48 protein-coding genes and 2 pseudogenes (1 of these 50 running past the window's edge) are annotated in these 57,671 nt (G+C 56.6%); 31 read left to right on the top strand and 19 right to left on the bottom strand.

Features of this window, described 5'->3' with window-relative positions:
• From PEL8287_RS00260 to PEL8287_RS00225, 7 genes are all read right to left on the bottom strand, one after another.
• Window positions 1-1,074, bottom strand: the 5' portion of a protein-coding gene (locus tag PEL8287_RS00260) for an acyl-CoA synthetase (protein ID WP_085890928.1). The gene continues 558 nt to the left of window position 1, outside the view; the window shows 1,074 of its 1,632 coding nt (coding positions 1-1,074); its start codon is at window positions 1,072-1,074; its stop codon lies off the left edge, out of view.
• Window positions 1,075-1,082: 8 nt separating this feature from the next.
• Entirely contained in the window at window positions 1,083-1,883 is an 801-nt protein-coding gene (locus PEL8287_RS00255; RefSeq protein ID WP_085890341.1) for an enoyl-CoA hydratase, read from the bottom strand.
• A 22-nt stretch (window positions 1,884-1,905) separates the two neighbouring features.
• Window positions 1,906-2,355, bottom strand: coding sequence for an OsmC family protein (locus PEL8287_RS00250; protein WP_085890339.1), 450 nt, complete (start codon window positions 2,353-2,355; stop codon window positions 1,906-1,908).
• A 29-nt stretch (window positions 2,356-2,384) separates the two neighbouring features.
• Window positions 2,385-3,581 carry a glycine cleavage T C-terminal barrel domain-containing protein gene (locus PEL8287_RS00245; RefSeq protein ID WP_085890337.1) on the bottom strand — a complete coding sequence of 399 codons (1,197 nt, stop codon included), beginning with the start codon at window positions 3,579-3,581 and terminating at the stop codon, window positions 2,385-2,387.
• 163 nt (window positions 3,582-3,744) lie between these two features.
• Window positions 3,745-4,233, bottom strand: a complete 489-nt coding sequence (locus PEL8287_RS00240) for an Lrp/AsnC family transcriptional regulator (RefSeq protein WP_085890336.1) — start codon at window positions 4,231-4,233, stop codon at window positions 3,745-3,747.
• A 409-nt stretch (window positions 4,234-4,642) separates the two neighbouring features.
• Window positions 4,643-5,803: a M20 aminoacylase family protein gene (locus PEL8287_RS00230; RefSeq protein ID WP_085890333.1), complete on the bottom strand. Its 1,161-nt coding sequence runs from the start codon at window positions 5,801-5,803 to the stop codon at window positions 4,643-4,645.
• Window positions 5,804-5,890: 87 nt separating this feature from the next.
• Window positions 5,891-7,237: an NAD(P)/FAD-dependent oxidoreductase gene (locus tag PEL8287_RS00225; RefSeq protein ID WP_085890332.1), complete on the bottom strand. Its 1,347-nt coding sequence runs from the start codon at window positions 7,235-7,237 to the stop codon at window positions 5,891-5,893.
• Window positions 7,238-7,439: 202 nt separating this feature from the next.
• Here PEL8287_RS00225 and PEL8287_RS00220 point away from each other — a divergent pair, with 202 nt between their 5' ends.
• The 6 genes from PEL8287_RS00220 to PEL8287_RS00195 all read left to right on the top strand — a co-directional run bounded on the left by PEL8287_RS00220 (window position 7,440) and on the right by PEL8287_RS00195 (window position 16,943).
• Entirely contained in the window at window positions 7,440-9,626 is a 2,187-nt protein-coding gene (locus tag PEL8287_RS00220) for a DEAD/DEAH box helicase (protein ID WP_085890927.1), read from the top strand.
• 418 nt (window positions 9,627-10,044) lie between these two features.
• On the top strand, window positions 10,045-10,908 hold the full coding sequence (locus tag PEL8287_RS00215) for an FAD binding domain-containing protein (RefSeq protein ID WP_085890331.1): 864 nt from the start codon (window positions 10,045-10,047) through the stop codon (window positions 10,906-10,908).
• Entirely contained in the window at window positions 10,905-11,381 is a 477-nt protein-coding gene (locus PEL8287_RS00210; RefSeq protein ID WP_085890330.1) for a (2Fe-2S)-binding protein, read from the top strand. Before PEL8287_RS00215 ends, PEL8287_RS00210 begins: the two co-directional genes overlap by 4 nt.
• A gap of 1 nt (window position 11,382) precedes the next feature.
• Window positions 11,383-13,626 (top strand): xanthine dehydrogenase family protein molybdopterin-binding subunit, encoded by a 2,244-nt coding sequence (locus tag PEL8287_RS00205; protein WP_085890329.1) that lies wholly within the window; start codon window positions 11,383-11,385, stop codon window positions 13,624-13,626.
• Between the two features lie 2 nt (window positions 13,627-13,628).
• Window positions 13,629-13,874: a MoaD/ThiS family protein gene (locus PEL8287_RS00200; protein ID WP_085890328.1), complete on the top strand. Its 246-nt coding sequence runs from the start codon at window positions 13,629-13,631 to the stop codon at window positions 13,872-13,874.
• A 63-nt stretch (window positions 13,875-13,937) separates the two neighbouring features.
• Window positions 13,938-16,943 (top strand): aminotransferase class III-fold pyridoxal phosphate-dependent enzyme, encoded by a 3,006-nt coding sequence (locus tag PEL8287_RS00195; RefSeq protein ID WP_085890326.1) that lies wholly within the window; start codon window positions 13,938-13,940, stop codon window positions 16,941-16,943.
• Window positions 16,944-17,101: 158 nt separating this feature from the next.
• Here PEL8287_RS00195 and PEL8287_RS00190 read toward each other — a convergent pair whose 3' ends face one another.
• Entirely contained in the window at window positions 17,102-17,560 is a 459-nt protein-coding gene (locus PEL8287_RS00190; RefSeq protein ID WP_139837651.1) for an Lrp/AsnC family transcriptional regulator, read from the bottom strand.
• Window positions 17,561-17,690: 130 nt separating this feature from the next.
• Here PEL8287_RS00190 and PEL8287_RS00185 point away from each other — a divergent pair, with 130 nt between their 5' ends.
• The 8 genes from PEL8287_RS00185 to PEL8287_RS00150 all read left to right on the top strand — a co-directional run bounded on the left by PEL8287_RS00185 (window position 17,691) and on the right by PEL8287_RS00150 (window position 26,394).
• The gene (locus PEL8287_RS00185; RefSeq protein ID WP_085890323.1) at window positions 17,691-18,890 is read left to right on the top strand and encodes a cytochrome P450; all 1,200 of its coding nucleotides are present in this window, start codon (window positions 17,691-17,693) and stop codon (window positions 18,888-18,890) included.
• A 1-nt stretch (window position 18,891) separates the two neighbouring features.
• Window positions 18,892-20,199 carry a type I glutamate--ammonia ligase gene (locus tag PEL8287_RS00180; RefSeq protein WP_085890322.1) on the top strand — a complete coding sequence of 436 codons (1,308 nt, stop codon included), beginning with the start codon at window positions 18,892-18,894 and terminating at the stop codon, window positions 20,197-20,199.
• 26 nt (window positions 20,200-20,225) lie between these two features.
• Complete coding sequence (locus PEL8287_RS00175) at window positions 20,226-21,710, top strand: glutamine synthetase family protein (RefSeq protein ID WP_085890321.1); 1,485 nt, start codon at window positions 20,226-20,228, stop codon at window positions 21,708-21,710.
• Between the two features lie 58 nt (window positions 21,711-21,768).
• Complete coding sequence (locus PEL8287_RS00170) at window positions 21,769-22,809, top strand: ABC transporter substrate-binding protein (protein ID WP_085890320.1); 1,041 nt, start codon at window positions 21,769-21,771, stop codon at window positions 22,807-22,809.
• Window positions 22,810-22,883: 74 nt separating this feature from the next.
• A complete protein-coding gene (locus PEL8287_RS00165) occupies window positions 22,884-23,972 on the top strand; it encodes an ABC transporter ATP-binding protein (protein WP_085890319.1) in 1,089 nt (362 codons plus the stop codon).
• A 3-nt stretch (window positions 23,973-23,975) separates the two neighbouring features.
• Window positions 23,976-24,842: an ABC transporter permease gene (locus PEL8287_RS00160; protein WP_085890926.1), complete on the top strand. Its 867-nt coding sequence runs from the start codon at window positions 23,976-23,978 to the stop codon at window positions 24,840-24,842.
• Entirely contained in the window at window positions 24,839-25,693 is an 855-nt protein-coding gene (locus tag PEL8287_RS00155) for an ABC transporter permease (protein WP_085890318.1), read from the top strand. Before PEL8287_RS00160 ends, PEL8287_RS00155 begins: the two co-directional genes overlap by 4 nt.
• Window positions 25,694-25,701: 8 nt before the next feature.
• Window positions 25,702-26,394 carry a type 1 glutamine amidotransferase gene (locus PEL8287_RS00150; protein ID WP_085890317.1) on the top strand — a complete coding sequence of 231 codons (693 nt, stop codon included), beginning with the start codon at window positions 25,702-25,704 and terminating at the stop codon, window positions 26,392-26,394.
• A gap of 144 nt (window positions 26,395-26,538) precedes the next feature.
• On the opposite strand, the pseudogene PEL8287_RS00145 reads toward PEL8287_RS00150, so the two are convergent.
• The 4 genes and pseudogenes from PEL8287_RS00145 to PEL8287_RS00125 form a co-directional block, all read right to left on the bottom strand.
• A pseudogene (locus PEL8287_RS00145) lies at window positions 26,539-27,242 on the bottom strand (IS6 family transposase).
• Window positions 27,243-27,302: 60 nt separating this feature from the next.
• A complete protein-coding gene (locus PEL8287_RS00140) occupies window positions 27,303-28,289 on the bottom strand; it encodes a methylenetetrahydrofolate reductase (protein WP_085890316.1) in 987 nt (328 codons plus the stop codon).
• Entirely contained in the window at window positions 28,286-28,867 is a 582-nt protein-coding gene (locus tag PEL8287_RS00135; protein ID WP_085890315.1) for a methylenetetrahydrofolate reductase C-terminal domain-containing protein, read from the bottom strand. The genes PEL8287_RS00140 and PEL8287_RS00135 overlap by 4 nt, the downstream gene beginning before the upstream one ends.
• 427 nt (window positions 28,868-29,294) lie before the next feature.
• On the bottom strand, window positions 29,295-29,999 hold the full coding sequence (locus PEL8287_RS00125; protein ID WP_085890313.1) for an IS6 family transposase: 705 nt from the start codon (window positions 29,997-29,999) through the stop codon (window positions 29,295-29,297).
• A 58-nt stretch (window positions 30,000-30,057) separates the two neighbouring features.
• On the opposite strand from PEL8287_RS00125, the pseudogene PEL8287_RS00120 reads away from it, so the two are divergent.
• The 4 genes and pseudogenes from PEL8287_RS00120 to PEL8287_RS00105 all read left to right on the top strand — a co-directional run.
• Window positions 30,058-30,795: pseudogene (locus tag PEL8287_RS00120) on the top strand (IS1380 family transposase); the annotation flags it as partial.
• 574 nt (window positions 30,796-31,369) lie between these two features.
• Window positions 31,370-32,035: a TetR/AcrR family transcriptional regulator gene (locus tag PEL8287_RS00115; RefSeq protein WP_176228518.1), complete on the top strand. Its 666-nt coding sequence runs from the start codon at window positions 31,370-31,372 to the stop codon at window positions 32,033-32,035.
• Window positions 32,036-32,541: 506 nt separating this feature from the next.
• Entirely contained in the window at window positions 32,542-33,357 is an 816-nt protein-coding gene (locus tag PEL8287_RS20205) for a hypothetical protein (RefSeq protein ID WP_085890310.1), read from the top strand.
• Between the two features lie 314 nt (window positions 33,358-33,671).
• Complete coding sequence (locus PEL8287_RS00105) at window positions 33,672-34,433, top strand: hypothetical protein (protein ID WP_085890309.1); 762 nt, start codon at window positions 33,672-33,674, stop codon at window positions 34,431-34,433.
• 159 nt (window positions 34,434-34,592) lie between these two features.
• Here the strand turns inward: PEL8287_RS00105 and PEL8287_RS00100 are convergent, their stop codons facing one another.
• Window positions 34,593-35,300, bottom strand: coding sequence for an IS6 family transposase (locus PEL8287_RS00100; protein ID WP_085890308.1), 708 nt, complete (start codon window positions 35,298-35,300; stop codon window positions 34,593-34,595).
• A gap of 61 nt (window positions 35,301-35,361) precedes the next feature.
• Between PEL8287_RS00100 and PEL8287_RS00095 the strand changes: the two genes are divergently transcribed.
• The 6 genes from PEL8287_RS00095 (at window position 35,362) to PEL8287_RS00070 (ending at window position 43,238) form a co-directional block, all read left to right on the top strand.
• On the top strand, window positions 35,362-35,634 hold the full coding sequence (locus PEL8287_RS00095) for a hypothetical protein (protein ID WP_085890307.1): 273 nt from the start codon (window positions 35,362-35,364) through the stop codon (window positions 35,632-35,634).
• A 321-nt stretch (window positions 35,635-35,955) separates the two neighbouring features.
• On the top strand, window positions 35,956-37,419 hold the full coding sequence (locus PEL8287_RS00090) for a sulfatase-like hydrolase/transferase (RefSeq protein ID WP_217807654.1): 1,464 nt from the start codon (window positions 35,956-35,958) through the stop codon (window positions 37,417-37,419).
• Between the two features lie 113 nt (window positions 37,420-37,532).
• On the top strand, window positions 37,533-39,452 hold the full coding sequence (locus PEL8287_RS00085) for a DUF3604 domain-containing protein (protein WP_085890306.1): 1,920 nt from the start codon (window positions 37,533-37,535) through the stop codon (window positions 39,450-39,452).
• 19 nt (window positions 39,453-39,471) lie between these two features.
• Window positions 39,472-41,367 carry a DUF3604 domain-containing protein gene (locus tag PEL8287_RS00080; RefSeq protein ID WP_085890305.1) on the top strand — a complete coding sequence of 632 codons (1,896 nt, stop codon included), beginning with the start codon at window positions 39,472-39,474 and terminating at the stop codon, window positions 41,365-41,367.
• Between the two features lie 15 nt (window positions 41,368-41,382).
• The gene (locus PEL8287_RS00075; RefSeq protein ID WP_139837650.1) at window positions 41,383-42,237 is read left to right on the top strand and encodes a peptidylprolyl isomerase; all 855 of its coding nucleotides are present in this window, start codon (window positions 41,383-41,385) and stop codon (window positions 42,235-42,237) included.
• A complete protein-coding gene (locus tag PEL8287_RS00070; RefSeq protein ID WP_085890303.1) occupies window positions 42,234-43,238 on the top strand; it encodes a HupE/UreJ family protein in 1,005 nt (334 codons plus the stop codon). The genes PEL8287_RS00075 and PEL8287_RS00070 overlap by 4 nt, the downstream gene beginning before the upstream one ends.
• On the opposite strand, the gene PEL8287_RS00065 is transcribed toward PEL8287_RS00070, so the two are convergent.
• Entirely contained in the window at window positions 43,152-44,213 is a 1,062-nt protein-coding gene (locus tag PEL8287_RS00065; protein ID WP_085890302.1) for a LysR family transcriptional regulator, read from the bottom strand. The two genes, PEL8287_RS00070 and PEL8287_RS00065, sit on opposite strands and share 87 nt — an antisense overlap.
• 118 nt (window positions 44,214-44,331) lie before the next feature.
• On the opposite strand from PEL8287_RS00065, the gene PEL8287_RS00060 reads away from it, so the two are divergent.
• The 3 genes from PEL8287_RS00060 (at window position 44,332) to PEL8287_RS00050 (ending at window position 46,717) form a co-directional block, all read left to right on the top strand.
• On the top strand, window positions 44,332-45,198 hold the full coding sequence (locus tag PEL8287_RS00060) for a pirin family protein (protein WP_085890301.1): 867 nt from the start codon (window positions 44,332-44,334) through the stop codon (window positions 45,196-45,198).
• 152 nt (window positions 45,199-45,350) lie between these two features.
• On the top strand, window positions 45,351-45,890 hold the full coding sequence (locus PEL8287_RS00055) for an NADPH-dependent FMN reductase (RefSeq protein ID WP_085890300.1): 540 nt from the start codon (window positions 45,351-45,353) through the stop codon (window positions 45,888-45,890).
• 347 nt (window positions 45,891-46,237) lie between these two features.
• Window positions 46,238-46,717: a VOC family protein gene (locus tag PEL8287_RS00050; protein WP_085890299.1), complete on the top strand. Its 480-nt coding sequence runs from the start codon at window positions 46,238-46,240 to the stop codon at window positions 46,715-46,717.
• Between the two features lie 394 nt (window positions 46,718-47,111).
• Here PEL8287_RS00050 and PEL8287_RS00045 read toward each other — a convergent pair whose 3' ends face one another.
• The 5 genes from PEL8287_RS00045 to PEL8287_RS00025 form a co-directional block, all read right to left on the bottom strand.
• On the bottom strand, window positions 47,112-49,391 hold the full coding sequence (locus tag PEL8287_RS00045) for a mechanosensitive ion channel family protein (RefSeq protein ID WP_235862092.1): 2,280 nt from the start codon (window positions 49,389-49,391) through the stop codon (window positions 47,112-47,114).
• 54 nt (window positions 49,392-49,445) lie between these two features.
• The gene (locus PEL8287_RS00040; protein WP_085890298.1) at window positions 49,446-49,817 is read right to left on the bottom strand and encodes a hypothetical protein; all 372 of its coding nucleotides are present in this window, start codon (window positions 49,815-49,817) and stop codon (window positions 49,446-49,448) included.
• A 49-nt stretch (window positions 49,818-49,866) separates the two neighbouring features.
• Entirely contained in the window at window positions 49,867-50,598 is a 732-nt protein-coding gene (locus PEL8287_RS00035) for a hypothetical protein (protein WP_139837649.1), read from the bottom strand.
• A gap of 55 nt (window positions 50,599-50,653) precedes the next feature.
• On the bottom strand, window positions 50,654-51,451 hold the full coding sequence (locus PEL8287_RS20200; protein WP_085890296.1) for a hypothetical protein: 798 nt from the start codon (window positions 51,449-51,451) through the stop codon (window positions 50,654-50,656).
• A 100-nt stretch (window positions 51,452-51,551) separates the two neighbouring features.
• Entirely contained in the window at window positions 51,552-53,132 is a 1,581-nt protein-coding gene (locus tag PEL8287_RS00025) for an arylsulfatase (RefSeq protein WP_085890295.1), read from the bottom strand.
• Between the two features lie 219 nt (window positions 53,133-53,351).
• On the opposite strand from PEL8287_RS00025, the gene PEL8287_RS00020 reads away from it, so the two are divergent.
• The 4 genes from PEL8287_RS00020 to PEL8287_RS00005 all read left to right on the top strand — a co-directional run.
• Window positions 53,352-54,326, top strand: coding sequence for an AraC family transcriptional regulator (locus PEL8287_RS00020; RefSeq protein WP_085890294.1), 975 nt, complete (start codon window positions 53,352-53,354; stop codon window positions 54,324-54,326).
• Window positions 54,327-54,515: 189 nt separating this feature from the next.
• Entirely contained in the window at window positions 54,516-54,800 is a 285-nt protein-coding gene (locus PEL8287_RS20515; RefSeq protein WP_085890293.1) for a helix-turn-helix domain-containing protein, read from the top strand.
• A gap of 124 nt (window positions 54,801-54,924) precedes the next feature.
• Window positions 54,925-56,964 carry a multiheme c-type cytochrome gene (locus PEL8287_RS00010; RefSeq protein ID WP_235862091.1) on the top strand — a complete coding sequence of 680 codons (2,040 nt, stop codon included), beginning with the start codon at window positions 54,925-54,927 and terminating at the stop codon, window positions 56,962-56,964.
• 187 nt (window positions 56,965-57,151) lie between these two features.
• A partial coding sequence (locus PEL8287_RS00005) for a transposase (protein WP_139837648.1) occupies window positions 57,152-57,671 on the top strand: 520 nt, incomplete at its 3' end.

The following is a 57,671-nucleotide window of genomic DNA, read 5'->3' as shown; positions in this document are numbered from 1 at the left end:
TTTGAGGGTGGCCTGCTGGGCCGGAGGCAGATCGGACCAGCCTTGATGCCAGTCGTTCACCACCGCCGGGCCATAGGTTTCTGTCAGGCCATAAAGGTGGGTCACGTCAAAGCCTGCGGTCTTCATATCCGCCAGCAGTTTTTCCGGCGGCGGGGCGGCGGCGGTGAAAAACTGCACGGTATGATCCAGCGCGCGTTTTTCGGCCTCGGGCGCTGAGATCATCAGCGACATCACGATGGGCGCGCCGCAAAGATGGGTCACTCCTTCATCGGCCAGCGCGTTCCAGATCGGTTCAGCCCGGACCTGCCGCAGGCAGACATGGGTGCCGATGATCGCCGACATCGTCCAGGGAAAACACCAGCCGTTGCAGTGAAACATCGGCAGGGTCCAGAGGTAAACCGCGTGTTTTGCCATCGAGGTGGTCAGCGCATTGCCCTGCGCCAAAAGGTAAGCGCCGCGGTGGTGCGAGACGACGCCCTTGGGATCGCCGGTGGTGCCGGAGGTGTAGTTGATCGAGATCGCATCCCATTCGTCTTCGGGCATCAGCCAGGCGAATTCCGGGTTGCCACGGGACAAAAATACCTCGTAATCGGCAGCTTCAACCTCTGTTCGCTCGCCATGGTATTCCCGATCGTCGTATTGGATCAGCACCGGTGTCACCGTGGCAAGGGCGAGGGCATCTTGCATCAACGGCATGAGTTCCCGGTCCACGATCACCAGCCTTGCCATCGCATGGTCAAGCTGGAACGCGATAATCGAAGCATCCAGGCGTGTGTTGATCGAATGAAGGACCGCGCCACACATCGGCACCCCGTAATGGCATTCCAGCATCGCCGGCGTGTTATGCAGCAGCACTGACACAGTATCGCCGCGACCGATCCCATTCTTAGTCAATGCCGAGGCAAGTTGCCGGGAACGTGTGTAAAATTCGGCGTAATTGCGCCGCAGAGACCCGTGCACAATTGCAGTGTGATTGGGAAATACGCTGGCGGCGCGTTCCAGAAAGGTCAGCGGCGTCAGCGGTTGGTAATTCGCCGGGTTGCGATCCAGGCCGGTGTTGTAGGGGTTTTCCATGATAAGGCTCACATATCCTGCCATTGGGGCGCGCGTTTTTCGATGAAAGCACCGATGCCTTCTTCGGCATCGCGGGCCAGCATGTTCTCGACCATCACCTGAGCGGCGTAGTCATAGGCCTCGGCCAGGGGCATCTCGCGTTGAGCGTAGAAAGCCCGTTTACCGGTTGCGAGCGTCATGCTGGATTTCGAGGCGATCTTGCGGGCCATTTCAAGGGTGGCCGCTTGCAGGGCCTCGGGGGCAACCGTGTGGTTGACAAGGCCGATTTCTGCCGCGCGCTCGGCGGATGTCATATCGCCGGTCAGCAGCATCTCCATCGCATGTTTGTTATTCACATTGCGCGATAAGGCCACCATGGGTGTGGAGCAAAACAGGCCGATGTGAACACCCGGTGTGCTGAACTGAGCGGTATCTGCCGCAATCGCCAGATCGCAACTGGCGACCAGTTGACAACCTGCCGCAGTCGCAACTCCCGTAACCTCGGCGATAACGGGTTTGGGGCAGTTTACAACCGCCTGCATGACGCCGCAGCACAGGGTCATGACCTTGGTAAAATAAGCCTTGCCGCCATCCGGCCCCTCGCGGCCGGCGGTCATTTCCTTGAGATCATGACCCGCGCAAAAGGCCGGTCCGTTCGCGGCCAGAATGACAACGCGCACCGCCTTATTGGCGCCCGCCGAGACAAAGGCCTCGCCCAGCTCTGCCAGCATCGCCTCAGAAAGGGCATTGCGCCGCCCTACATCATTCAGGGTCAGGCGAAGGATGCCATCGTCATCCAGATCACGCAGCAGAATATCGCTTTTTTGCACGGGTCAGATCCTTCTTCGGGTTTTAGAGAACATTCACTTCGACGCTGTCGGCCAGCGTGTTGGCGATAAAGCAATAGCGGTGCGCGCGGTCCTGCATCTCGGCCAGTTTCGCCTCATCCACCGAAAATCCGGTATCAAAGCGCACCACCGGATGCAGGTCGATGCGGGTTACCGACATCTGGCCCCGGGCGTTTTTGCCAAGATGGGCCTCGGCATAGTCATGATAGCTTGCGACAGGCCAGCTGGCTTTGGCGGCCAGTGCAAGAAACGTCATCATGTGACAACTGGACAGGGCCGACGCGAGGGCTTGTTCAGGATTGGTATTGTCTGGATCACCGCCCCAATCCGGGGCGGCGTCCACTTGGACTTCATTGCTGGCGTTGTACTGCACGGTATGTGCGGCCGAGTATTTTCCGGTTGTCAACGCGGGTTCAACGCGCTGCCAGTGCAGTTCGATCGAAAGGTCGGACATTCGTCGGTTCCCTATTTTGGCCGATGCGCTCAGGCGGCTGCGATAGATTTTTTGGGGTCGTAGAACGGGCGCTCCACGATGGTGGCGTTTTCCGTTCCGGGTTCGTTGACAACGCCGGACCTGTTCACGACTTTCACCCGCGCACCCAGATTGGCATGCTCTGTCGCGACCATCGCCAGCGCGATGTTCTGCTCCAGACGCGGCGAATAGACAGCAGACGTGACTTTGCCGATGACCACGCCGTCTTTTACAATGCGCCAATAAGAAGTGTTCGGGCCTTTCAGCGGGTCACCTTCGATAATCAGACCGACCTGTTTGCGGGTCACACCCTCTTCCTTAATGCGGCGCAGCGCGGCCTTGCCGATGAAATCGGCTTCCATATCAAGGTTCACCAGCCGGTCCATTCCAAGTTCGAACGGGTTGTTCGTGATATCCGCATCGGCGTGATACGACAGCATCCCGCCTTCGATCCGGCGGATCGAGGATGTGTGGCCGGGTTTGAGGTTGAAGGGCGCGCCCGCTGCCATGATTTTTTCCCACAGCTCATCGCCGCGTGATCCATCCTGCAGGTAAAGTTCATAACCCAGTTCGCTTGACCAGCCGGTGCGCGACACAACCAGCGGAATGCCATCCAGTTCTAACTCGCGCAGCCAGTAGTATTTCAGATCCATGATGTCGTCGCCGAACAGGGCTTTCATGATCTCGCCCGATTTCGGCCCCTGCAATTGCAGCGGTGACACGTCGGGTTCGCAGATCGTGACATCCATCCCGGAATTCACGGCAAGGCCTTGCGCCCACAGCAGGATGTCGCTGTCAGCCAGCGAAATCCAGAATTTGTTCTCGGCCAGCCGCAGCAGGATCGGATCATTCAGAAGCCCGCCATCGGCATTGGTGATCATAATGTATTTGCACTGTCCCACCGCCAGTTTGGACAGATCGCGAGGCGTCAGCATCTGGGTAAATTTGGCAGCATCCGGCCCGGTGATTTCGACCTGGCGCTCAACGCCCACATCGCACAGGATCGCGTCGTTTACCAGATTCCAGAAGTTCTGTTCCGGATCGCCGAAATCGCGTGGGATATACATATGGTTATAAACGGAAAATCCTTTTGCGCCCCAGCGAACCGTTGCATCGAAATAAGGAGATTTGCGGATCTGTGTACCAAAGCCAAAATCTTCCGTTTGCAGGTCATCCAGTTGTGCTTGGAAGTCATCTTGTTGTGTCATGTTTTCGCCCTTGTTATCTGCGGCCAGAAAGGCCCAGGAGTGTTGAAACCTGACGAGTGTTTAGTCCGGGAAAGTTGATGAAAGCGGACTGAAAATGCCCTGCTCGCAGACTGATCAGACCGATTTTCGCATCCTAGTCGGCACAATCGGACGCACGGAGGCGTTAGCCTGCCCCGGAGATCAGTTTTGCAAGATTTGGCTGGCTTGATTTGACCTGCCGAGTCGCGATGTATGTCATGTAACGGTCAATCTCTACATCCGCCGACAGAAGGGTCTCCATCAACGCCTGAAACGACGCAAGGCTGGGTGTCGCCGTCTTCATCACATAGTCCATCCCACCCCCTGTGGCGATGCATTCGGTGACCTCGTCCAAGGCCCTGATAGCGGCCTCGAAACGATCGAAATCCCCCTTGCGGTGATGGGTCAGAGAGACAGTCACAACGACCTGAGTAAAATCAACGATACGCTCAAGTGCGAGTTCGGCATGATATCCACGGATGTAGCCCGCAGCCTTCAACCTGTCCAGGCGGGCCCAACACGGTGTTGGTGACAGGTTCACTAGCTCAGCCAGTTTGGTTTTGCTCAGTTGCCCATGCTGCTGAACCGCGCTTAGGATGCGAATATCCGTAGCATCAAGGCCAAATTTTTTCATTCGCTCACAACTTTCACTTCGTCTCACGACAATTTAGCCAAAAGGCAGACAAGGTGCTTGTTAGTCCAATCATTGCTGCGGTTAAACTGTAACTCGGCATTAAGTATTTCTACAACCAGCGGATTGACAATCCCGCGGCTGCAGAAACAAGGATTATATGGCCAAAGCATATGCCGGGTTTCTGATTTCAGATATCGACCACAATATCGAAAATTCGGTTTTAAGCGCTGTTCGCTCTGAACGTCCTGCGCTGAGGGCTGCCACCGGGTTTTACGCTGCGGATGCTTGGGTTATACCACTATGCTGCCCGATGAATTATACATGTGCGGCAATCGTCCCGACGGACTGACTTACCAGACGGTCAGCAGGGAAAATTCAGCTTTCCGGCAATACTTCCGTCCAGCCGCCCTCATACCGGCATCCGCTGCTCGACAATCCCGGCCCACCAACTGCACCCGACCGGGATGGCCGCATCGTTGAAGTTGTATTCCGGGCTGTGCACCATTGCTGTGTCACCATTGCCCATCAGGATATAGGCGCCGGGGCGTTCTTCCAACATATAGGCAAAATCCTCACCGCCCATGATCAGCGGCGCCTCTTCGCATTGCCCGCTGACCGAGCGCGCCACCTCGGCGGCAAAGTCGGTCTGGTCCGGATGGTTCACCATCACCGGATAATTTCGTTCGAAGTCCAGCACCGCCCTGCCCCCAAATCCCTCGGGGATGCTACGACACAGCGCCTCCATCTTTTCCTCTGCCAGATCGCGCATCGCATTGCTCATCGTGCGTACCGTGCCCATCATATGCACCTTCTGCGGGATCACGTTAAATGTCTCAGACGAGGTTTTCATCGACGTGACCGAGACAACAAGTTGCTCGACCGGATCGGCATTGCGGCTGGCAATTGTCTGCAAGGCCAGCACCAGATGGCTTGCAATCACAGTGGGGTCAATTGCCTCATGCGGCTTGGCCGCATGACCGCCTTTGCCCTCTATTTCGATCTCAAATTTGTCGGTCGCTGCAAAAAACGGCCCCGGGCGTATCGCGAATGTCCCCTCTGGCACACCGGGCCAGTTGTGCATGCCGTAAACCTCCTGAATACCGAAGCGGTCCATCATACCATCCCTGCACATCTCGCCGCCGCCACCGCCGCCTTCTTCAGCGGGCTGGAAAATGACCACCGCCGTACCATCAAAATTGCGCGTCTCGGCCAGATATTGCGCCGCGCCAAGCAACATCGCAGTGTGTCCGTCGTGGCCACAGGCATGCATCCTTCCCGGCGTCTGGCTGGCATACGCCACCCCTGTCGCCTCATGGATCGGCAGCGCATCCATATCAGCCCGCAGCCCCACCACCTTGCCCGAGGCGTTGGTCTTACCCTGAATCACCCCCACCACACCGGTGCGCCCGATGCCAGTGACCACCTCGTCACAACCAAAGGCCCGCAGCTTTTCAGCCACAAGTGCGCTGGTGCGATGGGTGTCGAACAATATCTCCGGGTGCTGGTGGATGTCCCGCCGCCAGGCGGTGATTTCATCGTGCATTTCGGCAAAGCGGTTCTTGACGGGCATCGGGTGGTCCTTGGGCTGAAAAATTTTGCCGCAGCGTGGCGCAATCACTCTGTCCCGACAAGCCCTCCGCGATCAAAATCGCGGTTTTTACAACCCCGGACCCGGCACCAGTTTCGATCCGTCGGCAAAGCGCCCGAACCGGAACCGCGTCATGTCATGACCCAAGTCGCGCCCATTTACCAGATCGGCCATCACCCGGCCAAAGGCAGGCCCGATACCAAAACCATGCCCGCACATGCCAGTGCAGATATGCAGCCCCGGCAGGGCATCCACGCGGTCCACCACCGGGACCACATCGGGCATTACATCAATCATTCCAGCCCAGCTTGCCTTTAGACCAACCTTGCCCAGACCAGGGTAATGGGCCTGAAACAAATCCATGACCCGCGCAACCGTGCGGCGGTTGGGCGCCGGGTTCAATACCCGCATAGCCTCAAACGGTGACGGCTCGTCCAGCGCCCATCGCCGCGCCGTGCCCCAGCCATCGGGATAGCCCTTCGGGGCGGCGGGCAGATACCGGCGGCTGAACGGGTCCTGCATCAGCACCTTGAGGTATTTGGGCAAGGCCCGCAGGCTGTCCGGCCCAATATACAGATCGTGAGCATCCGACGGCGCCAGCGTATAGCCCCCATCAGCCCGGCGCCGCCACGCCAGATCGCTGTCCGCCGCCGCCCCGCCGAACACATCCGCGACCGGTTCTGTCGCCACCACCGTAGCCCGCACCGCAAGTTGCGGGATGATCACGCTGTGTCGGCGCAGCAACAAAGACGACCAACTGCCCCCGGCCACAACCACGCGATCTGCCCTGATCCTGCCCTTCTCGGTAATCACCCCGGCGACCCGTCCCGCCGCGATATCAAGCCCTCGCACCGCGCAATCCTCAATAACCGCGACGCCCGCGCGCACCGCCGCGCGGGCCAGTGCCGGCACCGCCACCCAGGGCTCGGCCCTGAAATCCGACGGCGTATGCAGCGCCCCCAGATACCGCCGCGTGACCCCCGGCAACATCTGCGCAACCTCATCGGCGCCCATCATCCGGCTATCGATCCCATTGGCGCGGGCCTGCCCCAACCAATCCTCATATTCTGCCAGCTGCTTGGGCTTGTCCGCCAGATAGCTTATCCCACATTGCGTCAGCCCCAGATCCTCGCCCGTGTCCTTCTGCAATTGCTGCCACAGCCGGTTGGCCTCGACCATTACCGGCAGTTCATCCGCATCCCGCCCGGTCAGGCGTACCCAGCCCCAGTTTCTTGACGATTGCTCGGCTGCTACGCGGCCCTTTTCCAGCAGCGCAACGCGCGTACCCTGACGCGCCAGAAAATATCCCGTCATCACCCCGATGATGCCACCGCCCACAATGGCCACGTCCACCTCTTTGGGCAATTCAGTCGCGTGTTCTACAGGGGTATGTTCTCCAAGCGGGAAACCTGTCATCGGGCGCTCATCTTTCTGGCAAGTCTCAGCACTGTTATGTGTCCCTAGAAATCCCATGGTCACCGAGCTAGTCAACCCCTGCGGCAATTTCGTGATATACATCCCCGCCAACACGCGTTATGCGTCGCCGCTTGTTGCCCTGCCACCCGGGCCGGGCCACCACGCGATCCCGCGCCATCCGCCAAACAGTCAGACCCATTCCATGATCCAGACCCTTTCCGACGCTCTTGCCGCGCGCGGCTATGAAACCCTCACTCCAGTGCAACAAGAGGTCTCAAACCCCGAGCTTGCGCAATCCGATCTGCTGGTCTCAGCCCAGACCGGATCGGGCAAAACCGTGGGGTTTGGTCTGGCCATCGCGCCAACGCTTCTGGGCGAAGAAACGCATTTCGGCCCCGCCGCAGCCCCGCTTGCCTTGATCATCGCACCGACCCGTGAACTTGCCTTTCAGGTGATGCGCGAACTGGCCTGGCTTTATGCCGGAGCCGGTGTGCGCATGGCCTCCTGTGTAGGTGGCATGGACATGCGTGATGAACGCCGCGCGCTTGATCGGGGCGCGCATATCGTTGTCGGAACGCCGGGCCGCCTGCGCGACCATATCCAGCGCGGCTCTCTCGATATGACCAGCTTGCGCGCCGTGGTGCTGGACGAGGCCGACGAGATGCTGGATCTGGGCTTTCGCGAAGACCTTGAATTCATGCTGGCCGAAGCCCCCCAAGACCGCAGAACCCTGATGTTTTCAGCCACCGTACCAGCGATGATCGCCACCCTGGCCAAGAAATACCAGCGTGACGCCGTGCGCGTTACCACCCTTTCGGGAGGCAGCCAGCACGCCGATATCAGCTATCAGGCGGTGCAGGTCGCGCAGCAGGACTGCGAACACGCGGTCATCAACCTGCTGCGCTATCACGATGCCCAGAACGCCATCGTGTTTGCCAACACCCGCGCCGCCGTCAACCGCCTGACCGCGCGGTTTTCCAACCGGGGGTTCTCAGTTGTGGCCCTGTCTGGTGAGCTTAGCCAGTCCGAGCGCACGCATGCCCTGCAAGCCATGCGCGACGGTCGCGCCCGCGTCTGTGTGGCCACCGATGTTGCCGCCCGTGGCATTGACCTGCCCAATCTTGAGCTGGTGATTCACGCCGAATTGCCGACCAACGCTGAAGGCCTCTTGCACCGTTCGGGCCGCACCGGGCGTGCCGGGCGCAAAGGCATCTCGGCGCTGATCGTGCCTCCAAAGATCTCCAAAAAGGCCGAACGCCTGCTGAAATTCGCCAAGATACAGGCCGAGTGGGTCAAGCCCCCCTCGCCCGATGACATTCTTAAACGCGATCAGGAACGGCTGTTGTCCGATCCTGTCTGGACCGAAGAGGCGACCGAGACCGAAACCGCCTTTGCGGCCCAGCTGCTGGCCCTGCACACCCCCGAGCAGATTGCCGCCGCCTATCTGCGCCTGTTCCAATCGCGCCAGTCCGCGCCCGAAGAACTTGCCGATCCCGGTGCCCGTGCCCCCGCCAAAGAGCGCAAGCCGTTCGGCCCCAGCACATGGTTTGCCCTGTCGGTAGGTCAGAAAGACCGGGCCGAGGCGCGTTGGATTCTGCCGCTTTTGTGCCGCGCCGGTAATCTTGACAAAGATGCCATCGGGGCGATTCGCGTCTCGGATGCGGAATCCTTTGTGGAATTGCAGCAGAACGCCGTGCCGGGCTTTCTAAAAAGCATTGGCGACGCAGGTAAGCTTGAGGATGGCGTAACAATCCGCCAACTCGACAGTGCACCAGACCTCGGCAGCTTGCCCCGCCCTTCGGCCAAACCCCGGCCCGAGCACCGCAGCGCCGCCAAACCTGCGGCTGCCAGACCGCACACTCCCAAACCCCAGACCGCAACGCCCTACTCGGACACCCCGCTGTCTGACACCCCCAGTGACGCAGGTCCCGCAGGGTTCAAAGCACCCCGCAAATCCAAGGGCAAGCCCGCCGAAAAAGCCCCCTATAAGGCACCCGCCGCCGCCAAACCGCGCAAACCGCGACAGCCTGACGCGCTGGAACGCGCGGTCACTGACGGCGCCGTAAAACCGCGGCACAAGGCAGGCGAAAAACTCTTCAAACCCAAAGGCAAACCAACACATGCCGGAAAACCGGCTCATGCGGGCAAACCTTCTACCAAAAAGGTCTGGGACAAACCTGCCGCCGCTGCCAGCGACACCAAACCCGCCGATACACCCAAAAAGGGTTGGGCCAAGGCCGCTGATTCCTCAAAGCGGTTTACGCCTCCGGGAAAACCCGGAAAGCCTAGCAAACCTGGCAAACCCGGCAACAAAAAAACCAAGGGATCTGCCTCCAAATCACGCGCTGGCTTTGGCGGCAATGCCCCCCCGAAACGCAGCAAGAGCTAGCGACAGGGCCTGAAAACAAACCAAAACAATCGGATGAAGGCTCTGGGCCTTTGTGACGGCTTGAGGTTTTCTGAGACAAGAAAAATATCAAGCGCTTTGGTTTTCATGCCTACCGGCATGGCGTGCCTTGGTTTCGGGCGGTGTGCGGCGGTGATCCTCGGTGTTGTCCGCAGTGGTGATTTCCCTGAAAACTGCTCATGGCAAGTATCCAGTGCACCAGGGACGTCCAAGCCTGCCTGGATTCGTTGTTTCCGACTGGTTCGAGGGTACCTGAATTCATTTCGGGTATTGCGCTACGGCAATTTGGCTGAGAATGATCACACCCAAGAGGTTGAAAATCGCACTGTTGTCTGCGGCTGGTTTTCACCAACAACACGCCATGCTATTAGATTGGCCAAATAAACAGGGTGGATAGCACATGAGATACGTAAAGCCTGAGAACCTGAAGGATGCCTCGGCGCTGATTGGTGGAGAAGAAGGTATTTCACGAATTCTCGCCGGCGGCACCGACGTGCTGGTGCAACTGAAGGCAGAAATGGTCGAGCCCGACCTGATCGTCGACGTCAAACACCTGGATGGCATGCGCGAGATTGTTGCAGAAGATGGCGGTTACCGGATTGGCGCCGCCGTGTCGGGGGCTGAACTGGGCGAGCACACCGGTGTGAAGGCCCTTTGGCCCGGCGTGGTTGAAGCGATGGAGCTGATCGGGTCCACTCAGGTGCAGGGGCGCGCCACGATGGTGGGCAACCTTTGCAATGGCTCGCCTGCCGCCGACAGTGTGCCGGCTATGGTGGCTGCTGATGCCGTGGCCCGCATCCACGGTTTGGCTGGCGAACGCGATATCCCCGTTCTGGATATTCCCACCGGCCCGGGGAGGACGTCGCTGGCCAAAGGCGATATCATCACCTCGGTCTTCCTGCCCGCCCGCCCGGATCATGCGTCTGACGCTTATTTGCGGTTTATCCCGCGCACCGAAATGGACATCGCCGTGGCCTCGGCCGGGGTCAGCCTTGAGTTGGATGCAGATGGCACCTGCCGTGCCGCCCGCGTCGCCCTGGGGGCTGTAGCACCCACCGTGGTGCTGGTTGAGGCCGCAGGCGCGGCCCTTGTGGGCACGAAACTGGATGACGCTGCCATCGCGGCGATGGTTCAGGCCGCCGAAGCCACCTGCAACCCGATTTCAGACAAACGCGGAACGGTGGAATACCGTACCAAAACAGCCGGGGTTCTGGCCAAGCGTGCCACCCTGATTGCCTATGCCCGCGCCGGAGGTCAAAAATGAAAAAACTGCATATTTCCACATCCATAAACGGCGACGAGGCCCAGTTTATTTGCGCACCCGATGAAACCCTGCTGGATGTTCTGCGCGACCATTTGGGTCTGACCGGCGCCAAAGAGGGCTGCGGTACCGGCGATTGCGGTGCATGCAGCGTGATGCTGAATGGGAGGCTGGTGTGCTCCTGCCTGGTGCTGGCGGGTGAAACCGAAGGCGCCGAGGTTGAAACCATCGAAGGTATGGCAAACGGCGATGACCTGCACACGCTGCAACGGGTCTTCATCGAAAAGGCCGCGCTTCAGTGCGGCATCTGCACCCCCGGCATACTGGTCGCTGCCCGTGCGCTGCTGGAAAAGAACCCCGATCCGACGGATACCGAGATCAGGTACTGGCTGGCGGGTAATTTGTGCCGCTGCACCGGCTACGACAAAATCATCAAGGCGGTTCAGGCCGCTGCCGCCGAAATGAGGAGCGTGTAACATGCCACTCGATCAAAACAGCAAACGCGATTTCAAAGTTATCGGCAAACGGGTTCTGCGCCCGGACGGGATCGACAAGGTCACCGGCAAGGCAATGTATGGCGCCGACATGACCGCCCCGGGCATGTTGGTCGGGCGCATCCTGCGCAGCCCGCATGCCCATGCCCGCATCGTTTCCATCGACACATCGGCAGCCGAAGCCCTGAAAGGCGTCAAGGCGATTGTCATCAATGCGGATCTTGCCAATCCCGAGGACGAGTTCTTTGCTGATATCCGCGACAACTGTCTGGCACGTGAAAAGGTGCTGTATGACGGGCATGCCGTGGCCGCTGTGGCCGCAGTGGATAAGGCAACGGCGAAAAGCGCGCTTCGGCTGATCAAGGTCAAGTACGAGGTTTTGCCGCATGTAACCGATGTCGACGAAGCGATGAAAGCTGACGCACCCGTTGTGCAGGAAGGCCGTGCCGATGAAAGCGCGCCGGCGGGCTCTTCGCAGAACGTCACCAGCCATTTCGAATTTGGCCACGGCGATCTGGACGCAGGTTTCGCCAAGGCCGACAAGATTATCGAACGCAGCTTTAAAACCGCCGCCACGCATCAGGGCTATATCGAGCCGCACGCCTGCCTGGCCTCGCTGGGGTCCGATGGCCGCGGTGAACTTTGGTGCTGCACGCAAGGTCAGTACAACGTCCGCACCATCTGTTCCGAAGTGTGCGGTATCGAAGCCTCGCAATTGCGCGTCACCGCCTCGGAAATCGGCGGCGGGTTTGGCGGTAAAACGACCTGTTTCATCGAACCTGTCGCCCTGGCGCTTTCGCGCAAGTCGGGTAAACCCGTGAAACTTGTCATGACCCGCGAAGAGGTATTCCGCGCCACCGGGCCAACTGTTTCCTCCTCGACGGATGTCAAAATCGGCATGACCAGCAATGGCCGTATCACCGCAGCACAGGCAAAACTGCGCTATCAGGGTGGTGCCTTTCCCTGCGGCACCGTGGAATTTGGCGCCCAAGCCGCCTTTGCTGCCTATGACCTTGAGGCTGTGCAAACCCTTGGCTGGAACGTGATGACCAACCGCCCCAAGGAAGCAGCCTATCGCGCACCCGGCGCACCGATGGCAATCTTTGCCGTGGAAAGCGTGGTTGACGAACTCTGTCAGGAACTGGGTCTGGACCCGCTGGAAACCCGATTGAAAAACGCCGCGCGCAAAGGCACGCTGTCGTCTTACGGCCCCACGTTCAACGATATTGGTCTGGTCGCCACACTGGAGGCTGCCAAGGCCCATCCGCATTACACTGCACCGCTGGGTGAAAACCAGGGCCGTGGCCTTTCCTGCGGGTTTTGGTTCAACTTTGGCGGTAATACCTGCGTGTCGCTGAATATCAACCCTGATGGCACGGTCGGCGTGGTTGAGGGTAACCCTGATATCGGTGGCTCGCGCGCCTCGATCTCGATGATGGCGGCAGAAGAGTTGGGCATCCCTTACGAAAAGGTACGCACCGTCATCACCGACACCAATTCACTGGGTTTCAACGATGTGACTGACGGCAGCCGCGTGACCTTTGCTGTGGGGCTTGCCACGATCAAGGCCGCGCGCGCGGCGATCGATAATATGTGCGAACGTGTCGCCAATATCTGGGGCATTGACCGGGACGCCGTGGAATGGGTGGACGGTGCAGCGCAACCGGCGGGGCCCAATGCGGGATCACACCCGCCCATGTCCCTGGCCGAGATCGCGGCCGTGGCTGATCAGACCGGCGGCCCGATTGCCGGGCACCACGAGGTCAATGCCGATGGCGCTGGCGTAAGTTTCGGCGTGCATCTGTGTGACACCGAAGTCGATCCCGAAACCGGCGCTACCAAAATCCTGCGTTACACTGTGTTTCAGGATGCAGGCAGGGCTGTGCACCCCGACTATGTTGAAGGTCAGATGCAGGGTGGGTCGGTGCAGGGTATCGGCTGGGCGCTCAACGAGGAATATATCTATGGCGACGACGGGCGGCTGCAAAACGCCGGTTTCCTGGATTACCGTGTTCCCGTCGCCTCGGATCTGCCGCCGATTGAAACAGTCATCCTTGAAATCCCCAATCCCGGCCACCCCTACGGTGTGCGCGGCGTGGGCGAAACCTCGATCGTGCCGCCTCTGGCCGCCATCGCCAATGCGGTGTCGCGTGCAGCAGGTGTGCGGATGACCGAGCTACCGATTTCACCGCCGAAACTCCTCAAGGCAATGTCCGAACGGGGGTAGAAATGGTCAGGGTGAAACTGTGGGGGTCGTTGCGAAGTCTGGTAGACGGACAGGAGTTTGTCGAGGTCGAGGCCTCGAATTTCAAACAACTTCTGGATCAACTGGAACAGCAACACCCCGCATTGAAACCACAGATCAAGCGCGGCGTTTCCTTCGCGCTTGATGGTGTGATCTATCGTGATGCCTGGTTCACCCCTATTTCGGACGACAACGAAGTCGTTCTCATGCCCTATATGGTTGGCGGCTAGACGCAGTTCTGCACCGTCCCTCCCCCAGCCTGTGTTAACCCGCCTCATTTACTGGACGCTCTGATGAATCAACGCTGGCAACAGGCCCTTGTATCTCATTGGGGTATAAATGCAGACCTAACGGCGCTGGACGGTGAATTTGATCTCAATCTTTTGGCCAGGGCAGCGTCGGGCAAAGGTTACGTTCTCAAGGTGATGCGCCCGGATTGCGAGGCCGGATTCGTCGATATGCAGGTGTCCGCATTGGAACACCTGGCTGCCCGGGCGCCTGATCTGCCATTTCCCGCCGTAATCAAAACGACGTCCGGCGCAAGCACTGTCTGGCACACCGACAACAATGGCCGAAAGCGTCTGCTGTGGCTGTTGGAGCGGTTGCCAGGACGCAGCTACGCCGCAGCCAGGCCCAAGACCCCTGATTTGATGTTCGAACTTGGGCGGGTACTGGGCACCACTGATAGGGTATTGGAAGAATATGACCACCCAAATCTGGACCGGGATTTCAAGTGGAACCTGACCCAATCTGACTGGATTTCAGCAGAGCTGGACGTCATCGAAGATACAGACCGGCGGACGCTGATTTCAGATATACTGCAACAGTTCGCCAATATTAAAGATGATCTGAATGCCCTACCCCGGCAAGCGATCCATAATGACGTCAATGATTATAATATCCTTGTCGACGGCAAGGGGGCGGAACCAAGGTATATTTCCGGGCTGATTGATCTTGGTGACATGTGCAACGCACCACGCATCTGCGATCTGGCCATCGCCGCAGCTTATGTCGTGCTGGACGTGCCGCAACCCGAACGGGCGCTGGCGGCTTTTGTTTCCGGCTATCACGGCGCCAACCCGCTGACACCACAAGAAGTTGATCTGCTCTGGCCGCTTTTACAAATGCGCCTTGCGGTCAGCGTTGTCGTGTCGACCAGCGTTGCGCGGGAAAAGCCCGACGATCCCTATGTCGAAATCTCGCAGGCCCCGGCGTGGCGGTTTCTGGAAAACAACGCCATCCACCCCGCGATGCTGGGCGCCCGGTTGCGCGCCGCATGTGGGTTGCCAGTAACCGGGTCCGCGCCGCGCATTCTGCGCTTCCTGGCACAGGAACGTGGAAATTTTGCCGAAATCATGGGACAAAACCTGATGCATGCTCCGATGGGGTCGCTTTCAGTTGAAAACGCGCTTTGGCCCCGCAACCCGCTGCATTTGCCAATTTCAGAAGCTGCCCATGTCGGCGAAGAATTCGAAGACAACGGTCGGATCTGGCTGGGCTACTATTTCGAACCAAGGCTGATTTATACCGCCCCTGGCTTTCGCAACGGCCCCTGGCAGGCGTCCGACAGGCGCACGGTGCATCTGGCGGTTGACGCGTTTGCCCCTGCGGGTACGCAACTCTATACCCCGATGGATGCAACCGTGCATGTCGTCGAAAACCGCGATAACACGCTGGACTACGGCGGCATGGTCATCCTGGCCCATGACACGCCCGAGGGAGACAGGTTTTATACGCTTTTCGGCCATCTGGAACCCGAGGTATGCGACCATCTGAAACCCGGTCAGAAGATCGCCAAAGGTCAGGCATTTTGCCGCCTTGGCGATGCCACCCAAAACGGCGGTTGGGCGCCACATCTGCATTTCCAACTGGCGCTGAGCGTCGATGGCATTGGCGATGACTGGCCCGGCGTGGGTGATCCGGACGAGAATTACCTCTGGGCTGCGCTCTGCCCCAACCCCGCTGCACTGATGAACCTGCCTGACGCCAAAGTGGCCTACATCCCGACAGACAAATCTGAAATTCTGGCCAAGAGGCGGGCACATTTCGGCAACAACCTGAGGCTCAGCTATGCAGACCCGGTCATGCTTGTGCGTGGCTGGCAGCATCACCTGTTCGATGAATGGGGCCGGCCCTATCTGGACGCTTATAACAACGTGCCCCATGTCGGCCACGCCCATCCGCGCATTCAGGCCGTCGCCGCAGATCAGCTTAGCCGGATGAATTCAAACACCCGCTACCTGCACCCGGCGCAGACTGAATTTGCTGAAAAGATCCTGTCGAAACTGCCCGCCCCTTTCGAAGTGTGTTTCTTCGTAAATTCGGGCACAGAGGCAAATGAACTGGCTCTGCGACTTGCTCGTGCCCACACGGGCGCCAAAGGCATGGTCACGCCCGATCACGGCTATCATGGCAACACTACCGGCGCGATCGACATATCGGCCTATAAATTTAACGCCCCGGGCGGTGTCGGCCCGTCGGACTGGGTGGAACTGGTCGAAGTGGCCGATGATTACCGTGGTTCGTTTGGTCGCGATGATCCGGACCGCGCGGCCAAGTTTGCGGGCCTTGTCGACGGCGCCATCGCCCGGCTCCACGACAACGGTCATGGTCTGGCCGGATTCATAGCCGAAACCTTTCCGTCAGTCGGCGGACAGATCATTCCGCCTGCGGGTTATCTGAAATCGGTTTACAGCAAAATCCGCGCCGCAGGCGGGGTGTGCATCGCCGACGAGGTACAAACCGGTCTGGGCCGTCTGGGCGCGTATTACTTTGCGTTCGAGCAACAAAACGCCCTGCCCGACATTGTGGTTCTGGGCAAACCCATTGGCAACGGCCACCCGATGGGTGTGCTGGTGACAACCCGCGCCATCGCCGACAGTTTTGCCAAGGGGCCCGAGTTCTTTTCGACCTTCGGCGGTTCAACCCTGTCGTGCAGGATCGGCAAAGAAGTTCTTGATATCGTTGACGACGAAGGCCTGCAGGAAAACGCCCGGCGTCAGGGCGCCCGTTTGCTGGACGGATTGCGTGAACTGCAGAAAAAGCATGCGGTGATTGGCGATGTGCGGGGAATTGGCCTTTTTGTCGGAGTCGAACTGGTCAAAGACCCTGCGAGCCGGCAGGAAGGCACCAAAATCGCCTCGTACGTCAAAGACAGGATGCGCGCAAAGCGGATCTTGCTGGGTTCGGAGGGACCCAAAGACAACATCTTGAAAATCCGCCCCCCCCTCACGATCACCGGAGAAGATGTCGAAATGCTTCTGACAACACTGGATCAGATACTGGCCGAACTGGACTAAAGCAATTCCCCGGAATTTTCGTGTTTCAACTTCATTCGGTTGCATCCAGTGTCCCGGCAAAACGATCGGATAACCAAACATTTCACAAGAATGCCGCCAAGGTCTCCTGCTCGTCCTTTTCAGACAATTCTGGAAACCTTGCACCCGGCACGCTGAAATCATCCGATCGGCAGAGACCCGTCACGCCTTTGATCATAAACGATTGACGTCTCGAAACTAACGATCTCGCGGTTAAGGGTTAAGGCGTTGTAAACTGCTGATTTGAGGTGATCCATGTCACGGGCAATCATCGAGATCACAACGTCATACTTTCCGGTAACCAGATAGATATTCTGAATCTCCGGGGCGGCGATCAAATCGTCCATCAGCCTATCGTTGCTGATCTGACCATCCTTCGAGATATTGGCGAATATTACTGCGCCCAAGGTGAAGCCAATGCTTTTGGGATCAATGACTGTCGTCGTGCCGGTGATCACTTCACGCGACCAAAGCCTTTTGACACGCTCGTGACACGAAGACGGGGCAAGGCCGACTTCCGCTGCGAGCTGCTTGTTCAGCAACCGCGCATCCTTCTGCAAATGGGTCAGTATCGCTTTGTCGGTTCGGTCTAGGTTCATGTTGGCATCCAATCGGTCGAAATTAATTCGGTTGAAGCGATGTTATCCAACTTGCTATCCTGAAGATAGATCACATTCCGACTAATCTCCGGTAATTTACCGGATAACCCGAAGAATTGGAGGTACTGCGTTGGAAAATCCAAAGCTGGACGATGCGCCTTATCTGGATTTGACAGATCCTGGCTTTTCAATTCGTTCAGAAGAGGTGCGTCGCGCCAGAGAACAAAGTTGGTTTGCTCGCACTCCCTATGGTCTTGCCGTCTTGCGGTATGACGAGATGAAAGAAATGATCATGCACCCAAGCTTGCGCCAGGGCTCGTATCGCTGGCCTGCGCACAATGGGACGACCGGATTGTGGTCACAATGGTGGCTGCGCATGATGTTGAACAAGGAAGGGGCCGACCACGCGCGCTTGCGCAGGCTGGCCACTCCGGCCTTTGCACCTCGGCTGGTCAGTTCGCTCATTCCGTCATTTCAGGCGTTGGCTGATGAGCTAATTGCGAACTTTGAAGAAGACGGACGCTGCGAATTTCAGAACGCCTTTGCCGAGCCCTACGCGACACGGGTTATCTGCGCTCTGATTGGATTTCCACACGACAAAAGCGAACGCCTGGCAGAGCTTGCCGTGGAGATGGGCTATGCGTTGGGTGTTAATTATGCCGAAGAAGAACCGCGCGTCGATGCTGCTACAGCCGAACTCTTTGAATACACACAAGGTGTCGTCGCACAACGACGCAAGAACCCAAAAGATGACTTCATCGGCGCCCTTATCAATGCCGCCGCAGACAAGTCCGCCATGAGTGAGCAGGAACTTTTTGATATGATCGTGCTGTCAATCTTTGGCGGTATCGACACGACACGCAACCAGTTGGGTCTGGCGATGCAAACGTTTTTGGAACATCCTGACCAGTGGGAGCATCTGGCCCAAAACCCTGATCTGGGCCGACAGGCTGTTGAAGAGGTGATGCGCGTCAGGCCTACGGTGACATGGGTCACCCGGGAAACGACCGAAGACATCGAATTCCGGGGGCTTGAAATCCCGGCGCAAACCACACTCCACTTATTTTCTCAGTCCGCGGCCTCTGACCCGAAATATTTTGAAGATGGGTTTGATATAACCCGCAAACAAAAGCAGCATTTTGGTTTTGGGGGTGGGAAACACCACTGTATCGGATCCCCCATCGCGCGCGGCGATATGGCGGAAGCGCTAAAGCTTTTGTCACAACGGCTCAAGAATATCTCGCCCGACGGACCTGCGAATTTCCTGCCAGACAGCGGCAACACCGGCCCGCTGACATTGCCCATCAAATTTGAAAAGCGGAGTATTTAAAGTGCTTAAGAAGCTGTTGAAAGAGAGTGGTGCCGATGTTGTGCACGTCGGGCAGTTTGATTATGGCTCGATTTTTCGAGAGCGCCGTTTGCGCAGCGAACAATTTTTGCAATGGGCGCAAGACCCGCGTTTTGCCAATGTGGTGGCCTATTGGGACAGCGCCGACACAATCGTCGGCGGCACTTCTTATTATACCGAAAAACAGGAAATCGACGCCGACAGCATCCGGCGCTATCCGGCTGAGCCGGGAGCTGTGGCAATCATTATGGATATGGCTGGAGAGCCTAAAGAGTTGATGCCGCGCCAAGTACTGCGCCGTCAGTTGGAGCGCGCCGAAGCAATGGGCTACGTGGTGGATGCCGCATTTGAGTTTGAAATAATTCTGCTGGATGAAACCGAAAATTCGGTGCGCGAAATCGGGTTTGAAAACCTGAAAAAATTTGCTCCCGACAACAAATGCTGGTCCGGCACCACGGCCGCAACCCACGCTGAGCTGATCTGTGACCTGGAGGCCGAGATTCTTGGGTTTGACATCAATCTATTTGGTCTTGGTGTCGAGTTGGGCCCCGGATGCCTGGAGGCCACATTGGGTGCCGCTCGGGGCCTGCGCGCTGCCGACGACGCAGCTTTCTTGCGTATGGCGGCACGGTCGTGGGCGCGGCGCAATGGCCTTACCGCCAGCTTTATGCCGTATCTCGGGAACGAATACCCCGGCATCGGGGGCCACATCACGCTATCGCTAAAAGACAATAAGACGGGTCAAAACCTGTTTTCCAGCAAAGACGGCAAGACCAATGATCTGGCGCGGTCGTTCATTGCCGGGATGATTGACGTTGTTCCAGACTGCTTTGCCATGTGCACCAGTTCTGTCAACGCGTATCGACGTCTTGCGCCAGGATCCTGGGCACCCAAAGCGTTAACTTGGGCCGAATACACTTTCACTACTGCCGTGCGATCCGTGCCGTCCTCCAGCGACACGGCAAGGCTTGAATTCAGGTCTCCGCCAGCGGACTGCAATACCTATCTGACAATGGCGCTGATGCTGGGTGCCGGCCTTGATGGGATTGAGCGAGGCCTGAACGCCCCCGAAGCAGCCGAAACTGCCGGGCCTGATGACATTCCGCAAGGCGCGCAGCCGTTTCCACGTGACCTCTTCGAGGCAGCGCATAAGATGGCGAATAGCAAAACAGCCGAACGACTATTTGGAGCGGCTTTTGTGCGCAATTTCACTGCGGCTTGTCTGGCCGAAGACGCCAGCCTGCGCACGGCGGTTAGTGCTGACGAACGGCGCCGATATCTGGAAGCATAACAAAAGACAACATGGGGAAGACTTACATGATTCCGACAGACTCAGACTATCACCGCGAAAGAGAAGCACCGGGCCGCGATGAGCTTGTCAAACGGGTGCGCGCCAAGATCGACGCATTGGGCGTTGACTACATCTATTACCAGTACATCTCGATAACCGGGCGTGTGATGGGCAAAGCAGCCCCTTCACGTCACTGGGAAACGCAGGCCCGCAAGGGTGTGCAGACCTGGATGGGCGGTGTCTCAAACGTCGCTGCAAATTTTCAGGGAGAGCTTATCGGTTTCAACTCGAACGCGATGGAATGCATTGCCTTGCCTGATCCGGAAACTTTTGTGCAATTACCGTGGGATAAACGCATTGGGCGCGTGTTCTGCACATTGTATTATGGCCTCGAAGACCCGGATCAGCCCGGTGAGTATTACGAACACGACACGCGCGGGAACCTGAAGCGATTTGATCGCGAATTTCGCCAAGCCAACAATGGGCTTTATCTGAAAGTGGGGCTTGAGCCAGAAATGCTCTGGTTACGCCCCAAAGAAGGCGAGGTTCAACCCTTTGAGGGAACGACCAAGCCATACGCCTATCACATCGGTCAATTTGAAGAAGTGCGCGAGGTTTGGAAGCAAGTGTCCGACTACGCTTTGGCGATGGGTCTCGACATGATCCAGGGCGATTGCGAAGACAGCCCGGGACAAGTCGAGTTGAATTACCAGTTCGACGATGCGCTGCCGACATGCGACAGGTTGACAACCTACCGCCAAATCTGCGCCGAGGTTGCACGGCAACGCGGGTTGATCGCCTGTTTCATGGCCAAACCCTACATGGGTGTCCCTGCCAACGGGTGCCACCATAACTGCTCGGTCTGGACGGGCGGTAAGCGTGAGGTTCAGCAGTTGACCGACGGTGATCTTCCCGGAATGGAGGAAAACTGGGCCTATTCCGTAGGCGGGACAAACGAATTTGAAAGTACCAAGGGTGATTGGCTCCCGACCGAGTTGGGCCATCACGTCCTTGGTGGGTCTCTCAAGCACATCAATGCTCTGACCGCACTGGGGGCATCCACCGTCAATTCCTATCGCAGGTTCAACGACTTTGGCATGTGGGCCCCGATCGGGGCCAATTGGGGATTGCAGAACCGGTCTTGTGCAATCCGTGTTTCTGCGCCTGACCGGTTTGAGTTCCGCGCCGTGGATTCGATGGTCAATCCGCATCTTTTCTGCGGGGCATTGTTAAAGGCGATGGACGATGGGATCAAAAACAAAGTTGACCCGGGTGCACCTGAATCGCGTAACGTGACAGAAATATGGATGGGCGGAGAGGAAGAGGTAAATGTGATCCCGCTGAACCTTCACGATGCGCTGCTAGCGCTAGAGAAAGATGACATTATAAGATCGGCCATGCCGGGCAAGTTTCATGACCTTTACCAGGAATACAAACGCGATGAATGGACCCGTTTCCTGCGAGAGGTCACCAACTGGGATGTTGAACAATATCTGGACTGCGTCCCATAATATCCAAAGGAACCGGGATTACCGGTCGACACACAAAAAAACCAACGGGAGTTAGAAGATGAAGAAAACCATAATTGGTGCCAGCATTGTCGCCCTTGTGACGTCCACAGTGGCCGCTTCTGCGCAAGAACTTAATGTCCTGACTTGGGAGGGGTATTCGGATGACAGCTTCATTAAAGCTTTCGTCGAATCCTCCGGGTGTCAGGTGAACGCCACCTATGTCGGCTCAAACGATGATTTCGCACCAAAACTCGCTGCTGGTGGCGGTGTCTACGATCTGATTACGCCGTCGATTGATACCACCCAACTGATGATCGACGCCGGATTTGTTGAACCGCTCGATACGTCTAAGATTACCGAGTGGAATAACATCTATCCAAAATTCCTGGAACAAGACGGCATTCAGGAAGGTGGAGAGTATTACGGCATGCCCTACACATGGGGTTCGATCCCCTTCATGTATCGCAACGACAAATTTGAGACCCCTCCCACGTCGCTGGCCGCGTTGTTCAGCGACGAGCTGAAGGGCCGTATATCGCTGTGGGACGACAAGTCGACACTTTACGTTGCCGCTCGGCTGAATGGTAACATGAACATCTACGACCTCAGCGATGACGAATTGGCAAACGCGCAGGCCAAGCTGATCGAACAGAAGCCTCTGGTGCGGAAATACTGGGCAACCGCCGGCGAACTGGTTGACCTTTATGCCGGCGGCGAGGTTTGGATTTCCAACACATGGGGCGGATATCAGTCCGCACTTCTGGCCGATCAGGGCATCGAAGTGACCGAGTTTATCCCTGAGGAAGGTGCCGAAGGCTGGATGGACAGCTGGATGATCGTTAAAGGATCGCCTAATCAGGAATGTGCGTACAAATTCCTGAACATGCAACTCAGCGAGCAAGGGCAATGCGGCGTTGCCAATGTAAACGGCTATTCGGTGGCCAACAAGGCTGCGGCCAAATCCTGCATGTCCGAAGAACAGTTTACTGCATTGCATCAGGATGACCCAGATTACCTGGACAGCCTGCTGCTGTGGCAACCGCTGGGTGAGCGTCTGGAAGCCTACACCAATGTGTGGAATGCGGTTAAGGCCGAGTAATCACCAAAAAGCACACAGGGAGGGGCGGTGTTCGTGGCGCCGCCCCCACCCGCCTGAAATAAGAGCAAACGTAAATGTCTGGCATCATCGAACTTCGCAACATTAGCAAGCATTTTGGATCTGTCATCGGGATTGATCATGTTGATTTGAGCGTCGAGGATGGTGAATTCCTTACACTTCTTGGCCCCTCCGGCTGTGGGAAATCGACCCTTCTTCGAATGATTGGCGGGTTTGAGGAACCGACGACCGGCTCAATTTTTCTATCCGGTCAGGATGTCACGGACCTGCCCCCGCAAAAGCGTGACGTGAACATGATGTTTCAGGATTACGCCCTGTTTCCTCATATGACAGTCGGTCAGAATATCGCCTACGGCCTCAAGATGAAGGGGGTGGGCAAAGCAGACGCGCTGCAGAAGGCCAAAGCAGCACTCGAACTGGTTGGCTTGCCAGACAAGATTGATCAGATGCCCCACCAGATGTCTGGTGGCCAACGTCAACGTATTGCACTGGCGCGCGCGATTGTACGCGAGCCCAAGGTGCTTTTGTTGGACGAACCACTCTCGGCGTTGGACGCCAATCTGCGCGAGCAGATGCAGGTGGAACTGAAACACATTCACGATAAGCTGGGCATCACATTTATCATGGTTACACATGACCAGAGAGAAGCACTGGTCATGTCCGACCGCGTGATCGTCATGGAACGCGGGCGCATCGCGCAGGATGGATCGCCTCAGGATTTGTACGAGCATCCCAAGACCACCTATGTGGCGAATTTCATTGGCACCACAAATTTCATGCCCGCGCGCATCACTGCCAGAAACGGCATTGAAACGCATCTTGAGATCGCCGGGCAGAGCTTGCTCGCCCGCTATGACAGAGTACCGGACACTGAAAACATCCAGATTGGGATAAGGCCGGAAAAAGCCCATATACTGGATGCAGAAAGCACCACAAAATCCAACGTGCTTGTCGGTCGCGTGGCCGAACATATCTATCACGGGAGCAGCCTGCGCACGACGATCAAGCTAACTGATGGCATTGAGTTTCATATTGACGCAATGTTGCCCTTGGGCATGGCGCGCGCCGATGTGTCCGGAATAGGGGCCGAAGTGCGCATCGGGATCGAACCTGAAAACGTCTTTCTGTTCGAGCGTGAGGGCTGAATGATGTCGCAGGCATTTTTCGCCCGACATGCCGGCAAACTGGTTTTGGGAATACCAATCCTGTGGATCATCCTGTTCATGTTGGTGCCATATGGGGTCCTGCTGACCTATAGCTTTTGGCTCAAGAAATATCCACTTTTCGTTCCCGCCTTCCAATTCGGCAACTACTGGACGCTTCTGAGCGATCCGCAATATATCAAGGTCTTGCTGCGCACGCTGAAGATAGCGGCACTGGTCTCGGCCGCCTCGTTGCTACTGGCCTATCCATTTGCCTATTACCTCGTGTTTCGCCTGAAAAACACGACCATGCGTTTGATCCTGTTCATGGCCGTGATTGCGCCACTTTGGATTTCATACCTGTTGCGCGCCTATGTCTGGAAAACAATCCTCGGAACCGAAGGCATCCTGAATTCTTTTCTGATGAGCATCGGCATGATCGACGAGCCTTCAGGTATCTTTCTGTACAACCAGTTCGCCATGGTTCTGACGCTGACCTACATCTTCATCCCCTTCATGGTCATGCCGATTTATACCGCCCTCGAAAAGATCCCGCCCAGCTTTTCCGAAGCCTCGGCTGATCTTGGGATGAGTGACTTTCAGACCTTCCTGAAGGTCACCCTGCCGCTGTCAATGCCAGGAGTGGTCGCGGGATTTACTATGACCTTTTGCCTCAGCTTTGGTGATTTCATCGCCCCATTTCTGGTCGGCGGGCCGGATGGTCAGATGGTGGCCAATGTGATGGCATCACAATTTGGCTCGGCGCTAAACTGGCCTCTGGGGTCGGCACTTGCGGTGGTAATGCTGATCATAGTGCTGTCGATTATCTCGCTGTCGGACTGGTTCGAGCAATCGGGCAAGGTAGAATTATGAGCAACGCTGCATTAAACCACTCGACTGTGCCACGCAAACTGCGGCGAAGCCGTGCCGCACGTGCAAGATTGGCGGCCGACAGTGGTTTCGTGGTGATCATCTCAATCGTGATGGCGTTTCTCTACGTGCCCATCGCGATCCTCGTAATCTTTAGTTTTAACGACAACAGATCTCTGACCTGGCCCCCGTCCGGATTTACGCTGAACTGGTACGAAAAGCTGTTTAACAACGATCAGCTGCTTGTTGCGATCGGGAACAGCTTCTATGTTGCCGGCTGCTCGACCGCGCTGACCCTTCTTGTTGGCGTTCCTGCGGCCATGGCGTTGCATCGCTACCGCTTTCCCGGCAAGACCGTCTTTCGTCGGCTTCTGCTTTTACCAATTGCTCTTCCCGGGATCGTAACCGGGATATCGATGTTGAACATGTTCAAGATGTTCGGTTTTAACCTGAGCCTTGAAACGGTCATCGTTGGACATGCAACAGCGCTGCTTGCGGTCGTGGTCACACAAGTGTTTGCCCGGTTGCAGCGTCTACCCAAATCTCTGGCCGAGGCCTCGTCTGACCTTGGGGCCAATCCGTTCCAGACATTCATACACGTGACATTGCCCAATATCCGCACCGCGTTGCTTGGCGCGGGGCTGTTGTCCTTTGTTCTGTCGTTTGACGAAATCCCAGTGACGTTTTTCCTGACCGGGCGGGACAACACGTTACCCATGTATATCTATTCCACAATGCGCCGCGGTGTGACGCCCGAGATCAACGCCGTCGGCACGCTGATTGTATTTACGTCACTTATCCTCATAACCATCTCGGTGGTCTTTACTGCCCGTGACTGGACCGGGCGCAAGTAGGAGCGACCTTGCGACTTTGTATTCTTGAAACTGACACCTACGACGATCTTGAACAAAATGCTCATGGCAGCATATCAGAGATGTTCACGATCTGGCTTGGACCTGCCCTGCCAGAAGCTGAGTGGAGCAGCGTTGCTGTCCATGCGGGCGAATCCCTGCCTGATCCGGGGGCAAATGACGGATATCTGATCACCGGATCGCGCTATGGCGTATACGACAACTTGCCCTGGATGACCCCGCTGGTCGGATTCATAAATCAGCTGAAAGATCTTCAGGTGCCCCTCTGCGGGATCTGCTTTGGCCACCAGATCATGGCCCATGCGTATGGCGCACTCGTTGAAAAATCACCAGGTGGCTGGGTTCTGGGCGCACAGGCTTATGACGGCCACACCGCGTTTGCGATGCATCAGGATCAAGTGCTCGAAATCCCGCCGGGTGCGCGTAAAGTCACAAGCAGTGATCGTTGTTTGATAGCCCGGATAGAGTACGATTTCCCCTCTTTGTCGTTACAGTATCATCCGGAATTCAAAGCCGGTTTTATGGAGTATTTGCTGGACCTTTATGGAAACGACCAAATCGACCCTGAATTGATCGAAGCCGCGCGCGCCTCGCTTGATGTTCCAATTCATGATACGCTTATTGCGGAAGACGTCGCTAAACTCTTTCGCTCTCATCTGCGCAATTCAGACCGCATAAGCTAACTGGCACAGCCCTAGCGGCTTGTTTGAACATCCTGCAGAAGTGCCTGACATCACCACCCACCGGACAGATTTGAGCGGCTGACCAACAGAGGGTGGTGTCAGACTAATTCGTACCAGTCTCAGTTTCCGGCAGTCAGCGTGAGCTTACCCGGAACAAAGCTGACGCCACCAGGCCAGAGCAGCGGCGTTTGAGCTTGAAATTTTCCCGGCTGTAGAGGTGGCGTTCCTGATTGAAGTGGTTGTAGACGGAGGCGTGAACGGCGGCGAATTTTTGCAAACTTCGCATCCGCCGGACGCGAAGCCTCGCCCTCTCCCGTCGTCGAAAAGGCAGATGTGCATTCTCCGCTCCGGTGTTCAGCCAGCGGCCTGTTTCCTGCCTGTATACAGCGCCGATCTCCTTGAGCGCCGCGCCGTAGCAGCGCAGCAGATCCGTGACAAACACCACCGACCGGCCATGCTTATGCATTGCGTTCTTTAAGAATTTCAATGCGGCTTTCTTATCGTGCGTCTTCGTCACAAAGCTTTCGAGGACTTCGCCCTCGTGATCCACGGCGCGCCAAAGGTAATGTCGTTTGCCGTTAATCTTCACGAATATCTCGTCCAGATGCCGTCGCTATCGGCTGGACTTCATCCCTTGGATCCGACGTTTCCGTATCTCGGCGGTGAACACCGGACCAAATCGGTGCCAACAGTATCTCACCGCTTCACGACTGACATCGCTGCCGCGCTCATGAAGCATGATCTTCAACATTGCGGAGCGACAGCGGAAACCGCAGGTACAGCATCACTGCCAGGCGGATAATCTTACGGGTCGTTTTGAAATAGCGAAATGGATCAGGTTTACCCATATCCAGACGCGACGAAACCACCCTGCCCTACTCAAGCCGGTTTTCTCTGACAGTGCATTATCATCGTTTCACACGGCGTCGTCCCGACAGAACACCAGATTCAAGGATGATGCTGGAAACCAGATGCTCGCGGCGATACGCCATGATATGCACACCCGCTACACCCTCAATCTCGCGCAACTGCTGCATGAGCTCAATGCAGATCTTCTTGCCTTCTTCCGATTGGTTCGCAGCCCGCTCCATGCGCGCGATAACCTGATCCGGGATGTGAATACCCGGAACGTTGCTGCGCATCCATCGCGCGGCCTTGGCTGACGCAAGCGGGCCAACACCGGCAATGATGAACACGCGCTTGTCCGCGCCCTCATCGCGCACCCGTGCCATGAACTTTTCGAACAAGGGAATGTCAAAGATGTAATTCGTCTGAATGAACTCGGCGCCCGCCTCAATCTTCTTGATCAGCCGGTCAGGCCGCCACTCATAGGGTTGAATGCAAGGATTTTCAGCCGCGCCCAGAAACAGCAACGGCGGACGGGTAATCTTGCGTCCGGACAGGAACACACCTTTGTCGCGCATGGTTCGGATCGTGCGCAAAAGCGTGAGAGAATCGAAATCGAAGACCGGCTTCGCCCCCGCTTGATCGCCGACGCCCACACCATCTCCCGTCAGGCACAAGACGTTGGACACACCCAGTGCCGCCGCTCCCAATACATCACCCTGAATCGCGATCCGGTTCCGGTCGCGGCAGGAAATCTGGTAGACCGGCGAATAGCCTGCGCGCGTCAGCAGGGCGCATATCCCGATTGATGACATGTGGCAGTTTGCGCCAGAAGCATCGGTCGCGTTAATCGCATCCGCCACCTCGCCCAAGGGCTGCGCAGCCTCAAAGACATCCGCAGCATCAGCGCTGTCGGGCGGATTGAGCTCGGCCGTTACAGCAAAGCGGCCCGAGCGCAACACCCGCTCCAGCCTGCTGTGCGAGACGTGACCCTCGGGTGGCTTGGAATAGGCAAGGAGATCGGCCCCGTGCGCGCCAGAATCAATCATTGCTCGCCCTCCGCCTGTGTGGCCTTGGGCGGCTCAACACTCAGAGGGGCCGCCGCCGGTTCCTGCAAGCGCGCCTCGGGGAAAGCCTCGGCGAGCGCGGCACGCGCCGCATCACGGCTCTGGCGAATTTGCGTGGCCTTTTCACGACTCACTCGCAGCCAAGAGGACGACCCTTTAAGTGTGTGCTCTACCGGAGGCAGAACCTCGCGTATCTTATCCCTACCCTCTTTCATGCGGCTGGCCCCGTTCCATGCCAACGTCCAGACGCATTTCATATCGGGTTTGACCTCGCAATACCCGCCATCGCGCACCCCGCCGCAGGGGCCGTTGCGCAACTGCTTGGGGCAATTCATCGGGCAGGACATACCGGTAGACGACAAAACGCATTGCCCACACATTTTGCAATCGAACAGTAAGGTTTTTACGCCCTTTTCGATCAGAGCAACGGGCCGCTCGACCCTGTTGTACCCGATCCGGGAAAACAGCGGATCAAGGGCAACCATCACCCGTTCAACGCCTTTGTAGATCCATTCAAAACTGCGGGCGTGGCGAACAGCGAATAACCGGATGCGATACATTTTTGTTCCCCTTACTGCGGCAGGCACAGGTTACGATATATATTGGCGCAGTCCACCCACATCAGCAAATCTTGGGGATGACGATTGTCCGTCATCAAATGATTTGGAACACAAGCGTTTGATTGGTTTCGGAGGATCAGGCTCGCCGTTGTTTCATTTTATGTCGCGTTCTGTTGATGCAACAAGCGGCGTTTCTGGATTGTCTGTTTTTTGATCTTCTTACTGCGTCTGAGGATGGTTTCGGCCCGACCGAAGTAGACATCGGCGTATGTTAGGTTGCCCAAGCGCGTGATGGTGCCTCCGGAGACGACCCCGGGAAATCGGGATGAAACAGAGAAGTGGCGGCTGGGCTGACAGAGATAGGGGTGGGTGGCGGTGCTGTCAGACGGATTCGAACTCGTCTCTGGTAGTCCAGTAACGCTGTCCTTTATCCCGCGCCAAGTTCGCGCCACTCGGCAAGAGCGGCGGTGCGGTTCAGCTTGAAGTTTTCTCGTGAGTAGAGGTGGCGTTCCTGATTGAAATGATTGTGCACTGAGGAATGAACGGCGACGAATTTCTGAAGACTTCGCATGCGCCTGAAACGAAGCATCGCCCGTTCTCGTCGTCGAAATGGAAGATGTGAGTTTTCCGCCCTGTTGTTCAGCCAGCGACCAGTTTCCTGACGATCCGCCGCCCCGATTTCCTTCAGCGCGGCCCCATATGAACGCAACTTGTCCGTGACGAATACGTGAGGACAGCCATGCCGCTTCATTAATTTCCTGAGAAATTTCAATGCCGCTTTCTTGTCACGCGTCTTGGTAACGAAGCTTTCAAGCACCTCGCCTTCATGATCGACGGCCCGCCACAGGTAGTGGCGTTCGCCATTGATCTTCACGAACATCTCGTCCAGATGCCAACGCCATTGACTGGATCGCATGCCTTCGATCCTGCGCTTCCGGATCTCCGAGGCAAACATCGGGCCGAAACGGCGCCACCAAAACCGAACCGTTTCATGGCTGATTTCGACGCCGCGTTCGTGCAACAGATCCTCAACATTGCGGAGAGACAGCGGGAACCGAATGTACAACATCACCGCCAGGCGGATGATTTCCGGGCTGCTTTGAAAGCCCTTGAACGGGTATGATTTGGTCATGTCCAGACGCTACGAGGCCACCCTGCCCGTCTCAACAAAAATCGTTCTGACAAAGCCCTGGGAAGATGTGCTGCGCCCCGTTCTGGCGCGCTACGCGACGGAGGCGAGGCCGTTGATCAAACGACGGCGGTTCCGCGCCGATGCCGCCTTCGCCATTCCGGCGCTCTTCGACCTGCTGGAAGCCGCAGGTTGGGACTACGCCATCCGCATCAAGGGCAACCGGAAGCTCTATGAACGGATCGACTTCCTGACCAAACGCGGCCCCGGCCGACCACCGCATCACGTCGTACGCCACTACGCCAGCTTCCACTATCGGGCGAAGAGCTGGTCGAGGCCGCGCCGGATCGTGGCCAAGGTCGAGTTCCATTCCGGCGAGCTGTTCCCCCGCGTGGGCTTCATCGTCACCAACCGCAGCCTGCCGAACGAACGGGTGCTGGCCTTCTACAACGGTCGCGGCACGGCCGAGCAGCACATCAAGGAGGGCAAGCATGCGCTCAAGTGGACGCGGCTTTCGTGCATGAAGTTTGCGGCCAACGCAGTACGGCTTCAGCTTCACGCCCCGGCGTACAACCTGGCAAACTTTCTTCAGACGCTGGCCACGCCCAAAGACATCGAGACATGGTCGCTGACCTCTCTACGCGTGCGGCTGATCAAGACCGGTGCCCGTCTCGTCCGGCACGGTCGCTACGCCATCTTCCAGATGGCCGAGGCCGCTCTGCCGAAGGGGGTCGTCGCCGGCATCCTTGGCTTGATCAACACTTTGCGCGGGCCGCCCGCTGCAGCGGTATCGGTATGATCGGCGACCAATCCAGAACCCCGAGTCGCATTCCAAGCGGCCGGACACGTAGGTCCAGAAGCCAGCGAAACGGCTCCAAAACCGGTGAGAGCGGTCCTCTTGGCCGTTCTTCTCACTGGGCCGCCACCACTCGACAACGAGAAGAGGTCGAAAATGCTAGGAGGATCGCCCCCGTTGGCCGCAACCTCACTGAAGACCGGTCATATGGGCAATACCGGTTTCAAACAAACAAAGGGCGGTCACGATCGGCAGACCTCATCTATTGGAGCCGCGGCAGCGCGTTGTTGCGCATGACGCGGCAGGCAACACGCATCACTCAGCGGCGGCGCGGTTTGATGTTTCGGTCAAATTCGGCAATGATATCGGGTAATTGAAACGTGATGCCCAATGGCCCACGTCAATGATGCACAACCAAAAGACCACGACATCAGCGGGCTTTTGATTATGGCAATCGGTTGTCGGTCGACACCCTTGAAATCATCGTCTCAATGGATCAGAGGTCAGTCATGCACGGAGATTCAGATCGGCGTACAAGATCCCGGGCAGTCTTTGTGCATCAACAAGCGAGTTTAAGTTGAAACGCGGTGAGAAAGATAGAAAATTGCCGAGTGGCGAAACCTCCGACACAGTAGGCGCCCGACCTAAAGGATCGCAAAAAACGATCGATAACATAGTTTTGGCGGCGCATCAGGTATTGACGGAAGTAGGTAGCGCGAATCTGAGTATGCGCAAGGTTGCAGAGGCCGCGGGCCTCTCGCTTGGAAACGTTACTTATCATTTCCCGTCGAAGCGAGATCTTTTGATCGCGCTAATTCAACGGCTGACGACTCAATATGCGGAGCAATTTGAACAAATTCTTGCCGAGATCGCCAAGGACCCTAGCACATCATTGGATCAACTAGTTCGCTTTCTTCTCAAAGATGCGGCTGAATATGAGACAATGGTACTCTTCCGTGAGCTTTGGACAATGTCGCTTCGTGACGACGTTATTCGGGATAGCATCGACAATTTATACGACTATCAAATGGCTAAAGTTGCAGCCATGCTCGAAGACCTTTTTCCTGAAGTAGACTCGCAAGCGGCCGCCGAATTTGTTCAGATTTTAGCAATGCTTAGTGAGGGGACGGTGGTTTTGTACGGAACACGCCAGGACCGTAGGGTTCGACACGAGCGTGCTGTCGAGAAGGCTTGCGAATTAATGCGGCACTTACTGCCGCTTGGCGGTGCTCGACCAAATTAATTGCGCGTTGTGGCCAATCGCCGGCTCCGCTCAGTCAGCAAGGGCGTAATCCAGGGAAACGGTCATCGGGTCAAGCTCCATCATCCATTGTCTGATGGCAGTTTTTCATCATCGATTTCCGGCGGTGTGGCGAACCCCAAATCCTTAAAGCGCTGTTGGCTTCAGGGAAGACCCCTATCACTGTCGCTCAATTGTCTAGGTCGTCCGTACTAGACTTCACTCCGATCCGGCGATAGTAACGGATGTGGGAAAGGCCCTTCGGTGGCACGTTTTTTTTGCTTGCGGTTGGCTCTTACGATTCCAGTTCGGCTTATCCCGTGCGACTGACAGCCATTGCAGAGGTCAGATGAATAGTAAGGCCGTCGCTCTGATTTGCACGTATGAAGTGCAGCTACTTCCAGAGCTTATCCCACATAAGGCGGAACCAGTGAGCCAGGGGAATCCGGACGTGCGCGAATGTGCCAAGTAGCTCGGTTCACTTTAGTATCTGAAAGGATTTTCAATCGATGATCTACTGTTTGAAAACCGGCGTTCGCACGATGTCAGCCATACTTCTCGCTGCTCTCTGCTTATCACCAAGCGCCCAAGCTCAAAGCGACGATCTCGCCAAGCAATTAGCCAATCCGGTTGCCTCACTCATCAGCGTGCCGTTTCAGCTCAACTATGACCAACGCATCGGTGCGGCGGACACGGGCAGCCGGTTCGCGTTAAACATTCAACCAGTCATACCCTTCTCCATAAGTGACGACTGGAACCTAATCTCCCGAACCATTGTGCCGGTCGTTTCGCAAGATAACGTATTTGCCGGTTCTGGTTCGCAATTTGGCCTTGGTGACACAATCCAAAGCCTCTTCTTTTCGCCGAAGGCTCCCACTCAGAGTGGGTTGATTTGGGGCGTTGGCCCGGTCTTTCTGATCCCGACCGCAACCGATGATCGTCTGGGCACTGGCAAATGGGGCGTTGGCCCGACTGGCGTTTTGTTAAAGCAAAACGGTCCCTGGACCATCGGTGTTCTTGGAAACCATATCTGGTCTGTTGCAGGCGACGAAGCACGTTCAGACGTCAATTCAACTTTCATGCAGCCGTTTGCGTCCTACACGACGCCAACCAATTGGACCTTCTCACTGCAAACTGAGTCCAGTTACGACTGGGAAACGGAAGAGTGGTCGGTCCCGATCAACGCTATTGCGTCCAAACTGACGCGCTTTGGGGACCAGCCTGTCAGCTTATCTGCTGGCCTACGTTACTGGGCAGAAAGCCCGACCGGTGGACCTGAGGGTTTTGGTTTTCGTTTGGGTGCAACGTATCTTTTCCCGAAATAACGACCGGCTGGTTTCTTCCTTTTCTGATGGCACGCCACCACCTAGGCCCCGCTATGCCAAGACCAGCGCTTCGCTGCGCGCGCCAACCCTGCGGCCAGCGTTACGGGTGTCTACAACCAGTGAGGAGTGGCGAACCCCAAATCCTTAAAGCGCTGTTGGCTTCAGGGAAGACCCGTATCACTGTCGCTCAATTGGCTAGGTCGTCCGTACTAGACTTCACTCCGATCCGGCGATAGTGTCGGATGTGGGGAGGGTCCTTCGGTGGCAGATTTCTTTTCTGCAGGCCGAATGAATGAGAAGTTAGGAGGTCGCGAATGAAACCTCGAATACCGTTCGCCAAAGCATCTGTGAATGCAGTAATCGCTGCCACACTCACTCTTGCGACATCGGCAGCGTGGGCCGAGGAAACTGGCTGGAGTTATGAGCTGGCCCCCTACCTTTGGGGCAGTGGCATATCTGGGACCTCGTCGGTCGTTTCTGCGTTGCCGCCTGCAAATGTCGATGCTTCTTTTTCCGATATCTTGGAAAACCTTGACGCTGGTGCGATGTTTTTCGGGTCTGCGACCAAGGACAGGTTCGGTATCATGGGCGATCTCCAATATGTTTCTCTGAGCGGTGCCGCCACTGGCTCGGGAGGTTTGTTGTCAGGTTCAGTCGAGAACAAGTTACTGATCCTTTCCTTGGGAGGGGAGTGGATCGCATCGAGAACGGATACAAGCGAAGTACGCCTGATCGGCGGCGTGCGCCACTGGGACACGGAGACGAACATCGCGCTCACGGTCGGGCCAAGCGGCGGCACGGCCTCGGGCTCGGACCAGTGGTGGGACGCCATGGTTGGCGCCCGCGGACGGTATAATCTCAACGAGAAGAGCTATCTCACCGGGGTCGCTCTTTTTGGTGGTGGCGGCTCCGATTTCATGGCGGATGTGTTTGCTGGCTACGGATATCGATTGTCGGAAAGGACCTCTCTTGTCGGCGGTTTCCGGTATCTCAGCGTTGACCGGAACGATGGTGGATTCGTTTATGATGTGGAACAGCAAGGCGTTCTTCTAGGCGTGAACTTCACCTTCAATTGAGTGCACAAGAACGCCTTTGGGACGCGACAGAGGGCTCCTCAGAAAAAGGTGCATACGCGGATCTGATCGCCTTCGAGGCAACATCAGCACTTACAGTCCCCGCAGCGGTGCTGTCAGACCAATTCGAACTCGTCTCAGTTCACTGCCAAACGCTTGAACTTATGCCGAACAAAGCTGGCGCCACTCGGCCAGAGCAGCGGCGCGGTTGAGTTTAAAAATGTCGCGTGAGTAGAGGTGGCGTTCCTGGTTGAAATGGTTATGAACTGAAGAGTGGACGGCGACGAATTTCTGCAAACATCGCATCTGTCGGAAGCGCAACATTGCCCGTTCTCGTCGTCGAAACGGCAGGTGAGAATTCTCAGCCCTATTGTTCAGCCAGCGTCCCGTATCCTGCTTCTTCGCATTGCCAATAACCGTCATTGCAGCGCCGTAAGATCGAAGTTTGTCAGTCACGATCACTGCCGGATTGCCGTAGCGCTTCATTGATTTCCTTATGAATTTCAATGCTGCTTTGCGATCCCGGCGCTTGGTGACGTAACTTTCCAGTACCTCACCTTCGTGATCAACAGCCCGCCATAAGTAATGGGTCTCGCCATTGATCTTCACAAAAACCTCATCCAGATGCCACTGCCAGTTTGAGTATGAACGCATCCGACTGACCCTGTATTTGCGGATCTCAGCTGCAAACATCGGGCCAAATCTGTTCCACCAGAACCGAACTGTTTCGTGACTGATGTCGATGCCACGCTCATGCAAAAGATCTTCGACATTCCGCAGCGAAAGAGGAAACCGGATGTACATCATCACCGCCAGGCGGATCACCTCGGGGCTGGTTTTGAAATAGCGAAATGGGCTGCGTTTTGTCATCCGACGAGGCTACGAAACTGCCCTGCCCGCCTCAAGCCAGTTTTGTCTGACAGTGCCGGCAATGTCACTTCGCGACGACCTTATTCGGGATACCATCGACAATTTTTACGACCGTCATATGGCTGAAGTTGCAGCCAAGATCGAAGAGCTTTATCCGGAAGTAGAACCGCAAGCGGCCGCAGAATTCGTGCAAATTCTGGCTATGCTTAGTGAAGGCACGACAGTTTTGTACGGAACACGTCGGGACCGTCGGGTTCGGCACGAGCGCGCTGTCGAGAGAGCTTGTGAAATTATGCGGGAATTTCTGCCGCTGGGTGGTGCTCCAGCAGATTGATTGACAGTTGAGCCCAAATCGACCGGCTCCAATCAGTCAGCGCGGCCCTGATCCAGGGGAATGGTCATTGGGCCACGCTTAGCCGGCCCATTTTTTGTTTTTACTTTTGACCACTGGATTCCGGCGATGTGCCGAGCCCTGAACCCGTCAAGCCTGTTTACCCTCCGGAAAGCCCCCCATCATTGTCGCTCAGTGTGTATTAGGTCATACGTACTAGATCTCATGGGGTTTTGCTGATATCGTGCTCCGCAACTCACGACAAACTATGGTCGAGAGAAAACCGCGATATCGATCCACAACGCGGGCCAGGAGCGAAGTCCGATGCGCACCAATGCAATGAAGTTCGTTTTTGCGCTCTTTATTGGGCTCTCCGCTATGGGTTCCGCCTTGGCACAATCCAAGCAGCCTAATGTTGTTCTCATGCTAGCCGACAACTTGGGATATGGCGACGTTGGCGCATATGGTGCGGGCGAGATACGCGGCATGCCGACTCCGCATATAGATCAGCTTGCAGCGGAGGGTTTGCGCTTGACCCAGTTCTTGGTGGAACCTGGCTGCACGCCATCCCGCGCGGGTTTGATGACCGGGCGTTACTCGATCCGTTCTGGCCTCTCGAAGATCATTTTGCGCGGGACGACGAACACCCTTAAGGCCGAGGAAGTCACGCTCGCCGAGGTTTTCAAGTCGCGAGGCTACCGTACCGCCTATATGGGCAAATGGCACCTCGGTTCGGACGAAGAAAGCCAGCCCCAAAATCAAGGCTTTGACGAATGGCGGTTCGGCTTCTTCGGCACAACCGAGGCAACGCTTTACGGCGAGAGCATGGCGCGCACGAAGGCGCCAGAAAAGTGGCAAGCTCTGATTCCTCAGATCATTGAGGCGGACCATGCAGGAGGACCGGTCAAGCCTGTACGAGCCTATGACTTGGAGTATCGGCGCTTCGTGGATCGGGATATCGCGAATGCAGCGGTCAACTACATCAATACCCATGCCGGGTCGGACACGCCCTTCTTCCTTTTCCTCGGTTGGACGCGACCACATTATCCGAACGATTCAGCTCCAGAATATCACGGAAAATCACGAATAGGGTCCTATGGCGACAGCGTCATGGAACTGGATGGCAGAACCGGTGAGGTCTTGGCTGCGCTGTCCGAAGCCGGAATCGAGGATGATACGATCGTCATCTTTCTTTCAGACAATGGACCAACCAAGACCAGCGGGACGGTCAGCGAAATCAACAATGGGTCGGCAGGTCCATGGCGCGGCGAACTAGGCGACGGTCTGGAGGGCTCTATCCGCACGATCGGCATGATCCGCTGGCCGGGAAGAATCGCCCCAGGCGTTACGAACGAGATGATCTCGATCCATGATTTCTTGCCCACGCTGGCGAACATCATTGGTGCGGACACTCCATCGAATCGGCCAATGGATGGAATAGACCAGTCTGCTTTCCTTCTGGGCCAACAGCCCAACTCCAATCGCGAGCACCTTCTCACGTTCATCGGTGATCGGCTGGTCGCGGTGCGCTATCGGCAGTGGCGAATGTATCCAGTCTCCTTTTCGTCGACCGACGGAACTGCGACGACCGGAGGATACCTTGGCCGCATGGGTGAGACGGCAGGTTTGCCCGAAATCTACAATATCGAGGCTGATCCGCGCGAGGAACGCAATGTCGGTGCGGAAAACGGATGGCTCGTCGTCCCCTATCTGCAATTGATCGGGGAGTACATGGCGACAGTCCAAGACCACCCGAATCCGAAAGCAGCAAACCTTACTGATTTCTGATGACTACGCGATGATCTACTACGCGCTTACGCGCCGAAAGCTGTACCGGGCATTATAGCGAAATCTCTGTTCCAGTAGCCCGGGAACGGAATGCGAAAGAGGAGGAGACCATAATGATCAAACGCCTTGCCTTGCTAGCAGCGGTAGTTCTTTACGCGAGCGGTGCATCGGCACAATTCGTGCCTTCGGAAGAATCTCTTTCCGACCTCTATTCCGGCAAGGCCTATTCGCCCTATGCCAACCGCGGCTTTCCCAGCCGAGTGTTCTGGGGCGACACCCACTTGCATACAGGGCTGTCGCCCGATGCTGGGCTTTTTGGCAATACCACCGGGCTTGACGAAGCCTACCGCTTTGCCCGTGGCGAACAGGTTATGGCGTCGTCGGGCCAGCCTGCCCGGCTAGCACGCCCCTTGGACTGGCTGGTCCTGACCGAACATTCCGATGCGATGGGCATGATCTCGGACATCTTCGCTGGCACGCCGGCAGTGATGGCCACCGAACAGGGCGCGCGCTGGCATAAGGCGCTGAGCGCCGGTGGAGAAGAGTCCGCAGCGGCGGCTTTGGAGCTGATCACCACCTTTTCACAGGGCCAAGTGGAGCCAGCACTAATCGGAAACTATGTGCCCGGCACTCCTGGCTATCAGTCAGTCTGGCAGTCGATCATCGACGCGGCCGAACGCTACAATGAACCGGGCCGGTTTACAGCGCTCATTGGATTTGAGTGGACCTCGGTTCCCTTGGGCAACAACTTACATCGAAACGTGGTTCTGCGCGACAATGGCAATAAGGCATCACTGGTGGAGCCGCCGGTCACGATCCCGCCCTTCGGCAGTACTGATCCACACCACCTTTACGACTGGCTGGAAGCCTATGAGGAAAAGACCGGTGGCAAGGCATTTGCACTCGCTCATAACGGCAATCTGTCGAATGGGCGAATGTTCCCCACCGACAAAAGGTTCGACGGCAGCACCGTCGATCAGCGGTACGTGGAACGGCGCGCCCGTTGGGAGCCGCTTTACGAGATCACCCAGATCAAGGGCGACGGCGAGGCCCACCCGATGCTTAGCCCCGACGATGAATTCGCGGACTATGAGAACTGGGATGCCGGCAACCTCGATCTTTCCGAAGCGAAGACCACCGACATGCTCGCAGCAGAGTATGCCCGCGAGGCCTTAAAGCGTGGCTTCGAACTTGAGGCTAGGTTTGGGACCAACCCATATCGCTTCGGTTTTTCGGGTGCCACCGACAGCCACACATCGTTGTCGACTGCGGATGAGGACAACTATTTCGGCAAGTCAACCATTGCCGAACCCTCGCCTAAACGTATGGAACATCCATTTACCAAGAACGAGAACGGGGCGTTCGAAGGCTATGAATTGGTCGCTTCGGGCTATACCGGTGTCTGGGCGATGGAGAACACCCGCGCCTCGCTGTGGGACGCGATGGTGCGGCGTGAAACATATGCCACGACTGGCCCGCGCATGACGGTGCGTTTTTTTGGCGGATGGGATTTCACCGAGAGTGACCTCAACAGCCGCCAGCCCGCCTTCCGTGGCTACGAAAAAGGCGTGCCTATGGGTGCTGACCTGCGCACAAGGGCGAGTGATGCGCCAAGCTTCATGGTCTATGCTCTACGCGATCCGATCGGCGCTAATCTGGACCGGATTCAGATCGTCAAAGGATGGCGCGACGCCGACGGATCCTTGCAGGAAAAGGTCTATGATGTGGCCTGGTCGGACGACCGCCAGCCTGCCGCCGATGGCTTCGTCCCGCCCGTTGGCAACACGGTAGATGTCGAAAATGCGAACTGGTTGAACACCATCGGCGCATCAGAACTGGGCACTGTCTGGACCGATCCGGATTTCGATCCTGCAGTTCCAGCCTTCTACTACACCCGCGTACTTGAAATTCCGACACCGCGTTGGGTGGTTTATGACGCGTTCCGGTTCGGAGTGGAGATCCCCGAAGGTGCCGAAACCTCGGGCCAGGAGCGCGCCTATACCTCACCCATCTGGTACACGCCGCAAGGCTGATTTGAAGAAAGGACCCGATATGAAAACTCTGATGACACCCCTGCTGGCATGTACCCTGCTGACACTGACTGCCGCCACAGGTAGCGCCCAGGAGTCTTTTGGCGAGGGCACGGTCGGCGTGCTGGCGCAGCGAAGTTACTCCCCCTATTCGGGACGCAACTTTCCCACAAGGCCTCTTTGGGGTGATACGCACCTGCACACCGCCTTGTCGCTCGACGCTCGCGCCGCGGGGGTAATTCTGACCCATGACGACGCTTACAACTTCGCCAAGGGCGAAGAGATCACTACCTCGAATGGCATGCGCGCGCGGATCGGCCAGCCACTGGACTGGCTGGTGATCACCGACCATTCCGATGCCATGGGCGCAATGAACGAAGTGGTGGCTGGCAATCCGACGCTGATGACCGACGCAACAGTGCGGGACTGGCATGAACGCATCAACCAAGGTGGTGCGGTAGCGCTCGAAGCCGGGTTGGACATCGTTGACAAGTTCTCTCAGGGCAATTCGCCAGAGATCCTCTTATCCCGCAAGTTCCAGCGGCAGATCTGGGACGGCGTGCTGGAAGATGCTGAAGAGCATAACAATCCCGGTCAGTTCACTGCGATTATCGGGTTCGAATGGACCTCGACTCCAGGCGGCAACAATCTGCACCGCAACGTGCTGTTCCGTGATGGAGCCGACAAGGCGGGTTTGGTGCTGCCGCTGACGGTGGCCGAGGGCGTGGATCCGCGCAAGCTCTGGGCATGGATGGAAAACTACGAGGAAAAGACCGGCGGCCAGATGCTGACGCTGGCCCATAACGGTAACCTATCGAACGGCATTATGTTCCCGGTCGACAGGCTCGAATTCGGCGAGGAGATGACTGCTGAGTACGTCGAAATGCGCGCCAGGTGGGAGCCACTGTACGAATATACCCAGATAAAGGGTGATGGCGAGGCGCACCCCGCCCTGAGCCCCAATGATGAATTTGCAGACTACGAAACCTGGGACCGCAATAACCTTGGCCCGGTGCCGAAACAGCCGGACATGATCCAGTACGAATACGCTCGCGAGGCGCTGAAGAATGGACTGCTGTTGGAAGACCGGCTCGGCACCAACCCATACAAGTTCGGCGCCTCGGGCGCCACTGACAGCCATACCGGCATGGCCACGGCGGAAGAGAACAACTTCTTTGGCAAGCATTCGCTGACCGAGCCTAACGAAAATCGGATGACCACCGATGTAGGGCATTTCGACACCGTTAGCTGGCCTGGCTGGTATCAAGCTTCGTCGGGTTACACCGCTGTCTGGGCAACCGAAAACACGCGCGAAGCTATTTTCGACGCGATGATGCGCAAGGAAACTTACGCGACCACCGGATCGCGCATCACTGTGCGGTTCTTCGGCGGCTACGACTTTGTGGCCAAGGATGCGCTCAGTCGGCTGCCTGCGAATGAAGGCTATGCCAAGGGAGTGCCAATGGGTGGCGACCTGCCACCAGCACCAGAGGGCAAGGCACCGACGTTTCTCGTGGGCGCGTTGAGGGATGCCTACAGCGGCAATCTCGATCGCATACAAATCGTGAAAGGTTGGCTCAATGCCGACGGAACAACTGGAGAGAAAGTTTACGATGTAGCCTGCGCGGAGAGGGCGATCGTTGATCACGCTTGTGAGGGTGCCGTTGGAAATACCGTGGACATCAAGAATGCCACTTGGACAAACACCATCGGAGATCCCGAACTTATCACCGTCTGGGCCGACCCGGATTTCGATCCTGCGCAGCCTGCGGTCTACTATGCCCGTGTGATAGAAATCCCGACGCCCCGGTGGACGGCCTATGAGGCAAAGTATTTTGGGATCAAGGCGCCGGCTGAATCGCCTATGATCACCCAGGAGCGGGCCTACACCTCGCCGATCTGGTATACGCCTGACTGACGACGAGGACCGTTAGTGACGGAAGATTCGATGAAGTCTGGCGCGTTGCTCCGCCGTGCCTTGCGCGAACCTCTCGTTCATTTTCTCGTATTTGGTGCAGCTATGTTCGTCGTCCTGGGAGCATTCGGCGAGGAAGAAGCCTCGCGCCCCGGAGAGATCGTCATAGCCGAGGAGACTGTCAATCGTCTGTCGGCCACCTTCGAGGCGACGTGGCGGCGGCCACCGAACCGAGGCGAGTTGGATCTTCTGATCGAAGACTACGTGCGCGAAGAGATCTATGTTCGCGAGGCGCTTGCGCTCGGCCTGGATCAGGACGATGCGGTAATCCGAAAGCGACTGCGCCAGAAGATGGAGTTCGTCGCGGCGTCGATCGCCCGAGCGATCGAGCCAACCGAAGAAGAGCTTCGCGAGTTCTTCGCCGAGAACGTCGACAAATACGAGATCGAGGGCGCCGTGGCCTTCCAGCAGGTCTTCCTAGGCGAGCGGCCCAGCGAGGCGAGAGTGGCTGAAGTTCGCAAAGCACTTGCAGAGGGATCCGACCCGATGACGCTTGGTCAGCGCACGATGCTGCCGCGTGAAGTCGGCCTCTCCAGCGCCCCGACCGTCGATAATTCCTTCGGTCCAGGGTTCTACGATGCGGTAATTCCGCTGGAGGCGGGTGAATGGCATGGGCCGGTGGGTTCTTCCTTCGGAATGCACATGGTGCACGTGACCAACCGGAAGGAACCCGCCGCGCCGGATTTCAAAAAGGTCAGTGTTGCCGTTCGGGACGATTGGCGCCGGGCGAATATCGAACGCATCGTCAAGATGAACTTTGATCGGCTGCGCGAACGCTACAAGATCAGTTTGCCCGGACCGGACGGAAGATGAGGAAGGCGCTGGTCCTCCTTTTCGTCGTCTTCGGTGCCATGATGCCCGCGGGCCTAGCATTCGGGCACGCGCTCGAGCCCGGCTACCTCTCGATTGATCAGGTCGAGGGTGGCGACTTCCGCATTTTCTGGCGTCGACCGGATGTCGGCGGCGCGCCAATGCGGCTCGACCTTGAACTGCCCGAGAACTGTTCGCCGCGCCGGCCGCCGCCTCCGCGCTTCGACGGGCGCGCCTGGGTTTCGACGTTTGGCTCAGAATGCGTTGACGGCTTGAGCGGCGGCCGGATCACCATCCATGGCCTGGAAGCGACCCGAACAGATGTGCTAGTGCGCCATAGTATCCCCGGCGGCACAACGCTCACACAACGGCTTACGCCAGATCGGTTCGTGATGGTCGTGCCGGCCCGGCCCGACCAGATCAGCGTCGTCGCGTCCTATTTCGGGTTGGGTTTCGAGCACATTCTCGAAGGCTGGGATCATCTCCTGTTCGTCTTCGCGCTCTTGGTTCTGATCCGTGACAGTTGGCGTCTCGTCGGGGCGGTCACGGCGTTCACCGTGGCCCACAGCATCACGCTAGCTGGCGCAACGCTCGGGTGGGTTTCTGTTCCGTCGGCGCCGGTCGAGGCGACGATCGCTCTTTCGATCGTGTTTCTTGCATCGGAGCTTGCCCGGGTCACGCCGGGACGGCACCGGCTTTCGGAACGGTTCCCGTGGTTGATCACGTTCAGCTTTGGTCTGCTGCACGGACTGGGCTTCGCGGGCGCGCTCACCGAAATCGGCCTGCCATCCGGCGAGGTGCCGCTCGCCCTCCTAGCCTTCAACCTGGGTGTCGAAGCTGGTCAGCTTGCCTTTATTGCCGTCATTCTTGCCCTCGGCTGGCTGGGCAGCGCCATCCCGAGAGTGAATCGATTTATGCTAAACGCTGCTACGCGAACTGGGGCTGCCTATGTCATTGGTTGCGCTGCCAGCTTCTGGTTGATCGAGCGCATTGCCCAAGTCTAGGGTCAGAGGCAACGGCATCCGCTGTTCACGCCGTTGGCGGAGAAGATCTAACACCACTTCAATTTCTTCACAGAGCTGATCAAATGGGCGCAGACGCAGCCGAACTGGGTGTTTGTCCCTCTTTGCGGCCTCTACCTCTTGATCGGCTTCTTCAGTGTGGTGGTCGCCGGGTCCGCCCTGGTTGCGCTGGGATACCTCCTCTTCAAGGGCATCTCCGCGGCCGCGGTCAGGCTCTGGGACGCGGTTCATCAGCTGACGATCCGGATTGCCTACATCTGCTGCCGGCTCGTGAGCAGCACTGTCGGGCTCGTGGTTTTGCCTCTTCAACTGTTTGCAGACTTCGCCCGGAACACGGTCATCAGCCTTGCCCGGCGCGTAACACGCCCGCTGACCGAGGCGCAGGAGTTGCACCGCATCTATCGCGAGGAATACCGCGATCAGTTTCGCAGCTTCTGGGAATTCAAGGCGGCGTTCGACGCCGCGAACGGCAAGGGCCGCAAGCCGACGCTGGATCAGTCCGGAGTCGGGTAGCAACTTGAAATGCCCCCGAATGGCCAAGTCGATGCCATCACTGATCAGGTCGGAAAAGTCGTTGGACGCCTGAATTTGCAGAACGACACGAGGGTTCTCAGCTAGGAAACGCGGAAGAATCCGGCAAAGTGCAAACTGCGCAACCCCGACCGAACAGGACAGCGTGACCGTGCCCTCCAGCGTATCCTTGTCCCTGCGCACCGCCGTTTCGGCCGCTAGCATGCATTCCAGCGCCATCTTGGCGTGACGATAGTAGGCCTCTCCGGCCTCTGTCAGGGACATGCGTCTTGAATCCCGGTTCAGGAGCCGCGTGCCCAGGGCCTCTTCGAGGTTTTTCACCTGCCGGCTGAGCCTCGATTTGGGAATGCCCAGCGTCCGCGCTGCTGCCGAGAACCCCTGTTTCTCAACGACATGCACCAGATAATAGGCTTGATTGAGGTCCATGGCCCGGCCGTCTCCCTTGCAGTTAGCGTTCTAAATACAGAACGAAATGTCCTCAAATCAATGAATTTTCTCATATGTGTTCTGATCTTAGGTTCATATTCAGCAAAAGGAGGCAAATATGACCGTTCATCACACAGATCTAACCCACACATCGCAAGCCGCGATCATCAGGTCCCAGCAAGGCGAGAAACTGACCAGGGGCGACGGTTTTGAAGCGCTCAGCTTCATCCATCGCCAGCTTGATGGGCTGATGGACCCGCTGATCATGGTCGATCACTTCATCATGACCGAACCAACTTTCGGACCCCATGCACATGCCGGAATCTCGGCGGTAAGCGTGCTCTTCGAGGACAGCACTGGCACCTTCCGCAATAAGGACTCCCTTGGAAACGACATCGAACTGGCCCCGGGCGATCTCTACTGGCTAAAGGCCGCTCGCGGCGCGGTGCATGACGAGGCGCCTACCCCCGGTTCCCGCACCCACGCCTTGCAGATCTTCATCAACCTGCCAGCAGCACAGAAGCTGGAGGCCCCCAGTTCGCGACATATAAAGGCCACGGAGATGCCGGTGATCGAAGGTCCGGGCCATCGGGTGCGAGTGATGACAGGCGAGAGCAATGGGGTCGCCGGCGCCACTCCTCCCGCTCTGCCCTTCACCATCCTCGATATCTCCCTGCAGGCTAAGGGTAGCTTCACCCATCGTCCCGATCCCGGAGAAGCCACATGGCTGCACGCCATCCGCGGAAACATCGAGGTCGAACTCGCCGGAACCCGCCATCGGCTCAGCGGCGACACAGCGCTGGCCGCCCATGGCGCAGATGAGATTCGCCTGTTGAGCAACGAAGGCGGCCAGGCCGTGCTTCTTGGTGGCACCCCACTGCGCGAGCCTTTCGTACAAAAAGGCCCATTCGCGATGAGCGACGCCGACCAGCTTGCCGCTGTGATCGCTGCCCATGAGGCCGGCGAACTTGGCGCCCTCGACTGAACCGCCTGCGTGTCTTTCTGGCCCGAAACGCCAACCAAGCCGGTTCGGGCAGGAAACAAGACGTGGCCTGTATCAATCCCAAAGCGACGCCGATGCGGCCCAGGGTCGGTAAAATTTACGAAAACCTGTGAAACGGAAACTGGAGAAAACCCATGAAAATTCTCACTTTCGCTGCAAGCAACACCAAGAACTCGATCAACAAAGCGCTCGCGCGGTTTACCGCAACGCTGGTCCCGGGGGCCGAGATCGAGATCCTAGACCTGAACGACTACGACCTGCCGATCTTCAGCCAAGATCTGGAAAAAGAGATCGGTCAACCGCCGGCGGCAAAGGCGTTCTTCGAGAAGATCGGCTCCGCCGACGGGGTGATCGTATCTTTCGCGGAACACAATGGATCCTATACTGCCGCCTACAAAAACCTCTTCGACTGGGCAAGCCGAATTGACCAAAAAGTGTTTCAGGGGAAGCCAACGGTCTATCTGTCAACCTCACCGGGGCCCGGGGGCGCGGCAAGCGTGCTGGCTTCCGCGAAAGGCTCGGCCCGGTTTTTCGGGGTAGAGCTGAAGGCCGCTGTTTCGGTTCCCAACTTTCACGATGTCTTTGATGCAGCGACCGGGCGCATCAATGAGCCGAAAGCTCTGGCAGACCTGACCGCCGCGGCCGAGGTTTTGGCCCTGCAAGAGGTTGCCTGACATGACTTGTCGTGGCCGCCTGCAGCGACTTTCAGGTTCATTGGCCATGTCGTCTTTCAATCCATGGCTCTCTCAGAAGTGTTCAGCTTCCTGGAGTTCGGGCCCTCGTGGATGTGTCTGCAATCGGGGACAACGCATTTTTCCTGCGCTGCCTGTCGCGTTCTCGCTGGAAATGATTTTCGAAGACAGGCTCCGCGCTCTGCAGGGCAGGCTGCCAACGGGTTGATGCTCGGTCAACAAACGGCAGCGACGAAACTGAGGGATATTTGCAACTGGATACCGCGACACCTAGATTTCTGGGCATCCGGTATCTCCAGACCTTAACGTTGAAGAAAGTGAGGAGACCTATGTCTGAACGAAGTTTCAAAGCACGCGCCATTGGCGAGATCGCCATCAGATGCATTGATCTTGACGCTATGGTTGCATTCTATCGTGACGTGATCGGGCTTGAGCCACTCAATGATCCGGACAATGGTCGTATCGTGTTTCTGCGTATTGCCGACGGTTTTGCCGGGCACACCGCCATACTGGCCCTGTTTAACCATAACGTCGAGGGCGCGGGCCGGACCAGCGCAAGCGTGACGCCGCCGAAAACTGGTTCATCCTCATCGCTTCACCATATTGCACTCAGCCTGCCCTGGGATGAACAGGACGCGGTAATTGCCTGGTACGAGAAGCTGGGACGCGACTATAATGTCGAGTATTTTGAGTGGGTCGGCTGGCGCGGTGTTTTTACTTTCGACCCTGACGGCAACACCGTTGAACTTGTTGCCAAAGACCCAGATTGGGTAGGCCCTTCAGATGCTTCATCCGAGACATCAGATTAGTGCGCCTGGTGTGAAAGTGGCCTTTAATTGAGAACTCTGCAGTGTCGGCTACGTCCGCATAGCGGAAATAGGTGACGCATATCTCGCTGCGCTCCTGATGAATGACCGCTTTTCTCTCTGCAGCGCAGCCAATGGCCTCTGCGACAAATTTTCTGCGTCCGCTAAAGGCAGGCCAAAGGCACTTCCGCTTCGGGCTCGAAGCGGTCATCTGACTCTTTTAGTCGGATGACTGCTTCATCATGGTAAGCAGTCATTGGTGATGGTCATTCCGGGCATTTGTGCTCCAAGGTCCGCTTTCACCAGCTCCAGACATTCGTGGAATTTTGCTAAATGTCTGAGTTGCGGACGAAGCAGACACTATGGCCCAAAGGCCTCACGATGGGTACGGTCTCGTTTACTTTTTCCCACTTTCAGGATCAGTGTCTGCCTGAATTGCCTGTTGTGCAGCGGATGTCGCTGCCGCTGTTACCGATGCTTCCTCTTCTGGAGACAGATCGCGGCCATGATCGAGGCCAGGTATATCCACGCGTACTTCGCGACGTGCAAATTCGATGCCATTGGCTTCGAACTCAGCCTTTACGCGGTTGTAGATTTCCTTCCGGATCATGAATTGCTTGCCCGGCTTGGCCATGAACTTACCCCGGATAATCATGCCAACATCGTCGATGTCCATAACACCTTGTGACTTGAATGGCTGCAGGAAGTCTTCGCCCAGTTCGGGATGCTCCAACATTTCCGCGCCGATCTTTTTGAAGATCCTTTTGACGCGATTTGGGTCGGTATCGAAGTTCACCATGAACTTCATCTTCATAATCACCCAATCACGACTGAAGTTTGTAAGCTGAGGTATCTCGCCATACGGAATTGTGTGGACCGGTCCGTTATGGTGGCGCAGTCGCATGGACCTGATCGAAATCTTCTCAACCGATCCCATGGTGCCGCCAATTTCGACGTACTCGCCCAATCGAAATGCATCGTCGACCAGAAAGAACACACCAGACACGATGTCGGTCACCAATTTCTGTGCGCCGAACCCGATCGCGAGACCGGCGATCCCAGCCCCAGCAAGAAGGGGTGTAATGTCGATCCCAAGGTTGCCGATCGCCAACAGCGTGAAAACAACCGCTATGATGACCTTTGAGGTAATCTCCAGGAGGGGAAGCACCGTGGACAGCCGAGAGGCTCCAGCCCCGCCTATTTCGCCTGCATCTGTTTCTTCAGAGACGCCGGCATCAGTTTTTTCCCTTGCCAACAACCGGTTGACCCAGATCGACACACCTTCATAAGCGATGTATCCGATGATCCCGGTCAGCAGAAACGCGAGTATGTTGTCGCCAGTTCCATCCTGAGTGCCCGTCGCTTGCAGCAGAGAGACATCCCAAGCATTGGCAATGATCAGCACTACAAGACCGCCGACCAAAACTCTGCCGATACGGATCATGCTGCGCTTGTTTGAGAGATAAGCCTTTTCCGCGAGTGGACCCTCGCCAATCATGGGCGGCACAGTATGCCGCACAAGCCCCCGGATGGCTGTATCCAATGCTGGCGCCATCAGCAGCCAGAACATTGTCACGTATTGTGCGCCCTCAAGAACTTGGGCGAGCTGGTTCATTCCCATAAGGATCGTGACAATAACCCACATAATGGCCGCAACCAGGATGGCAAAACCAGGGTAAGCGCGTGCGATCCACTCATCGTACGCAGTTCGATCGGGGTCGGACCCGCGCATCATGTCCTGCAACCCGTCTCGGCCCACCCATGCAACGATGATGATGTAGAGATACACGGCCCCGTCGATCCAGAAGCCAAGACGCGTCTCGCCCGGCGCAATCCCATTGTTGAAACTAAAATCAAGGGCGAAGACGTTGAAGCCCGCCAGCAACATCAAGCCGACTGTGTTGACGTGAATGAAACGGGCCCATCTGTCGCTGACCGTTACCAACCTCAAGTCCGGCCGATTGGGCGCCATAATAAACCGCGATAACGCTGCGCCAACTCGCGGTAATAAGATGAGGTATGAAAAGAAGGGCGCTGCAAACAATAGTTGTGTAGCGTCTAAAGCAAGCCGGCCCACGATGCGCACAACAACTATGAAAACAACCAGCCCAACTATTTCGCGTACAAGACGACCGAAAAGGTATTTAATCGACGCCAACAAAGACTGTTCGCCCTCTTGCGCAGCAACGTCGAGCGATCTGCCCAAGTACCACCTCGTCGCGCGTTCGGCGCCATAACCGATCGCAAAAATCAACGCCATCAATCCAAACAACGTGAAAGTTCCAGCGCTCCCTCCCTGCGTCTGAACGAAAACGCTGAAAGCCTCAGCTTGTCGTTCAAAAAGAACGGGGAGCCGGACGATGGCAGTGAGGATGGGGTCAGTAAACGTTGCCCAAAGGATCGTCGCGCGGTCTATGAGGGTCGATGGCGCTTCCGATGCGTCACTCCCACTCGCCACCAGCATTTTCAGTTGCTCAATAACAAAAGCCCTCAAGTCGTCATCAGACATACGGGCAACCAATTCTGTCAGCTGTTCCGGAGAAACATCTCCCTCAAGTGAGATGCTCTGGTCCGGAGGTAAGGTAGTGTTTAGAGCGCTGGACTGCGCGGACGCGCCCAAAGCGCTCCCAAAGAGCATTGCCAATACGACGGTGAGCAGTTTGACGAAGTTTGGCACGTAATTCTCCTTCAGCGGAGACTAAGGAAAACTATGAGAGTGTCTGCCTTAAGTTTACGGTTTGGCTGACATCTGCCAGTCGCCGTTGGCCGTACGACACCTCCAAGTCCTCAGTTCAGTTACTTTTCCTGAGCGTCCGGCTTCAACACGGTGAAATAACTGCACGCAATTGTTTTTGAGGTCCACGATCTCAACCCGCCCTGCGGTTCCTGTTTTCTCATTGGTCCATTTCTTATTGTCGCCAATCGCTTTGCCATTGGCGGTGTACAAGCTCTTCGCGGTGTCTTGCATTATTGCCAGGCTTTCCGGCTCTATGCCGCTTTCGTCGAGCATGCGCGCCAGCCCTTGGGCTTGAACAGTTTGGGGCGTAATTCCACTCCACCCGATCACTGCGATCAAAACGAGAAGTCGAGTAAGGGCCGCCATGATGTCTCCTTTCAAAAGACTATGCGAATGCTCATTCAGTTTCGCGGGGCTAGAATGCAAAACTAAGCGCAATGACTGGACCATGGTAGATCGCATCTATCGTCAGAGGAATTGTGCCACCTGTGGTGTAGTCTTGCCCAAGTGCCCGATACCCTAAAAAAAGCGTCGCAGGCGTCTGTCCCAGAGAGATGTCACGTGCATAAATCCCGATGGCCTGCCAGGAGAAGTCCGAGCCAACACCGAAGCCGCCGATGTCGCCACCGATTACAAATCTCGACTTGGGGCCAAGCTCGGTGATCAACCGGCCGCCAATCACTGGGTCAGTGAAGTTGACATCTCTGCTTGCAGTCGCCCCAAGGCCCGTGGTCAACCGAACATCCAGTTTGGTGTGCCGGAGACCTGCATAGGCATCGAATACTGTGCGATTGTTGGCATTTTCGAAGGGACCGAACCTGTAGGCGACAGCCGCGCCCAACATCGTCATTCGAATATCGGTCGTTGTGGAAAGAAGTCCGCTTCTGCTGGTTTCAAGGTTTGAGTGCAGCAGGTTGCCCAGTAACCCCCAACGTCCATTCCAATACTCACCCTCGACCATCAGCGCGAAATTCAGCTTGTCGAAAATGTCCGAGAATGGAATGTCGACACTCGTCGTAATTGGACCGACACTTGCGTCGCCATCGACAGACAACCCCCATAGGTACGGTGTAATTGATCCGCGCTTGCCTTCAACCTCAAAAGCGTCTTGAGCCGAGACAGCACTAGTGCCAAGAGCTAAACTCATCAATATCGCCGAAATTCTATTTAGTAGCATAGCCTCTCCCGTTCACGGCATTCGATTACTTAGGAAACAGGTAAGTGACACCCGCGCGAAAACCAAAGCCTTCAGGACCATTGGCCGGGCTCTCAGCCCAGTACCGCAATCCGGCAAACAGACTTACAGGCTGGTTTCCGAACCGGGTCAGCTTCGACGCAACAGCGTTTATTGGAACTGACCACTCTTCCGTCTCCCAATTGTAACTGGTCTCGGTTTGCAGTGTGAAGGTCCAATTGTCAGGCGTTGTAAAAGAAACAAATGGCTGGACGAACGTCGAATTCACATCCGGCCGCGCATCATCGCCAGCAAAGGACCAAATATGGTTGCCCAGTACACCAATGGTCCATGGGCCGGTTTGCTTAAGGGCAACCCCAGTAAGACCTGCCCCCCATTTTCCGGTGCCCAGCAGGTCGTCGGTGGCGGTTGGCAGCAGAAAGACTGGACCTATCCCCCAGATCAACCCGCTCGGGGTAGGCGCTTTCGGCGAGAAGAAAAAGCTCTGCACTGTATCGCCCAAGCCGAACTGTGTGCCCGCACCAGGGAAGATATTGTCCTGAGAAACCACCGGGACGATGGTCCGCGAAATAAGGTTCCAATTGTCTCCGATGGAAATCGGGACAACTGGTTGCACGTTGAGCACGAAGCGACTGCCATCTCCATTTGGCCCAATCCCGCGATCGTAATTTAGCTGCAACGGAACGCTGATCAACGATGCGATCGGGTTTGCCAGTTTCTTGGCGAGATCATCGTCTTGGGCGTGCGCGCTCTGAGCCATTGTGAGGCCTAAAATCAAAAGAAAGCCTTGAAATAGATGCCGCATCGAACGTCCCCTTTGGATATCGTTTTGCAATTCAAAATTATGTTCGATATCCTGAACCACCCCCGGGCTCAGTAGCCCGGGGGTGATAGAATTGTCGGTCTTACTTCGATCCCGAGCCTTCCTGAAGCTTCTCCAGCACTTGATCAAGCGAGAAACTCGCAGCCTTCTGGCGTGGTGGATACTCCACAAACGTTTCCAAGAACTGCGCCACGTAGACCTGAGCAGGCACCATCAAATAGGCGTGGTCAATGAACCAGTCCCAATAGGTATTTGAGGTCAGGTTGGCGCGTTCGTAGGGGTCGCGGCGCAAGTTGAACAGAAGCGGCGCCCGGAGGGGAACAAACGGCTCGAACCACGCGGCAAGTGTGGTTTCCTGACGCTGCTCCATGAAGATCATTTTCCAGTCATTCCACCGAAGCGCACTTAGGTCGCCATCATCCGTGAAATAGAAAACTTCTTCCCGGGGGCCCTCATCTTCTTCACCGGTCAGATACGGTAGGAAGTTGTAACCATCCAGGTGCACACGGTACTCACGGCCGATGGCCTCGACACCGCCTTCAAGAAGCTTTTCTTTGATGTTTGGCGCACCCGCCGCGGCCAGGAAAGTTGGCAGCCAATCCATGTGGTGCATGATTTCGTTTGAAATAGCGCCAGGCTCGATTTTGCCCGGCCAACGGACCATGGCAGGCACACGCCAACCGCCTTCCCAGTTGGTGTTCTTTTCGCCACGGAACGGCGTCATACCCGCATCCGGCCAGGTGTTCATATGAACGCCATTATCGGTCGAATACAGGACGATGGTATTATCTGCGATGCCAAGCTCGTCCAGCTTGTCGAGAAACAGTCCGATATGCATGTCATGCTCGACCATGCCGTCTGCGTATTCGTCCTGTCCCGAAATCCCACGCAGTTCCGGTTTGACGTGCGTGCGGAAGTGCATTCTGGTCCCGTTCCACCAGACAAAAAAGGGAATACCGTCAGCGTGGGCCTTTTCAATGAACTCGAGTGCCGCTGTAGACGTTTCATCATCAACGGTTTCCATTCGCTTCTTCGTCAGTGGGCCGGTATCGATGATTTCACCGCCAGCGTAAGATCGGATCACGCCACGGGGTCCAAACGCTTCTAGGAAGGTCCGGCCATCTTTCAGCACCATGTCACGCGGGTAGTCTTCGAGCTCAGGTTCTTCTTCTGCATTCAGGTGGTAGAGGTTACCAAAGAACTCGTCAAATCCATGGTTCGACGGCAGGTGTTCATCCCTGTCCCCTAGATGGTTCTTGCCAAATTGACCAGTTACATAGCCCTGAGCTTTCAGAAGGCCCGCGATTGTTGGGTCTTCTTCCCGCATACCCAACTCGGCGCCCGGCAGGCCAACTTTCGACAAGCCTGTGCGGAACACGCTTTGTCCCATAATGAAGGAAGATCGTCCCGCTGTGCAGGACTGCTCACCGTAGTAGTCGGTGAACATCATACCCTCCTTAGCCATATGGTCGATATTCGGTGTCTGATAACCGACTAGCCCGTGCGTATAAGCGGAAATGTTGGTGATCCCAACATCATCGCCCCAGACGACAAGAATGTTTGGTTTCTCTGAAGATTGGGCTGACGCCACGGTCGCAGTCAGCGCCACTGTTATCACTGCAAGCGTTAATCTACATGCACCGCGCAAGTTCGAATTTGCCATGGCAATTCCTTTCTAGGAGCTCGACATCTGTCACCGTTTCGAGCCTAGCCAAGTCATTTACTCAAATAAATTACCATTTCACGCCAGATACAAAAAAGTTGCCAATCGAGAAGTGGTTTGCTCTAGACTAGGGCAGTGTAGCGTTGGGGGAGGGCTTTCAAATGTGGAATCCCGGGTGAGAATGTCGATGAGAAATCACGTCAACCGAATTAGCATCGCATGACGGCACGTCTTGACTTCGTTCTCGGTTGTTATCTGGCGCCGGTTCTGAAGGTGGCCGAGCGCTACGGCGTGGGCGTCGACCGGCATATCGCTGCGGCCGGGCTTAATGTTTTTGACATCGGAAGATTGGATGTCTCACTTCCACGGATTGCGGCGAGCCGGCTCTTCGAGATGATCGCTGATGATGTTGGAGCGTCGACGCCGGCAGAAATCGTCAAGGATTTTTCTATTAATTCGATCCCGGGATGGGGCGAGGCACTTGCTGCGGCTCCGGATTTGCGCGCCGCGCTTAACTTGGCCGCGAGCCCCGAAGGCCGGATGACTTCCGGCAACCAGGTGATCATGCGAACGAACGGCCGTACGGTCACGCTGATCGATCGCTACATTCCGCCGCTCGCAGCTGAGGAACAGTGGATCGCCGCGTCGTCGTTTTTTCTTACGTTCAATGATCTGCCTGAGATCTGCGGAAATACTTGGCGCCCACGGGTCATCGAGGTTCCCTTCGACGACGCGTCCATGCTCGAACGACACTTCGATCTCAGTGACGTAACGATCAGGACCGGGCAACCGGAAACGCGGCTGCAATTCGACATCTTTGCGCTCGGTTGCAGGATGCCGGGCTTTGCGAGTTTACAACCGGATTGTCCGAACGTTCCCTCGTCAATCGCGCAACAGATCTATTTGATCCTCGACACCCTGAAACCGGACGTTGTTCCCTCCTTTGAGCGGATCGCCGACTACCTGGATACGTCTACGCGGACGCTTCAGCGCCGGCTCGGCGATGAAGGCACGACCTACAAGAATGTCTTCATGGGGTGGCGGATGGGTAAGGCGATCGAGCTGCTGGACAATACGCGGCTGCAGGTGAAGGAGATCGCAGAAATCCTGCACTACCAACACGCCTCGCACTTTGTCCGAGCGTTCAAGAAGGCCAACAGAGTGACCCCTTCGGCGTTCCGCGAAACTGGCTAGATCGCACCACTGCCGATCTCTTGGCGTGAAATGGTGATTGAAGGCCACCAGGCGTTCCCGTTTCGTGGTCGAGAGGCGTCGACGTTGCCATCCTCGCGATCCCTGCGGCGCCTAGCTTGAAGAGGTGTCTAGCGGTGTGGCGCACAAGCCTAAAAAGATGCGTTGGTCTAGGAATACCATCGGCAGAAAATGGCTTTAGAACCTGGCCGCCGGCCAAATATAGGGCACTTGGCCGAAGCCACAGGAATATCCGTGCGTTCAATCCAAAGGCAGCTGTTCCATGAACAAACTACTTTCTCCCAAATCTTGGACAAATGGGCCATCAACATCGCTTTGCGTGAACTTGAAACAATGAGCCCGAAGACGTCGCGTATTTCAAAACGACTTGGCTATGCTGAACCTGCCAATTTCACCAGAACTTTCATCAGGTGGACAGGCACTACGCCACGAGAATACAGAAGGAGGCTACAGTGATGCATCGAATTAGATAATGGCACTTCCCTGAACCCATCCGGGCGACCTGACATCTTGCCGGCTGAAATGGTTTTCGCGGATTATCAAATACAGAAATGGGCTTCGGGAGAATAACAGTTTACCTTTGCATGCGAACATAAGGCTGTTCTCGATTATGAAACACTTGGTTGTTATCAGGCACCATTTGACGACTGACGGTCTTTGCTTCATTCGCCTGTTAAGAATATTCTTAGTCATCATATGGCTTTGCTTACTCTGGAGTGCCTTTTCAGATACTGCACAGGCTGGCCCGCAACGCCTTCCTGACTACGTAGGCTCAGCACAATGCCAAGAATGCCATCAAGATGCATACGAATCATGGAAAGTGTCGCACCATGCGCTCGCTTGGACCACGCCGGACGCGGCCAACATTCTGGGTGATTTCAACCAATCGTCATTTGAACATCTTGGAGTCATGACCCGATTCTCGAAAGGCAAAGGCATCCACTACATCGAAACAGATGGTCCGGATGGTGCGCTAACCAAGTATCCTGTCGCTGGCGTTGCGGGAATTGAGCCCCTTCAACAGTACTTGTTGGAGACGGAACCGGGAAAACTGCAATCCTTCGACGTGGTGTGGGATGTAGAGAAACAGCGTTGGTATCATCTTTATCCTGAACAGGAACTTTATGGCGGCAATGGTTTGCATTGGACTGGCCCCTATAAGAATTGGAACGCCCGCTGTGCAGAGTGTCATGCGACAGGATTTGAGAAGAACTACGCGCCAGCCAATCGCAGTTACGCCAGCACACAATCCGAAATCGGCGTGGGGTGTGAAGCGTGCCATGGACCAGGCGAAGCCCACAATATCTGGGCCGATCCAGATCTAATTTATGACGCAGACGACTGGCAGGGCGTATCTCAGGTTGGCTTGACGATGGATTTCAACCGAGGGGTTGAAGCGACCATCCAACAATGCGCGTCCTGCCATGCGCGCCGCGAGCCATATACGGATGGCAATCCGCTGCCTGGCACGCCTTTCCATGACGCATATCGCCTCTCAACACTCCGGGAAGGATTGTATCACCCTGACGGGCAGATCCTCGACGAAGTCTACGTCTACGGCTCCTTCTTGCAGTCGAAGATGTATGCAAAAGGTGTGGGGTGCATAGATTGCCATAATGCGCACGCGGCAGATCTAAAAGCTGACGGCAATACCGTTTGCACGCAGTGCCATTCCCCAGCAGGAAATAGCAATTTCCCTTCTTTGAAACTGGCAAACTATGATGATCCCAGCCACCATTTTCACGAAACCGGAAGTGCGGGTGCACAATGCAAGTCCTGCCATATGATCGAAAGAACTTACATGGGGATAGATGGTCGTCGGGATCACTCCTTCCGAGTGCCTCGCCCAGACCTTTCCGTCAGACTTCGCACACCGAACGCATGTTCGGATTGTCACAGTGATAAGACGGCTACATGGGCGGCCGAGCAGGTAGCCGAATGGTACCCTGACGGGAGCCACACAACCCCGCACTTTGCAGAAACCTTGGCGCCGGCTCGGGTGAACGCCGCCGCCGAAGTTGAAGGATTAATTGGCATGGCGACATATGGAGGGTTGCCAGGCATTGTGCGCGCCAGTGCGCTTGAACTGCTCATTCAGATTGATGATCCCAGCATAGCGGAACGGACGGCACTGCTGTTAGACGACTCTGATGCGATGGTGCGAAGTGCAGCCGTTCGCTTGCAACGAGGAGTACGGGATAGTGTTGCTGTGCAAAGATTGGCGCCGCTGCTCGAAGACTCATCCCGCACCGTGAGAATGGCCGCAGCTCGTGAGTTCCTCACCATCAGCGCAGTACGTTTGCCTCCGTCGCTCAACAGCACGCTTCAAATGGCACGAAGCGAATGGCAGCAATCACTCGCCGCAAAGACGGATTTTCCTGAAACACACATCATCATTGCAGGGGTCGGTTTGGCGACCCGTCAATTCGACGCGGCGCTTGCTGCTTTTCAGGAAGTCGTCACTCAGGACCCACAATATGTCGCCGCTTGGACCATGATGGTTCGTATCCATGCAGCACTTGGAGATCGCAACGCTGCGCTAGGAGTCGTTGACAGCGCCATCAAGGCTAATCCTTCTGATGTATCACTTTCGCTGCTCAGAGCCGATTTGCTTCAATAGAGCGCGGTCCGCGCTTTGTGCCTTTAATCGCGGCGCGGCCAAGAAGTATCGGAAATTGAAGCTCTCAGTTGGCGCGCTAGACTTGATCTTTGTTTGACCGCTTTGGGCTTATTTTGTTGAAAAACTCTTCCTTGATCGAAGTCTGAACTGCTGATTCAATTCCTGTAATCGAGGGGGAGGACCGGCGATGATGGGACCGAGGCAGGAAGCGCAACCGGCGCTGTTCTACGAGTTCTCGCTTGAGGATCATGTCCCACAGGATCACCTGCTGCGCTCCATCGACCGGTTCGTCGATCTTGGCGGCATCCGCACGCATCTTGCGGAGTTCTACAGCCACACGGGCCGCCCCTCCGTCGATCCCGAACTGCTGATCCGCATGCTGTTGGTCGGCTATTGCTTCGGTATCCGATCCGAGCGACGACTTTGTGAAGAGGTGCATCTGAACCTCGCGTATCGCTGGTTCTGCCGCCTTGATCTGAACGACCGTGTGCCGGATCACTCGACGTTTTCCAAGAACCGACATGGGCGTTTCCGCGAGAGCGAACTTCTGCGCCACCTGTTCGAGACGACCGTCGCGCGGTGCATCGCGGAAGGTCTGGTCAGCGGTCAGCGCATGGCGATTGATGCAAGCCTGATCGAAGCAGATGCCAACAAACAGAACTCGACGCCGAAGGAGGACTGGGACGTCTCGCAGATTGATCCAGCCG

The organism is Roseovarius litorisediminis (assembly GCF_900172295.1).
In the GTDB taxonomy this organism is placed as follows: Bacteria; Pseudomonadota; Alphaproteobacteria; order Rhodobacterales; family Rhodobacteraceae; genus Roseovarius; species Roseovarius litorisediminis.
The sequence above is the reverse complement of the archived record's forward strand: the minus strand, read 5'-3'. Positions and strand labels throughout refer to the sequence as shown.

Coding starts and splice junctions, on each gene's coding strand:
- PEL8287_RS00215 (WP_085890331.1), top strand. CDS start 10,045: ATGAGATACGTAAAGCCTGAGAACCTGAAGGATGCCTCGGCGCTGATT.
- PEL8287_RS00100 (WP_085890308.1), bottom strand. CDS start 35,300: ATGACAAAACGCAGCCCATTTCGCTATTTCAAAACCAGCCCCGAGGTG.
- PEL8287_RS00160 (WP_085890926.1), top strand. CDS start 23,976: ATGTCGCAGGCATTTTTCGCCCGACATGCCGGCAAACTGGTTTTGGGA.
- PEL8287_RS00170 (WP_085890320.1), top strand. CDS start 21,769: ATGAAGAAAACCATAATTGGTGCCAGCATTGTCGCCCTTGTGACGTCC.
- PEL8287_RS00105 (WP_085890309.1), top strand. CDS start 33,672: ATGAAACCTCGAATACCGTTCGCCAAAGCATCTGTGAATGCAGTAATC.
- PEL8287_RS00050 (WP_085890299.1), top strand. CDS start 46,238: ATGTCTGAACGAAGTTTCAAAGCACGCGCCATTGGCGAGATCGCCATC.
- PEL8287_RS00190 (WP_139837651.1), bottom strand. CDS start 17,560: ATGAACCTAGACCGAACCGACAAAGCGATACTGACCCATTTGCAGAAG.
- PEL8287_RS00240 (WP_085890336.1), bottom strand. CDS start 4,233: ATGAAAAAATTTGGCCTTGATGCTACGGATATTCGCATCCTAAGCGCG.
- PEL8287_RS00080 (WP_085890305.1), top strand. CDS start 39,472: ATGAAAACTCTGATGACACCCCTGCTGGCATGTACCCTGCTGACACTG.
- PEL8287_RS20200 (WP_085890296.1), bottom strand. CDS start 51,451: ATGCGGCATCTATTTCAAGGCTTTCTTTTGATTTTAGGCCTCACAATG.
- PEL8287_RS00125 (WP_085890313.1), bottom strand. CDS start 29,999: ATGACCAAATCATACCCGTTCAAGGGCTTTCAAAGCAGCCCGGAAATC.
- PEL8287_RS00095 (WP_085890307.1), top strand. CDS start 35,362: ATGTCACTTCGCGACGACCTTATTCGGGATACCATCGACAATTTTTAC.
- PEL8287_RS00245 (WP_085890337.1), bottom strand. CDS start 3,581: ATGACACAACAAGATGACTTCCAAGCACAACTGGATGACCTGCAAACG.
- PEL8287_RS00020 (WP_085890294.1), top strand. CDS start 53,352: ATGACGGCACGTCTTGACTTCGTTCTCGGTTGTTATCTGGCGCCGGTT.
- PEL8287_RS00200 (WP_085890328.1), top strand. CDS start 13,629: ATGGTCAGGGTGAAACTGTGGGGGTCGTTGCGAAGTCTGGTAGACGGA.
- PEL8287_RS00210 (WP_085890330.1), top strand. CDS start 10,905: ATGAAAAAACTGCATATTTCCACATCCATAAACGGCGACGAGGCCCAG.
- PEL8287_RS00220 (WP_085890927.1), top strand. CDS start 7,440: ATGATCCAGACCCTTTCCGACGCTCTTGCCGCGCGCGGCTATGAAACC.
- PEL8287_RS00250 (WP_085890339.1), bottom strand. CDS start 2,355: ATGTCCGACCTTTCGATCGAACTGCACTGGCAGCGCGTTGAACCCGCG.
- PEL8287_RS00060 (WP_085890301.1), top strand. CDS start 44,332: ATGACCGTTCATCACACAGATCTAACCCACACATCGCAAGCCGCGATC.
- PEL8287_RS00025 (WP_085890295.1), bottom strand. CDS start 53,132: ATGGCAAATTCGAACTTGCGCGGTGCATGTAGATTAACGCTTGCAGTG.
- PEL8287_RS00230 (WP_085890333.1), bottom strand. CDS start 5,803: ATGCCCGTCAAGAACCGCTTTGCCGAAATGCACGATGAAATCACCGCC.
- PEL8287_RS00040 (WP_085890298.1), bottom strand. CDS start 49,817: ATGGCGGCCCTTACTCGACTTCTCGTTTTGATCGCAGTGATCGGGTGG.
- PEL8287_RS00055 (WP_085890300.1), top strand. CDS start 45,351: ATGAAAATTCTCACTTTCGCTGCAAGCAACACCAAGAACTCGATCAAC.
- PEL8287_RS00195 (WP_085890326.1), top strand. CDS start 13,938: ATGAATCAACGCTGGCAACAGGCCCTTGTATCTCATTGGGGTATAAAT.
- PEL8287_RS00175 (WP_085890321.1), top strand. CDS start 20,226: ATGATTCCGACAGACTCAGACTATCACCGCGAAAGAGAAGCACCGGGC.
- PEL8287_RS00205 (WP_085890329.1), top strand. CDS start 11,383: ATGCCACTCGATCAAAACAGCAAACGCGATTTCAAAGTTATCGGCAAA.
- PEL8287_RS00155 (WP_085890318.1), top strand. CDS start 24,839: ATGAGCAACGCTGCATTAAACCACTCGACTGTGCCACGCAAACTGCGG.
- PEL8287_RS00165 (WP_085890319.1), top strand. CDS start 22,884: ATGTCTGGCATCATCGAACTTCGCAACATTAGCAAGCATTTTGGATCT.
- PEL8287_RS00140 (WP_085890316.1), bottom strand. CDS start 28,289: ATGATTGATTCTGGCGCGCACGGGGCCGATCTCCTTGCCTATTCCAAG.
- PEL8287_RS20205 (WP_085890310.1), top strand. CDS start 32,542: ATGATCTACTGTTTGAAAACCGGCGTTCGCACGATGTCAGCCATACTT.
- PEL8287_RS00225 (WP_085890332.1), bottom strand. CDS start 7,237: ATGACAGGTTTCCCGCTTGGAGAACATACCCCTGTAGAACACGCGACT.
- PEL8287_RS00135 (WP_085890315.1), bottom strand. CDS start 28,867: ATGTATCGCATCCGGTTATTCGCTGTTCGCCACGCCCGCAGTTTTGAA.
- PEL8287_RS00085 (WP_085890306.1), top strand. CDS start 37,533: ATGATCAAACGCCTTGCCTTGCTAGCAGCGGTAGTTCTTTACGCGAGC.
- PEL8287_RS00065 (WP_085890302.1), bottom strand. CDS start 44,213: ATGGACCTCAATCAAGCCTATTATCTGGTGCATGTCGTTGAGAAACAG.
- PEL8287_RS00090 (WP_217807654.1), top strand. CDS start 35,956: ATGCGCACCAATGCAATGAAGTTCGTTTTTGCGCTCTTTATTGGGCTC.
- PEL8287_RS20515 (WP_085890293.1), top strand. CDS start 54,516: ATGGCTTTAGAACCTGGCCGCCGGCCAAATATAGGGCACTTGGCCGAA.
- PEL8287_RS00070 (WP_085890303.1), top strand. CDS start 42,234: ATGAGGAAGGCGCTGGTCCTCCTTTTCGTCGTCTTCGGTGCCATGATG.
- PEL8287_RS00035 (WP_139837649.1), bottom strand. CDS start 50,598: ATGAGTTTAGCTCTTGGCACTAGTGCTGTCTCGGCTCAAGACGCTTTT.